Origin of the sequence: Amphibacillus sp. MSJ-3 (assembly GCF_018919165.1) — a bacterium.
In the GTDB taxonomy this organism is placed as follows: Bacteria; Bacillota; Bacilli; order Bacillales; family Amphibacillaceae; genus Amphibacillus.
Genome location: NZ_JAHLQM010000014.1, coordinates 1 through 57,671, shown reverse-complemented (window position 1 = coordinate 57,671; position 57,671 = coordinate 1). Strand labels below are relative to the sequence as shown.

The window sequence follows — 57,671 nt, the reverse complement described above, 5'->3', positions numbered from 1 at the left end:
ACAGAGGGTAATGGAATGATCATCTTTGCTGAAATATTAATGGATGGGAATATTGTTATAGAAGATATATATTGCGATTTATTAAAAATCGATCAGGTAGAGCAGGTAAAAGGGATTTAATAAGATTAATGGTTGCAACTTGGGCTAGTGCAGTATAAAATATGGTTATAGTCAAATATAGTCAAAGTCAATTAGGAGGAGAGGGAGAGATGCGAAATATCTCAGACATAATTGAAGCACATTTAAAACAAATCATTGAAAGCAATAAACATAATATGATTGAAATTAAACGTAGTGAAATTGCTGATCAATTCTCTTGCGTACCTTCTCAAATTAATTATGTGATTAATACAAGGTTTACACCAGAAAGAGGTTATCATGTTGAGAGTAAACGTGGTGGCGGGGGCTATATCCGGATTCAAAGAATGGTCACTAACAATAGAAATGTATTAATTGATGAATTGATCGATTTAGTTAGTCCAGAGGTAACTCAACAAATGGCGGTGGCTGTAATTGAACGCTTGCTTGAATCAGAATATATTTCGATTGGAGAAGCAAAGCTAATGATTAGTGCAATTAATAGAGAAGTATTAGCTTTACAAGTTCCTCTTCGCGATGAGTTGAGATCACGAATTTTAGTTGCTATGTTAAGATCTTTAAAGTATAACTAAATTTTCCAAACCATAAGGAGGAGTCCTAAATGAAGTGTGAAATTTGTCAACAGCGAGCAGCTACTTTACACTTAACAAACTATATTAATGGTAAAAAAACTGAAGTACATCTTTGTCCCCAATGCGCAAAAGAGAATGGTAATTTAGATTCTAATGAAGAACAATATACAATTCATGATTTATTAACAGGATTATTTCATAATTATTCCAATTCTACGGCAAAGACAACAGAAACTAAGCATAATGAACAAACATGTCCGCGTTGTCATATGACCTATCAACAATTTTCCCAAACGGGGAAATTTGGCTGCTCTCAATGTTATCAAACATTTAGTGACTATCTCGACCCCATTTTCAAAAGAGTCCACGGTGGAAATACAAAACATATTGGGAAAATACCAAATAGACAACATGTTCACTTACGTCATAAGCGCTTAATTCAAGATTATCGTGATCAATTACAGCAACTTATTATAGAAGAGAGATTTGAAGATGCTGCGAAAGTAAGGGATAAAATAAAAGAACTAGAACAAAAAAGTGAATCTTCTCACGAACAAGGAGATGAAATTTAATGTCATTACAATCTTTTATTGATAAAGCAATCAGCCCTTGGATGCAAGAGGAAGGACCTGATCACGATATTGTTTTAAGTACACGTCTTCGATTAGCTCGTAATTTTACTGATGTGCCTTTTCCATTAATGGCTGAAGATGAAAAGCTTAAAATCGTGACTAATTGGATTAAAGAGCATTTTAATCATCAATCATTTGAGCAATATAAGAATCTCGAGTATTTTGCGATGGAGGATTTACAACCTTTAGAAAAGCAGGTTTTAGTAGAGAAGCACTTGATTAGCCCATTTCTGGTAGAACGACAAAAAGAAAGTGGTGTATTACTTTCTAAAAATGAACAAGTTTCTTTAATGGTAAATGAGGAAGATCATATTCGCTTACAATTATACTTTCCTGGCTTGCAATTGGATCGGGCTCTTGAAGAGGCCTTTAAGTTTGATGATTGGTTAGAAGAGAAAATTGATTATGCCTTTGATGAGGATCATGGTTATTTAACAAGTTGTCCCACTAATGTTGGAACGGGGCTTAGGGCATCGGTGATGATGCATTTACCGGCTTTAACCTTAACTGGTAAGGTGAGAAAAATGATTCCGGCTATTAATCAATTGGGCCTTGTAGTTAGAGGGATATATGGTGAAGGAAGTGAAGCGGCCGGTAATATTTATCAAATCTCAAATCAGGTAACATTAGGACGAACAGAACAAGATATCATTGATGATCTTCATAGCGTAGTTGAACAATTAATTGATCAAGAGCGATATGCAAGGGAGTTTTTAGTTGAGAAGTCAGGCCTCCGCTTAGAGGATCGAATTTTCCGATCTTATGGTATCTTAAAATATAGTAGAATTATTGAATCCAAAGAGGCTGCCAAATGTTTATCCGATTTAAGATTAGCAATTGATATTGGTTACATTAAAAATTTATCAACAGCAATACTAAGTGAATTAATGGTTTTAACCCAGCCCGGTTTTTTACAACAATATGCTCAAGAAACATTAACACCAGAACAACGAGATATTAAGCGTGCCATGATTATTCGAGAGCGTTTACGATTAGAAGACAAGTAAGGGAGGAAAATAATAAGATGATGTTTGGAAGGTTTACAGAAAGAGCTCAGAAAGTATTAGCATTATCCCAGGAAGAAGCAATTCGATTAGGACACAATAATATTGGAACCGAGCATATATTACTTGGTTTAATTCGAGAAGGTGAAGGGATTGCAGCCAAAGCTCTTCATTCACTAGGTTTAGAAACAAGTCAAATTCAAGAAGAGGTAGAGAGCTTGATCGGTGTTGGTAAGAAAACATCACAAACGATTCACTATACACCAAGAGCTAAGAAGGTTATTGAACTTTCTATGGATGAGGCAAGGAAATTAGGTCATACCTATGTTGGGACTGAGCATATATTACTTGGTTTAATTCGGGAAGGTGAAGGAATTGCAGCCAGGGTTCTAAATAATCTGGATGTAAGTTTAAATCGAGCACGTCAACAAGTATTACAGCTATTAGGTAGCAATGAAACTGTTCGAAAGGGGCAAGTACGTCATACTTCAAATAACCCTGCTAGCACACCAACCCTTGATTCTTTAGCACGTGATTTAACAGTCACAGCAAAAGAGGGTAATGTTGACCCCGTAATTGGTAGGGAAAAGGAAATTGAACGAGTCATCCAAGTGCTTAGTCGCCGAACAAAAAATAATCCAGTTTTGATTGGAGAGCCTGGTGTAGGAAAGACAGCAGTAGCGGAAGGCCTAGCACAAAAGATTGTTGATAACGATGTTCCTGAAACTTTACGAGATAAGCGTGTGATGACACTAGATATGGGAACGGTTGTTGCAGGAACAAAATACCGTGGGGAATTTGAAGATCGTTTGAAAAAAGTAATGGGGGAAATTCGCCAAGCAGGAAACGTGATTCTTTTTATTGATGAATTGCATACATTAATTGGAGCTGGTGGTGCTGAAGGTGCAATTGATGCATCGAATATTTTAAAACCATCCCTTGCACGTGGAGAATTACAATGTATTGGTGCGACAACAATTGATGAATATAGAAAGTATATTGAAAAGGATGCAGCGCTTGAACGTCGATTCCAACCCATCCAAGTGGATGAACCGACTCTTGAACAGTCGATTGAGATTTTAAAAGGTCTCCGTGACCGTTATGAAGCTCATCACCGTGTTACGATTACAGACGAAGCAATTGATGCTGCGGTTAATCTATCAAGCCGCTATATTACTGATCGCTTTTTACCAGATAAAGCGATTGACTTAATTGATGAAGCAGGTTCAAAAGTACGCTTACGTTCTTTCACTGCTCCAACAAATTTGAAGGAGCTTGAAAATAGCTTAACAGAGATCCGCAAAGAAAAGGATGCGGCTGTTCAAAGTCAAGAATTTGAAAAAGCTGCTTCATTGCGGGATCGTGAACAGAAACTACGTAAAGAGCTTGATAAGACGAAAGAGAAATGGGAAGAAAAACAAGGACAAGAAGATTCTAAAGTAACTGTTGAGGATATTGCATCTGTTGTTTCAAATTGGACGGGTGTTCCTATTGATTCATTAACGAAAGATGAAACCACTCGCCTATTAAATTTGGAGAATATTTTACATGAGCGTGTAATTGGACAATCAGAGGCAGTTGTTGCTGTTTCAAAAGCTATCCGTCGCGCCCGAGCAGGTTTGAAAGATCCGAAACGTCCGATTGGCTCTTTTATTTTCCTAGGACCTACTGGTGTTGGGAAAACAGAATTAGCCCGAGCTTTAGCAGAAGCGATGTTTGGTGATGAGGATGCAATGATTCGAATCGATATGTCGGAGTATATGGAAAAGCACACGACATCAAGACTCGTTGGTTCACCTCCAGGATATGTTGGACATGAGGAAGGCGGCCAACTAACTGAAAAAGTTCGAAGTAAACCTTACTCTGTTATTCTACTGGATGAAATGGAAAAGGCACATCCAGAGGTATTCAATATTTTGCTCCAGGTTTTAGAAGATGGACGTTTAACAGACTCAAAAGGAAGAGTTGTTGACTTTAGAAATACTGTTTTAATTATGACTTCAAATGTTGGAGCAAGTGAATTACAAACTAATAAGTACGTTGGTTTTAACTTACAAGATGAACAAATTGATTATAAAAACATGAAATCGAAGGTAACAGATGCTTTGAAAAAGGCTTTTCGACCAGAATTCCTAAATAGAATTGATGAAACGATTGTTTTCCATTCACTTGAGCGTAAACATATGAAGGATATCGTTACATTGATGATTAAGCAACTACAAAACCGTTTGGCTGGTCAAGGGCTTAACTTTACCCTATCTAACAAAGCCATAGAGAAAATTGCTGAGGATGGATTTGATCCAGAATATGGCGCTCGACCATTACGTCGTGCGATTCAAAAAAACATTGAAGATTTACTGTCAGAAGCCTTACTAAAAGGCGATATTACAAAAGATGAAACCATTCGTATTGGGCTCAGTAGTAACGGTAAGTTTATTATCTTAAATAAATAATAACAAATAAGAAAGTGGAAGGTAATCTTTACCTTTCGCTTTCTTTTTCATATACTATTAAGTGCACGTTCAAGAAGGATGATTAAGAGGCCGATATTACAAACATAAAATATCCTATTTAAGCCTACTGGGCTCTCGGACATTTGATTATCCATAACCATTCTTAATAGACCATTAATTTCCTTTGGATGTGTAGTCCTAGTTCTAAACGGGAAATCTATGCGTCGGAGATGGGACGGTTATTTTGCAATGAATTTTTTGATATTGATGATGGTTATGCTATCGTTAATGAATTATTTTGTTTACGATTCACAAAAATGTGCTTAACGATTTAGGAAATAGATTTGAAAAATTTACATCATTTTTACACAAAGAATTAATTCACGTGTAATCTAAAGGTTCACCTTTTAGAGTATAATGAGAAAAGGAGAGGTTATTTTGGCTAAAAGTAAAAGTACCTTTGTTTGTCAAGAATGTGGCTATGAGTCACTTAAATGGATGGGTAAATGCCCAAGCTGTAATCAGTGGAATACCCTTGTTGAGGAAATTATTGTTAAAACAAAATCAAAGCATTCTGGAATCGGACAGGACAGTAGTCAGTCGCCAGAAAAGATTACAGCGATACAAACAACAGAAGAAGCAAGAATGAAGACAGATATGCCGGAAGTAAATCGAGTTCTTGGCGGTGGGATCGTCCCGGGTTCTTTAGTACTTGTCGGTGGTGATCCGGGTATAGGTAAATCAACCTTGTTGTTGCAAATTTCAAATCAATTAGCTAATAATGGAACCTCTGTGCTTTATATATCGGGTGAAGAATCAACACGTCAAACAAAATTAAGAGCCGATCGACTCGGTGTCACATCTGAAAAGTTATATGTTCTCTCAGAAACAAATCTACAACTTATATCAGCCCAAATTGATCAATTAAATCCAGCTTTTGTTGTCATCGATTCCATTCAAACCATTTTTAAGGATGAAGTAACAAGTGCACCAGGAAGTGTCTCTCAAGTTCGTGAATGTACAGGTGAATTGATGCGAATTGCTAAAACAAAGCATATTCCCATCTTTATTGTTGGTCATGTAACAAAGGAGGGCGCAATTGCTGGTCCACGTATGCTAGAGCATATGGTAGATGCTGTTCTTTATTTTGAAGGTGAAAGGCATCATACTTATCGGATTTTACGTGGAGTAAAGAATCGCTTTGGTAGCACAAACGAAATGGGTATTTTTGAAATGAAGGAAAGTGGTTTGAAAGAGGTGACTAATCCGTCGGAAATATTCTTGGAAGAACGTTCACAAGGTGTGGCTGGTTCAACGGTTGTTGCCTCAATGGAAGGGACACGGCCTGTATTGGTAGAGATTCAGTCATTGATCTCACCAACAAGTTTTGGTCAAGCCCGTCGAATGGCAACAGGAATAGATCATAATCGGGTACCGTTATTAATGGCTGTATTGGAAAAAAGAGTGGGTTTATTAATGCAGAATCAAGATGCTTATGTCAAGGTTGCGGGTGGAATAAAATTAGATGAACCTGCTATTGATCTTGCTGTAGCTGTCAGTATTGCTTCTAGTTTTAAAGGCCAAGCATGTCTACCACATGATGTTTTAATAGGTGAGGTTGGTTTAACAGGAGAGATCCGCCGTGTTTCGAGAATTGAACAGCGAGTCCAAGAAGCAGCCAAACTCGGATTTAAGCGGGCAATCATTCCAGCTAGAAATTTAGATGGTTGGCAAGCTCCAGAGTCACTTCAAGTCATAGGGGTAGATTCAATTCAGGAAGCATTACAAATAACGTTAGAGCAAAAGTAAAATAATAAGGTTAAAGTCTCCCTTAATTGGAGAGCATATGAATAGGAGGTGAAGAGATTGCTAAAAAGAATAGTACAATTTTTTATTATTATTGCAGGAGGAACATCAGGGTTCCTATACTTTCCGTCGCTAGTTAAAGTCGTTGGTTTTATGAGAGGTACATGGATAGATAATCCCTATGTCGCCCCTTATATTGGTTTAGCGGTTGGTGCAATTATATTATACTTATTGTCTATTTGGCTAGTTGATTATATTGTTCAATTTATCCAATACTTGGAGCGGACTTTGCTTGGTGCTCCATTAGCAAACTTATTTTTTGGTGGAATTGGTTTGATTATTGGTTTAACCATTGCATTCTTTATTAATCAACCGATTATTGACATTCAAATTATTGTTGTTTCACAAATCATTCCAATCTTTATTATGGGGTTACTTGGTTACTTAGGATTTCAAGTTGGCTTCAAGCGTCGTGATGAATTTATGAATATTTTAACACTAGCAAAAAAAGATAAAGAGATAAAGGTATTGCCAAATGAAAGAAAATTTGAAGAATCAATACCAAAACCAAAAATTCTTGATACAAGTGTAATTATTGATGGACGAATTGCTGATATTTGCCAGACTCATTTTCTTGAGGGGATGATTATTATTCCTCATTTTGTTCTTGAGGAACTCCAACACATTGCAGATTCATCTGATGCATTGAAGCGGAATCGAGGGCGTCGAGGGTTAGATATTCTGAATCGATTGCAGAAAGATATTCCGGAGAAAGTTGAAATGTATGAAGGTAATTTTGAGGATATTCAGGAAGTAGACAGCAAGCTTGTTAAGCTTGCTAAAGTAATGGATGGGATTGTCGTAACAAATGATTTTAACCTTAATAAAGTATGTGAATTTCAAAATGTCCAAGTTTTAAACATTAATGATTTGGCTAATGCAGTAAAACCTGTCGTTTTACCGGGTGAGCGTTTGAAGGTTCAAGTGATTAAGGATGGTAAAGAACATGATCAAGGTGTTGCCTATTTAGATGATGGTACAATGATCGTCGTAGAAGAAGGGCGTAATTATATTGGAGAGGCAATTGATGTGATTATTACAAGCGTTTTGCAGACATCTGCAGGACGAATGATCTTTGCTAAACCAAAGGCACTTGAAAAAGCACAATAAAAAAGGTATAACAGATAAAGAAGCTAAAAAAGTGATAACAATTGTTATCACTTTTTATTCGCTTGAGCGCTGATATTTAATTTATTCATTAAATACTTTGGAGAGGTTTTCTTCGATCACCGAGATCTATTAAGTCAACTTGATAAATTTGGATTCGCCGTTATCCCACTTATCATTGTGAGTCTATCTTAAATCTCCAATGGGGGAATCACTTGGTCACAGGATAAGAATCGTATTATAATGAATAAAACGATGATAATCAGACAACTTATAAAAAAAGTGCTAAAATAGTGATATGAAAAGCTATATGTTTGAAAGGGGAAGCAAGATCATGACAAATGAAGTACGAGTTCGTTATGCACCGAGTCCAACAGGGCATTTGCATATCGGAAATGCGAGAACCGCATTATTTAATTATTTATACGCTAAACATTTTGGTGGTAAATTTATTATTCGAATTGAAGATACAGATGAGAAACGTAATGTTGTAGGTGGTGAAGAAAGCCAGCTTAACTACTTAAAATGGCTAGGAATCGTTTGGGATGAAGGTGCTGATATTGGCGGTCAATACGGCCCCTATCGACAAACTGAACGGTTGGACATTTATCAGAAGTACATCGATGAATTATTAGAGCGTGATCTAGCTTATAAGTGTTATATGACAGAAGAAGAGCTTGAACAAGAACGGGAAGAACAAAAAGCTAATGGACAAGTTCCTAAGTATTCAGGAGCACATAGTCATTTAACACCTGAGCAAATGAAGCAATTTGAAGCGGAAGGCCGTCAAGCGAGTATTCGACTTCGGGTTCCTAAGGGAACGACCTATACTTTTAACGATATTGTTCGTGGTCCGATAAAGTTTGAATCAAGTGATTTTGGTGACTGGGTCATTGTGAAAAAGAACGGTGTACCAACGTATAACTTTGCAGTTGCTATTGATGACCATCTAATGAAAATCTCTCATGTTTTACGTGGAGAAGAACATATATCTAACACACCAAAGCAAATGATGATTTATGATGCGTTTGGTTGGGAAAAACCACAGTATGGGCATATGACCTTAATTCTTAATGAAGAGCGTAAAAAATTAAGCAAGCGTGATCAACACGTCATACAGTTTATTGAACAATATAATAAATTGGGCTATTTGCCAGAAGCTATGTTTAATTTTATTACACTATTAGGTTGGTCGCCTGTTGGAGAAGAAGAAATCTTTACTCAAGAAGAAATTACTAAAATGTTTGATCCTAGTAGATTATCTACCTCAGCGGCGATTTTTGATGCGAAAAAGTTAAAATGGATGAATAATCAGTATATTAAAGCTGCAAGTGATGAAGATGTGATTAAGCTTGCCTTACCACACTTAATTGAGGCAGGTAAGTTATCGTCAGATTTAACTCCGGAAACAAAAGAGTGGGCAGAAAAATTAATTTGTCTTTACAAGGATCAATTAAGTTATGGTGCTGAAATTGTTGACTTAACAGAACTTTTCTTCCAAACGGATATCAGTTATAATGAGGATGCACAGGCTGTTTTGGCAGGTGAACAAGTACCGGAAGTCTTGCGGGTATTTAAAACGCAATTACTCGAATTAGAAAATTGGGAGCCTGCAGAAATTAAGGCAACGATTAAAACAACTCAGAAAGAGACTGGGCAGAAGGGTAAACAATTATTCATGCCCATCCGTGTTGCAACAACGGGCCAAGTTCATGGACCGGAATTACCAATTGCAATTTATTTGTTAGGTAAGGAAGTTGTTGTTACACGCCTGGAAAGTCTTTTATAAACAAGTTAAGCACGAAATGTAGTTGTTATGCATAATAATAAATACAGCATTTCTTTTAATAATAATGAATAAGATAAAAGCGGTGAAGAGGATAGGGATTAGTCGGAGCTTATGAAGAGAGAATCACCAAGGCTGAAAGTGATTTTAAGCAACCTAGTGCTATGCACCTCTGAGTCTTTTGCTGAAATGATGAGTAAGTAAAAGCGGTATCTCTACCGTTATCAGAGTTCAAGTTGAGATAAAGATCGGTTTGTTTAATCAATCGTAGCGGTTGCGTTAGAAATATTGATCAACGCCTGTTAATAAAAATAAAGACTTTATCTAAACAGAGTGGAACCACGCTATCAAGGCGTCTCTGTGTAATATTACACAGAGACGCCTTTTAACATTCTATTGCAGCTTCATTTCATATATTTAAAAATGATTAGTGGGAATAAGGATTTACTTAAGGTCGATAGAATTGGATAATAAAATACAAATACATATGCCGTGTTGGAGGTGTATTAAAATATGTCGTTCTTCAAACGTATTAAAGAAGATATTCAAGTTGTCTTTGACCAAGACCCAGCAGCACGCTCTTATCTTGAAGTCATCCTAACTTATTCTGGCGTTCATGCCATTTGGTTGCACCGTATTGCCCATTTCTTTTATCGGAAAAAGTTTTTCTTCATTGCCCGATTAATTTCTCAAATAAGTCGTTTCTTCACGGGCATAGAAATTCACCCTGGTGCACAAATAGGTCATCGTTTTTTTATTGACCATGGGATGGGAGTAGTAATTGGTGAGACGTGTGAGATAGGAAATGACGTAACGATTTTCCAAGGTGTGACTCTTGGGGGAACGGGAAAGGAAAAGGGGAAGCGTCATCCGACGATTAAAGACAATGCTTTAATTGCAACGGGTGCCAAGGTCTTAGGGTCGATTACAATTGGTGCCTATTCAAAGGTTGGAGCGGGTTCCGTCGTGCTCAAAGATGTACCAGACTATTCCACGGTTGTTGGTATTCCGGGGCATGTCGTTATTCAAAATGGAAAAAGAATTTCGCAGAAGCTTGACCATAACAAGCTACCTGATCCAATTGATGATTTAATTTGTGAATTACAAACGGATGTGAAAAAACTTAAGGAAGAGCTTAAGTTTGTTAAAGGAGAGATAGAAGATGACGATTAAAATGTATAATACACTGACACGAACAAAGGAAGCATTCGAGCCAGTCGAACCTGGAAAAGTAAAAATGTATGTTTGCGGGCCGACCGTTTATAACTATATTCATATTGGAAATGCTCGCCCCGCGATTGTATTTGATACGGTTAGACGATATTTAGAATATTGCGGTTATGAAGTTGATTATTTGCTGAACTTTACAGATATAGATGACAAGATTATTAAAGTCGCTAATCAACGAAACGAAGATGTTAAAGAAGTGGCTAATCGATTTATTAAAGCTTATAAGGAAGATGTTAGGGCACTGGGGGTAAAACCGGCTACACATCATCCCCGAGTAACAGAAACAATTTCAGAGATAATCAGCTTTATTGAAGTCCTTATTGATAAAGGATACGCTTATGTAGTGAATGGTGATGTTTATTTTAAGACACGCAAGTTTAAAAGCTATGGTCATTTATCCGATCAATCTTTGGATGATTTACGTTCAGGGGCACGAATTCAAATTGATGATCATAAAGAGGATCCGCTAGATTTTGCTTTATGGAAAGCGGCAGATCGAGATGAAGTTTCATGGCCATCACCTTGGGGTGACGGACGACCAGGTTGGCACATCGAATGTTCGACCATGGCTAAGAAATATTTAGGTGATACGATTGATATTCATGCTGGTGGCCAAGATCTAGCCTTTCCTCATCACGAAAATGAAATTGCCCAGTCTGAAGCTAGAACGGGTAAACCCTTTGCAAACTACTGGCTCCATAATGGTTATGTAACAATTGATGACGAGAAAATGTCGAAGTCAACTGGAAACTTTGTCTTAGCTCATGACTTAATCGAACAATATCCACCAGAATTAATAAGGTTTTATATTTTGAGTGTTCACTACCGACACCCAATTAATTTTAGTGAAACCTTATTAAATCAGACTAAGAACGGTTTTGAGCGGATTAAAAATGCCTATCATAACCTAAAACATCATATAGACCGATTGGAAGGTTCGGTGGTGGTTGACAACATTTATCAAGAGAAACTGGCAGAGATAAAAGATGGATTTATTAAAGAAATGAATGATGATTTCAATACAGCAAATGCAATTTCCTATATATTTGAGCTAGCTAAGGAAGCTAATGTAGCGATAGAAAATAAGCAGGTAACGAAGGCAACTTTAGAAGAATTTTTAGCACTATTCGACCTATTTTTCACTATATTAGGTATAAATATATCAGATGATGCGAACGATTTGCTTGATGAGGAAATAGATCAGTTGTTAGCAGCCCGTGAACAAGCACGAGCGGAAAAGGACTTCGCCAAAGCAGATGCAATTCGAGATCAATTAAAAGCCCAGCATATTATACTGGAGGATACCGCGCAAGGGACACGCTGGAAAAGAGGGTAAGGATGAAAATAAATGAAGTTAAACAAATGAAGAGTTTAGCTCTGGCCTACATGGGTGATGCGATTTATGAGGTTCATATACGAAATTACTTGATCCAATCGGGTTATGCAAAAGTTAATGATTTACATCAACTAGCGATCAAATATGTTTCGGCAAAAGCACAGGCAAAAGTTTTGCGTTATTGGCTTAAAGAGCATTTCTTAGATGAAGAGGAAGAAGCGGTTGTTAGAAGGGGACGTAATGCAAAATCGGGATCAATCCCGAAAAATACGGATGTTATCACATATAAGCATAGCACAGCTTTTGAGGCGCTTTTAGGTTTTCATTATTTTGCAGATCAATCATTACGGCTGCAGGAATTGATGAATGAGGCGGTAGCCTACATTGAGAAGGGAGGACAATAAGCAATGACTGAAGAATGGTTAATAGGGAAGAACCCTATTATAGAAGCGTTTCGATCGGGTCGATCAATTAATAAATTGTTTATCGCTGAACATCTAAATGCAAAAGCAACTGAGGATATTCAGCGATTGGCGAAACAACAGGGTGTCATTGTAAAGAAGGTTCCAAAAAAGAAATTAGACCAACTCGTTAATGGAAAGCACCAAGGGATGATTGCGGCAGTTGCTGCTTATGATTACGCAACAATTGATGATTTATTTGCACGCGCTGAAGAAAAAGGAGAAGAACCGTTTTTTATTTTGCTTGATGAAATTGAAGATCCACATAACTTAGGATCAATTCTAAGAACAGCTGATGCAACAGGGGTTCATGGTGTCATTATTCCCAAACATCGGGCGGTTGGTTTAACGAATGTTGTTGCTAAAACTTCAGCTGGTGCGATCGAATATGTTCCAGTCGCACGTGTAACTAATATGGCTAAAACGATTGAGGAATTAAAAGCACGTCACGTCTGGGTTGTTGGTACGGAAATGAATGCGAGCCAAGATTATCGAAAACTTGAAGGTGATCTAGCTTTAGCACTTGTCATTGGTAATGAAGGAAAGGGGATCAGCCGTCTTGTTCGGGAGAAATGTGATTGGACAATCAAATTAGCGATGGGTGGACAAGTATCGTCACTCAACGCATCTGTTGCAGCAAGTGTTTTGATGTATGAAGTCTATCGAAAGCGTCATCCCCTAGGAGATTAAGAAATGGATGTCCTATTAGTTGATGGCTATAATATTATCGGTGACTGGACTGAGCTAAAAAGCTTACGAGAAGTTGATCTTGACCAAGCAAGACAATTGTTAATTGAGAAGATGGCAGAATACCAAGCTTATCGTGGTTATCGTGTGATTATCGTTTTTGATGCTTATGAAGTTAAAGGACCTGAGTCTAAGGACAATCAATATAATATTGAAATTATTTATACAAAAGAAAAGGAAACGGCTGATCAATGTATTGAAAGGTTAGTAAAAGAATTTATCAATGTGAAAACTAAGGTATATGTGGCAACAAGCGATTATACTGAACAACGGACAATTTTCCAGCAAGGAGCTTACCGGAAATCTGCTAGAGAATTAGCTATTGAGGTTGACCAGATAAAAAAAGAAATTTCTAATGACCTTCGTACCTTTGAAAAGCGAAAACAAGGACGTTCTCTTCCAATTAAGCAGGAAATTTTAGATCAATTTGAAAAAATGAGGCGAGGAAGGGTCTGAATCGCATGGTTGACTAATGTTAAACGCTTACTGTATAATATTGCTATTAAGCGACCCGGGGGGAATTTGGCTTGCAGAGACAACATCAAGATATAAATAATGAGCTAAGACGTTATGAGCAACTTGATGATCGTGAGATTATATTACTGATTCGTCAAGGAGATTGTCTAGCACTAGATTATTTGATTCAAAAATATCGTAGTTTCGTCCGAGTGAAAGCAAGTACTTACTTTCTCGTTGGAGCGGATCACGAGGATATCGTCCAAGAAGGGATGATTGGCTTATATAAAGCGATTCGAGATTATAAAGGCGATCGTCGCTCATCATTTCGCGCCTTTGCTGAGCTCTGTGTGACAAGACAAATTATTACGGCCATCAAAACAGCAACAAGGCAAAAACACATCCCGTTAAATTCTTATGTTTCATTGGACAAACCTATTTTTGATGAGGAATCAGAGAGAACTTTGCTAGATGTCTTAACAAACGTAGAGGAAATTGATGATCCTGAAGAATTAATCATTAATCGGGAAAGTAAAGGACAAGTTGAAGGTAAGATCGTTCAATTATTAAGTCGCTTTGAATGTGATGTGCTCTATCTCTATTTAGATGGTCGAACTTATCAAGAGATTTCAATAGAATTAAACCGCCATATTAAATCAATTGATAATGCATTACAACGGGTAAAGCGGAAATTAGAACGTTATTTAGATGAATCAAGCATTAAACTATAATTGATTAATAGAAGCAACGTTGACAGTGATAGATAAGCATGCTACATTATTTAAGTAACCTAGATTAGTATAGGATGGTAAAAGATGAAGAAAAAAGTTGCTCTTGCATGTGAAGAATGTTTAAGTCGAAATTATCACCCAAATAAAAGTACGGTAACTATAGATCGTTTAAAATTAAAAAAATTTTGTAAAAGGTGTAATAAACATACACTACACCGTGAAACAAAGTAAAGCACACGGTCATATTTTAGATTGATAAATTTTAAAGTTTGGAGGAACCACTTGTGAAAGCTGTGACATTTTTAAAAAATGTTTCTCGAGAGATGAAGAAAGTTTCCTGGCCAGGTAAGCAAGAGCTCTACCGTTACACAGTTACGGTTGTTGCTACTGTTGTTATCATCGCCCTCTTCTTTACAGTTGTGGATTTAGGTATCACTCAAATTCTCAATCTTTTTTTTGAATAGAGAAGTAGATTTTGTGCTATAATGAGGTGAGAATGAATCGCCTTACTTTTAGAACCCGTCTTAACGGGTTTTTTAAATGGAGAAAACTAATGATAAGGAGGTTTTTGGAAGTGGAGAAACAATGGTATGTTGTGCATACGTATTCTGGTTATGAGAATAAAGTAAAAACAAATCTTGAAAAGAGATTAGCATCTATGGGAATGGAAGATAAGATTTTCCGTATTTTAGTGCCAGAAGATGAAGAAACAGAAGTGAAAAATGGTAAGCGGAAAGTTTCTATGAAAAAAGTTTTCCCGGGTTATGTACTTGCTGAAATGATTATGACGGATGATTCATGGTATGTTGTTCGAAACACACCAGGCGTAACAGGATTCGTTGGGTCAACTGGATCCGGATCAAAGCCAACGCCTTTATTACCAGAGGAAGCGGAAGTGATCTTGAAGCGTATGGGTATGAAAGAAACAGTGGTTGATATTGATTTTGAAGAAGGTGAATCAATCACAGTTCTTGACGGTCCTTTTAGTGATTTCACGGGAACAATTGAACAAATTGATTTAGATCGTCAAAAGGTAAAAGTACACGTAAACATGTTTGGTCGTGAAACACCGGTAGAGCTTGATTTTTCTCAAATCAAAAAAATCTAATCACTTTAGGTAGATTTAATAACAACAACCCTTGCATTATTAAGTTGAACATGCTAAAATTTTAATGTTCTTTATGCCTCGAGTGTTAGATTATTTTTATATGTATATGAGTGGGAGGGTTAATCCCCTTTGACCACATCACGGACTTAAGGAGGTGTGTCTCGTGGCTAAAAAAGTAATTAAAGTAGTAAAACTTCAAATTCCAGCAGGGAAAGCGAATCCGGCTCCACCTGTAGGGCCAGCACTAGGTCAAGCAGGTGTTAATATTATGGGTTTCTGTAAGGAATTCAATGCCCGTACGCAAGAACAAGCTGGTTTGATTATTCCGGTTGAAATTACGGTTTTTGAAGACCGTTCATTTACATTTATTACAAAGACTCCGCCGGCTGCCGTATTACTTAAAAAAGCAGCGGGCATCGATACTGCATCAGGTGAACCTAATCGTAACAAAGTTGCAACAGTAAAACGTGATAAAGTTAGAGAAATTGCAGAAACTAAAATGCCTGATTTAAATGCTGCTAATGTTGAAGCGGCAATGCGGATGGTCGAAGGTACCGCGCGTAGTATGGGAATTACGATTGAAGATTAATTTTATTGTTGGCTGTAAATGAAGGTTGCGTAGGTGGTGGAGTTGCCATTTCGCAACCTTTTTACAGGAAGATAGATTGAGGCATAGTCAACTTCCTTACTTGCAAAGGAACATAATCAAGTTGGGATCCGCTTTATAAAGTGGGAGGTATAACCGTTAACACCACATTCTAGGAGGAAAAATAATGGCTAAAAAATCAAAAAAACAACAAGAAGCTTTGAAATTAGTAGATCGTGCTAAGTTGTACGAGATTGAAGAAGCTCTTAAATTAGTAAAGGAAAATGCTACAGCTAAATTTGATGAAACTGTAGAAGTTGCTTTCCGCTTAGGTATTGATCCTAAGAAAGCAGATCAACAAATCCGTGGAGCAATGGTTTTACCACATGGTACAGGTAAAACACAAACTGTTTTAGTCTTTGCTAAAGGCGATAAAGCAAAAGAAGCTGAAGCTGCAGGTGCTGACTTTGTTGGTGATGAAGAATTAATCAACAAAATTAACCAAGGATGGTTCGGTTTTGACGTGATTGTTGCAACGCCTGATATGATGGCTGAAGTTGGTAAACTAGGTCGAGTATTAGGGCCTAAAGGATTAATGCCAAACCCTAAGACAGGCACAGTTACTTTTGAAGTAGAAAAAGCAATTCAAGATATTAAAGCAGGTAAAGTAGAATACCGAGTGGATAAACAATCAAATATTCATGTTCCAATTGGTAAAGCTTCATTTGAACTTAACCAATTAGTTGAGAACTTTGAAGCGATTGCTAATGTGGTTGTTAAAGCGAAACCACAAACTGCAAAAGGTATCTATTTACGTAATATATCAGTGACTTCAACAATGGGACCAGGTGTGAAAATTAATCCATCTGCTCTAGCTTCAAAATAAGTCTTGACTTCATTGTAGGATATCGCTATAATAGTTAAGGTTAAATCAATATTTATACCGTAGACAGCAGGGGCTCATTAAGCTTAATAGCCTGCCGAGGTGTTGGATAAAGGTGTGGGAATTTGTATAAATTCTCGCCTAAGTGTTCACACGTTCTCCCTTGCGTCTAGTATAGATGTGAGGGATTTTTAATTTTGAATAAAAAGAAATCAGATCTGACGGTATGTTTGAACATTTAGTAGGAGGTGGAATCATGTCAAAGCTTATGGAACAAAAGAAACAACTTGTATCTGAAATTGCAACAAAATTCCGTGACAGCCAATCAACTGTGTTAGTGGATTATCGTGGACTAGATGTAGCAGAAGTTACTGAATTACGTAAACAATTACGTGAAGCTGGCGTTGATTACAAAGTTTATAAAAACTCTATGTCTCGCCGTGCGGCTGCTGAAGTTGAACTTTCAGAACTAGATGAAATATTAGTTGGACCGACAGCTATTGCATTTAGTAATGATGATGTTGTTGCTCCAGCGAAAATTATTAATAACTTTATTAAGGAACACAAAGATTTAGAAATAAAAGGCGGCGTTATTGAGGGTAATGTTGCAACTCTTGACCAAATTAAAGAGCTTGCAGATCTTCCAAATTACGAAGGTTTACTATCTATGTTGCTTAGTGTCCTACAGGCACCTGTTCGAAACTTTGCTTATGCTACAAAAGCGATTGCAGAGCAAAAAGAAGAGCAAGATGCTTAAGTTAATCTTGAATTAAAAACGGTAGAATATAAATCAACCATTAGGAGGAAATAAGAATGTCTAAAGAACAAATTATCGAAGCGATTAAAGAAATGTCTGTTCTTGAATTAAACGATTTAGTTAAAGCAATTGAAGAAGAATTTGGTGTAACTGCTGCAGCACCTGTTGCTGTTGCAGGTGGTGGCGCTGCTGGTGGTGCCGAAGCAGAAGAAAAATCAGAATTTGATGTTGTCTTAACTGATGCAGGTTCTGCAAAAATTAAAGTTGTTAAAGCAGTTCGCGAAATCACAGGTCTTGGTCTTAAAGACGCTAAAGATCTTGTTGACAAAGCACCAGGTGCAATTAAAGAAGGCGTAGCTAAAGAAGAAGCTGAAGAAATGAAAGCTAAACTTGAAGAAGCTGGCGCAGCTGTAGAATTGAAGTAATCGTAAGCTTAATAAATGAGAGCTCGTCTATTTTAGGCGGGCTTTCGTTGCTATTATAATAGGATCAAGTGTATGTAGGATACTTTTCCGATGTGACTTAGCGTTGTCACTTGGTGAGCCTAGTAAATGCTAAATAATTTTAACCACAATTAAAAGTAGGTGCTAATTATATGTCGGAGCAATACTTTACCCGTCATCCTCAAGCAAAGAGTAACCCCAAAACATGGACCTTTAAACTTCGCAATCACACGATGACATTCACAAGTGATCTGGGTGTCTTTTCGAAGAATACGGTAGACTTTGGTTCTAGAACATTGATTGATACTTTTTTCCCTCCGAAAGTTGAGGGGGCAATTTGTGATTTGGGTTGTGGCTATGGGCCGATCGGTTTAACAATAGCTAAATCCTTCCCTGATCGTCAAGTAGTTATGAGTGATGTTAATCAGAGGGCCGTTGACCTCGCTGAGAAAAATGCAAAACAGAATAAATTAGATAATGTGAAATGCTATTTGAGTGATCGTTTCGATAGCATTCCGGAAGACCAATTTGCTGCTGTATTAGTTAACCCGCCGATTCGAGCCGGTAAAGAAGTGGTACATCAAATGTTTGAAGATGCTTATCAACGCCTTAAGTCAGAGGGTGAGCTATGGGTTGTCATTCAAAAGAAACAAGGTGCACCTTCGGCGATCAGTAAAATGGAGACTCTGTTTCAAGAGGTTGAGCTAGTTAAGAAAAACAAAGGGTATTTTATTATTCGGGCAAGAAAATATTGACTTAGCATTTGACTCTGATAGGTGGTTGTGGTAATATAGAAAAATGCCAATGGCGCGTTTTTTTGTCAAGTGCCATTTTAAGAAATAAGTATATTTTTATTAATGAATGGACAAGATGGTTAGAACGAGAAAGAGGATTAAGGTTGATTTTTAGAAAGAAGTCAAGTGGTGATCCTTTTTTAATGATGTTTACTAATCACTATTGTTGTTCGTCAAACATACCTATTCCACCTGTTATTAACTAAGGTGTAAAATATAGGTTCCAAATAAAAACTTACTTCAATGGCTGTGAGTTTTTATTTGGTAACAGTTGAACAATTCACACTGTTTAAATTATACCTTCTACATCCAATAAGTCAATAGTTGAACTTTTGGAATATTGGTTAGACGAGGTATGGCGTGCTTAACGCAATGTTTGTTGTGTGAGCTTTTTGTTTTTAATACTTTAGAAGTATAAAATGATAGCTAGATAATGAGGGTCAAGTAGCTATGATTTTTACGTCAAAAGTAATAAGGAAGACTCATGCATTCATTTAAGAATAAGTGAATGTAAGTTTCTCTAATCTTGATTTGAGGGGTGAAGCAGTTGACAGGTCAACTAGTTCAGTATGGACGACACCGCCAGCGCAGAAGCTATGCACGTATCAATGAGGTACTTGAGTTACCGAATTTAATTGAGATTCAAACGGCTTCTTATGAATGGTTTCTAGAGGAAGGTATGCGAGAAATGTTTAAGGATATTTCTCCGATCGAGGATTTTCAAGGGAATTTATCACTTGAATTCGTCGATTATAGTCTAGGGGAACCGAAATACTCAGTCGATGAGTCAAAAGAAAGAGATGTGACGTATAATGCGCCACTACGTGTGAAGGTCCGCTTATTAAATAATGAAACTGGTGAAGTGAAAGAGCAAGAAGTGTTTATGGGTGATTTCCCACTGATGACAGACACAGGAACCTTTATTATCAATGGGGCTGAACGTGTTATCGTTTCACAATTAGTCCGCTCACCAGGTGTTTATTTTAGTGAGAAAATAGACAAAAACGGTAAGAGGGGATATACAGCTACTGTTATTCCGAACAGAGGAGCATGGTTGGAGTTTGAAACAGACGCTAAAGACGTTGTCCATGTTCGAATTGATCGAACTAGAAAACTACCAATCACGGTTCTGCTAAGAGCGTTAGGTTTTAGCACAGATCAAGAAATTATTGACTTGATTGGTGATAATGAATATTTACAAAATACTTTAGAAAAAGATAATACAGACACAAGCGAGAAAGCTTTACTTGAAATTTATGAACGTTTAAGACCGGGAGAACCTCCTACCCTTGAAAATGCAAAAAGTTTAATGATTTCTCGCTTTTTCGATCCGAAACGTTATGATTTAGCGCATGTCGGACGATATAAAATGAATAAAAAACTGCATATAAAAAATCGTTTGTTCAATCAAACTCTAGCAGAAACTTTAGTAGACCATGAAACTGGTGAAGTTCTTGCGGAAAAAGGCACGAAATTAGATCGACGTACGCTTAATAAACTATTACCATATATCGATAGAGAAGAAAATCGACTTGGTGAATATAGTGTTGAACCAAGTGAAGGTGTCTTAGAAGAACCGATTGAATTGCAGTCGATTAAAATTATTGATCCAACTGATCCGGATGGAGAGCGGATATTGAATGTGATTGATAATGGTATCGTAGATTCATCCGTTAAAAATATTGTGCCTGCTGATATTTTGGCATCAATAAACTATTTCTTTAATATTTTACACCAAGTTGGAAACACAGATGATATTGATCACTTGGGCAATCGCCGTTTACGTTCGGTCGGTGAACTTTTACAAAATCAATTCCGAATTGGTTTATCTCGAATGGAACGAGTGGTTCGTGAACGTATGTCTATTCAAGATACGTCAACAATTACGCCACAACAATTAATCAATATTCGACCTGTTATCGCATCGATTAAAGAGTTCTTTGGTAGCTCACAGCTCTCTCAATTTATGGATCAAACAAATCCGCTAGCAGAGCTAACTCATAAAAGAAGGCTATCTGCACTAGGTCCGGGTGGTTTGACGAGAGAACGGGCAGGCTTTGAAGTTCGAGACGTTCACTATTCCCACTATGGACGTATGTGTCCAATTGAAACGCCGGAAGGGCCTAACATTGGGCTAATTAACTCACTATCTTCTTATGCAAAGGTAAATAAATTTGGTTTTATTGAAACGCCTTATCGCCGAGTAGATCACGAAACAGGTAAAGTAACGGATCAATATGATTACCTAACAGCAGATGAAGAAGATAACTATGTTGTTGCACAAGCCAATGCTCGCTTGGACGATGACGGTGCCTTTGTGGATGAGGAAGTTATTGCTCGTTTCCGTGGAGAGAATACAACGGTTAATCGTGATCGTATTGATTATATGGACGTATCACCAAAACAAGTCGTTTCAACAGCGACTGCTTGTATCCCCTTCTTGGAGAATGATGACTCGAACCGTGCGCTAATGGGTGCTAACATGCAGCGTCAAGCTGTTCCCTTAATACAACCTAAAGCCCCGATTGTAGGAACAGGGATGGAGTATGTTTCAGGGAAAGACTCTGGTGCAGCGATCATTTGTCGACACGATGGAATTGTCGAGCAGGTTGAAGCGAAGACAATACATGTTCGACGCATTGCTGAAGTAGATGGCAAAGATGTTCAAGGTGATTTAGATCGTTATAAACTTCAAAAGTTTATCCGCTCTAACCAAGGGACTTGTTATAACCAACGTCCAATCGTAAAAGTTGGCGATCGTGTGGTAAAAGGTGAAATCCTAGCTGATGGTCCCTCAATGGAAGATGGAGAGCTTGCTCTTGGACAGAACGTCTTAGTTGGTTTTATGACTTGGGAAGGTTATAACTATGAAGATGCAATTATCATGAGTGAGCGTTTAGTTAAAGATGACGTCTATACTTCTATTCATATAGAAGAATATGAATCAGATGCACGTGATACCAAGCTTGGTCCAGAGGAAATTACTCGTGACATACCAAACGTAGGAGAAGACGCACTACGTGATTTAGATGAACGGGGGATTATCCGAATAGGAGCAGAAGTTGAAGACGGTGACTTGCTTGTTGGTAAGGTAACGCCTAAAGGTGTCACAGAGCTTTCAGCTGAAGAGCGATTATTGCATGCGATTTTTGGAGAAAAAGCAAGGGAAGTCCGAGATACTTCATTACGTGTACCGCACGGAGCGGGTGGAATTGTCTTAGATGTTAAAATCTTCAACCGTGAAGATGGCGATGAATTACCGCCAGGAGTTAATCAACTTGTTCGTGTCTATATTGTTCAAAAACGTAAGATTCACGAAGGAGATAAGATGGCCGGCCGCCACGGTAATAAAGGGGTTATCTCGAAAATACTACCTGAAGAAGATATGCCGTTCTTACCAGATGGCACTCCAATTGATATAATGCTTAATCCACTAGGCGTTCCATCGCGAATGAATATTGGTCAAGTATTAGAATTGCATTTAGGTATGGCAGCGAAGAAATTAGGTATTCATGTTGCTTCACCGGTTTTTGATGGGGCAAGTGAAGAAGACGTTTGGGAAACAATCGAAGAAGCTGGAATGGCTCGAGATGCGAAGACGATTTTATATGATGGTCGTACTGGCGAAGCGTTTGATAACCGTGTGTCTGTTGGAGTAATGTATATGATCAAGCTTGCGCACATGGTTGATGATAAGCTACACGCACGTTCAACTGGACCTTATTCTTTAGTTACTCAACAGCCATTAGGTGGTAAAGCTCAATTTGGTGGACAACGTTTCGGTGAAATGGAAGTGTGGGCCTTAGAGGCATATGGTGCTGCCTACACGCTACAGGAAATCTTAACAGTTAAATCAGATGATGTGGTTGGGCGTGTTAAGACTTACGAAGCGATTGTCAAAGGCGAAAACGTTCCTGAAGCCGGAATTCCTGAGTCGTTTAAAGTTTTGATAAAAGAATTACAAAGTTTAGGTATGGATGTTAAGATGCTTTCGGCTGATGAAGAAGAGATTGAACTTCGTGATATTGACGAAGATGACAAATTATCAACGGAGAAGTTTAATTTAGAAGTTCAAGAATAAGTAGAACCGTATATATTAATTTTAAAGATCATTGGAGGTTGAGGGGCTTAATGACCTCTTGCCTTCCCGTGATCTACCACATACTAAAAGGGAGGTAGACCCCTTGCTAGATGTAAATAATTTCGAATTTATGAAAATAGGTTTGGCATCGCCAGACAAAATTCGGTCATGGTCACATGGGGAAGTAAAAAAGCCAGAAACGATTAACTACCGGACATTAAAACCAGAAAAAGATGGTCTATTCTGTGAAAGAATCTTTGGCCCACAAAAAGACTGGGAGTGTCACTGTGGGAAGTACAAACGTGTTCGTTATAAAGGAGTCGTTTGTGATCGTTGTGGCGTTGAAGTCACAAAGTCAAAAGTACGTCGTGAGCGTATGGGACATATTGAATTAGCTGCCCCTGTATCGCATATTTGGTACTTCAAAGGTATCCCAAGTCGTATGGGTCTTCTTTTAGATATGTCACCACGTGCACTAGAAGAGGTAATTTACTTCGCTGCCTATATTGTAACAGACGCAGGAAGTACACCACTTGAGAAGAAACAGCTCCTATCTGAAAAAGAATACCGTACACACCGTGAGAAGTACGGACAAAGTTTTCAAGCAGAAATGGGTGCTGAAGCAATTAAGAAAATCCTTCAAGATATTGATCTTGACAAAGAATCCAGTATTCTACGTGAAGAATTAAAAAACGTTCAAGGTCAACGTCGTACACGGGCAATTAAACGACTTGAAGTGATTGAAGCTTTTAGAAATTCAGGCAATGATCCGTCTTGGATTATTTTAGATGTTTTACCGATTATCCCACCAGAATTGCGTCCAATGGTCCAATTAGACGGTGGACGTTTTGCGACATCTGATTTGAATGATCTCTACCGTCGCGTGATCAATCGTAATAATCGACTAAAACGATTGTTGGATCTTGGAGCGCCAAGTATTATCGTTCAGAATGAAAAGAGAATGCTTCAAGAAGCAGTTGATGCATTAATTGATAATGGCCGTCGTGGCCGTCCAGTAACTGGACCAGGTAACCGTCCGTTAAAATCACTTTCACACATGCTTAAAGGGAAGCAAGGACGTTTCCGTCAAAACTTGTTAGGAAAACGGGTTGATTATTCAGGTCGTTCAGTTATTGTTGTTGGTCCTAATTTGAAAATGTATCAATGTGGTTTACCAAAGGAAATGGCTGTTGAATTGTTTAAGCCATTTATCATGAAAGAGCTAGTTGAACGTGGTTTGGCCCATAATATTAAGTCTGCAAAACGTAAAATTGAACGTTTACATGGTGAAGTATGGGAAGTGCTTGAAGATGTTATTAAAGAACACCCAGTCTTATTAAACCGTGCACCAACATTGCACCGTTTAGGTATTCAAGCATTTGAGCCAACCTTAGTTGAAGGAAGAGCAATCCGTCTACACCCACTCGTTTGTACAGCTTATAATGCTGACTTTGATGGTGACCAAATGGCTGTTCACGTTCCGCTGTCAGCTGAGGCACAAGCGGAAGCGAGAATTTTAATGCTAGCCGCACAAAATATTTTAAATCCGAAAGATGGAAAACCGGTTGTTACGCCATCTCAGGATATGGTTTTAGGTAACTATTATTTAACCATGGAACGTAAGGGTGCTATCGGTGAAGGAATGGTGTTTAAAGATTTAAATGAAGCTTTAATGGCTTATCAAAGTGGCTATGTTCACTTGCACACCCGTGTTGCCGTTCAAGCGTCGTCATTAGGAAAAGGTAACTTTACCGAAGAACAACAGAGTCAATTATTATTGACGACTATTGGTAAATTAATTTTCAATGATATTTTACCACCATCATTCCCATACCTAAACGAGCCAACCCATACTAACTTAGAGGTGGAAACACCTGCACAATACTTTGTTGGTAAAGGTACAAATATTAAAGAGGAACTTGCTAAACGTGATTTAATCCCACCTTTCAAAAAGGGTATTTTAGGTGATATCATTGCAGAAGTCTTTAAGAAGTTTAAAATCAGTGAAACATCGAAAATGCTTGACCGAATGAAAGATCTTGGTTTTAAATATTCAACAAAAGCAGGAATTACAGTTGGTGTTGCTGATATTGTTGTTCTAGCTGAAAAAGAAGAAATTCTAGAAGAAGCCCAAGATAAAGTGGAAAAAGTTATGAAGCAGTTCCGTCGTGGTTTGATTACCGAAGAGGAACGCTACGAACGTGTTATCTCTATCTGGTCTAAAGCAAAAGACGATATTCAAGATCGCTTAATGATGTCATTAAGCAGTCGAAACCCAATTTATATGATGAGTGATTCAGGAGCTCGTGGTAATGCGTCTAACTTTACCCAACTTGCGGGTATGCGTGGATTAATGGCCAACCCGGCTGGTCGAATTATTGAATTACCTATCAAGTCTAGTTTCCGTGAAGGTTTGACGGTTCTAGAATACTTTATTTCGACACACGGAGCCCGTAAAGGACTAGCGGATACAGCATTGAAAACAGCGGACTCAGGTTATTTAACAAGACGTCTTGTTGATGTTGCTCAAGATGTCATTATTCGTGAAGATGATTGTCACACAGATAAAGGCTTAACCGTTCATGCGATTACCGAAGGCTCAGAAATGATCGAGCCCTTATATGACCGCTTAGTAGGACGGACAGCTTTTCAAACGGTACGTCACCCAGAAACAAATGCTGTGATCGTTGGGAAAAATGAGTTTATAAATGAAGATATCGCGAAGGAAATTGTTGATGCTGGAATTGAAGCTGTAACGATACGAACAGTATTTACATGTAACACAAAATATGGGGCATGTAAGAAATGTTATGGCCGTAACTTAGCAACTGGTGAACAAGTAGAAGTAGGAGAGGCAGTAGGTATTATTGCAGCTCAATCGATTGGAGAACCAGGTACCCAGTTAACGATGAGAACATTCCACACAGGTGGGGTAGCCGGAAGCGATATTACTCAAGGTTTGCCGCGTATTCAAGAGATCTTTGAAGCTCGTAATCCTAAAGGGCAGGCCGTTATTAGTGAAGTAGACGGTATTGTTCAAGAGATCAGTGATGTGAAAGAAAAACAAGAGATTATTGTTCAAGGTGAAGTAGAAACACGGACCTATCCAGTACCTTATGGTTCACGTGTAAGTGTATCGATAGGGGATAAGGTTGTTGCTGGTGAAGCATTAACAGAAGGTTCGATCGATCCGAAAGAATTACTCAAATTCCAAGGTGTTGACGGTGTTCAAACATACCTGCTAAAAGAAGTTCAAAAAGTGTACCGTATGCAAGGTGTGGAAATTGGTGATAAGCACGTAGAGGTTATGGTAAGACAAATGCTAAGAAAAGTGACGATTGCTGACTCGGGAGAAACAGATCTCTTGCCAGGTTCACTATTAGAAATTCACCAGTTTAGAGATGTTAACAAAAAGGCATTAAGTGCAGGAAAAGAACCAGCAGTAGGTCGCCCGATATTACTAGGAATTACAAAAGCATCATTAGAAACAGATTCATTCTTATCAGCCGCGTCCTTCCAAGAAACAACCCGTGTCTTAACGGATGCTGCGATTAAAGGTAAACGGGATGAATTACTTGGTCTTAAGGAAAATGTCATTCTAGGTAAGTTGGTTCCAGCTGGTACAGGTATGCCGAGATATAGAAAAATCGGAATGCGAACAGAACTTCCGGTTGAGAATGTAGTTGAAGAAGAAGCTAGCGAAAATAAAGAAAACGAACCAACCGCATAATTAGTACACAGACAAGTAAGAAATTTGGCACTAAAAAATATAGTACCACTTTAACTTAAAAATTATTTAACATACTTAATTTTGAGTTGACATTGATTTGTCAGGGTGGTACTATATTCAAGGTGCTTCTGTTACCCTAATACTTTGGAGGATATGGAAATGTCTTATGAAAAAGTAACACAAGCAAAAGATCGTTTAGTAATAGGTATAAAGCAAGCAAGTAAAACCATGAAATCTGGAGAAGTAAGTCAAATTGTTGTTGCAACAGATATTGACTCTGATCTGAAAGTGAAGATCTTAGGCTTGGCAGATCAATTGAACATCCCATATGAATTGGTAGAATCTAAGAAACGACTCGGAGAAGCTTGTGGAATTGAGGTTGGAACAGCAGTAGTAGCGATAAAGCAGTGAAGTTTTGATGGATTGAGCATGCTTGATTCATGAAGACTTTGTTTTTGCTTATAAAATGAACCGCCTGGATGTGTGGTATTACAATTGTGAAGGAAAGGAGGAAAAAGTAAATGCCTACAATTAATCAACTTGTCCGCAAAGGACGTGTTACTAAAACAAAAGGATCTGACTCTCCTGCTCTAGGAAAAGGTTACAACAGTTTCAAAAAGTCATTGACTGATACTGCTTCACCACAAAAACGTGGTGTTTGTACACGTGTTGGAACGTTGACTCCTAAGAAACCGAACTCTGCATTGCGTAAATATGCTCGTGTTCGTTTAACAAATGGAATTGAAGTGACAGCATATATCCCTGGGATTGGACACAATCTACAAGAACACAGTGTTGTCCTTATCCGTGGAGGTCGTGTGAAAGACTTACCTGGTGTGCGCTATCACATTGTTCGTGGTGCGTTAGATACAGCAGGTGTTGAAGGACGTATGCAAGGTCGCTCTAAATATGGAGCGAAACGCCCAAAAAACTAGAAAATTTATGATTGAAATAGATGAAAGGAGGTTAGACTATGCCACGTAAAGGTCCTGTAGCTAAACGTGATGTCTTACCAGATCCGTTATACAACTCTAAGCTTGTTACTCGACTTATCAATCAAATTATGATTGACGGTAAAAGAGGAAAAGCGCAAAAAATTCTTTATCGTGCATTTGAACTTGTTGAAGAACGCAGTGGTCAACCAGCTATTGATGTTTTTGAACAAGCTATGAAAAATGTTATGCCTGTTTTAGAGGTGCGCGCTCGTCGTGTTGGAGGTTCAAACTACCAAGTACCAATGGAAGTTCGTCCAGAACGTCGTCAAGCGCTAGGTCTTCGTTATATTGTTAATTACTCTCGTCTACGAGGAGAAAAAACAATGGAAGAGCGTCTTGCGAATGAAATCTTGGATGCTTCAAATAATACAGGTGCATCTGTTAAAAAACGAGAAGAATTACACAAGATGGCTGAAGCGAACAAAGCATTTGCTCATTATCGCTGGTAATTTAATTAAAACAATCTTACTTTGCGCAAACGAACAAATTGCAAGAGTTTGATAAATGCCATTTAAACATACTAGAAAACTGACTAAGTAAAAAGGAAGGAGAAAGAATTATGGCTAGAGAGTTCTCCTTGGAGAAAACCCGTAATATCGGCATCATGGCTCATATTGATGCTGGTAAAACAACAACTACAGAACGTATTTTGTTTTACACAGGTAAAATCCATAAAATTGGTGAAACACACGAAGGTGCTTCCCAAATGGACTGGATGGAGCAAGAGCAAGAACGTGGGATTACAATCACTTCTGCTGCTACAACCGCTCAATGGAAGGGCCATCGAATTAATATCATTGATACACCGGGACACGTTGATTTCACTGTAGAAGTTGAACGTTCATTACGTGTGTTAGATGGTGCGGTTACTGTACTAGATGCACAATCTGGTGTGGAACCACAAACAGAAACAGTATGGCGTCAAGCAACAACATATGGCGTACCACGTATTGTCTTTGTTAATAAAATGGATAAAACAGGTGCAGACTTCTTATACGCAGTTGGAACATTAAAGGATCGCCTTGGGGCAAACGTTCATCCTGTCCAATATCCAATTGGTGCTGAAGATCAATTTGAAGGAATTATTGATCTTATCGAGATGAAAGCTTTCTATTATGAAGATGATCTTGGAACTGTTACTGAAGCGAAAGAAATACCAGCAGAATTAATAGATAAAGCTGAAGAATTACGTATGGATCTTGTCGAATCTGTTGCAGAATTAGATGAAGATTTAATGATGCGTTATTTAGAAGGCGAGGAAATTTCTAAAGATGAACTTCGCCAAGCTGTCCGTACAGCAACATTGAGTGTTGAATTCTTCCCAGTATTTTGTGGTTCAGCATTTAAGAATAAAGGGGTACAACTTTTAATTGATGGTGTGGTTGACTATCTTCCATCACCAACAGATATCCCGCCAATTGATGGAATTGTTCCAGATACAGGTGAGGAAACTGTTCGTAAAGCAGATGACAAAGAACCGTTTTCTGCTCTTGCTTTTAAAGTAGCAACAGACCCGTTTGTTGGTAAACTTACATTCTTCCGTGTTTATTCAGGTACATTAAAAGCGGGATCATATGTACAAAACCCAACAAAAGGGAAGCGTGAACGTGTCGGACGTATCCTACAAATGCACGCAAACTCAAGACAAGAAATTAGTGAAGTATATTCTGGTGATATTGCTGGGGCTGTTGGTTTGAAAGATACAGCAACAGGGGATACTCTATGTGATGAGAAGAATCTCGTTATTCTTGAATCAATGGAATTCCCAGAGCCAGTTATCTCAGTTGCTATTGAACCTAAATCAAAAGCAGATCAAGATAAGATGTCAATTGCCTTAGGTAAACTAGCAGAAGAGGATCCAACATTTAAGACAGAAACAAACGCTGAAACAGGCCAAACAATTATTTCTGGTATGGGTGAACTTCACCTAGATATTATTGTTGACCGTTTAAGACGTGAGTTCAAAGTTGATGCAAACGTTGGAGCTCCGCAAGTTTCATATCGTGAAACATTCCGCGGTTCAGCTGAAGTTGAAGGTAAGTTCGTTCGTCAATCAGGTGGACGTGGGCAATATGGTCACGTATGGGTTAAATTCGAACCAAACGAAGAAGGCGCAGGCTTTGAATTTATTAATAAAATCGTTGGTGGGGTTGTCCCACGTGAATATATTCCTTCTGTTGAAGCTGGAATTAAAGAGTCAATGGAAAACGGAGTTATTGCCGGTTATCCATTAATTGATGTTAAAGCAACACTTTATGATGGTAGCTACCATGATGTTGACTCGAATGAAACTGCCTTTAAAGTTGCTGCATCTATGGCGTTAAGAAATGCGAAAAACAAATGTAACCCTGTATTACTCGAACCGATGATGAAGGTTGAAGTTGTTATTCCTGAAGAATACATGGGAGACATTATGGGTGATATCACATCACGTCGTGGACGTGTAGATGGTATGGACGCACGTGGAAACGCACAAATTGTTAATGCGTTTGTTCCACTAGCTGAAATGTTTGGTTATGCAACAGCGCTACGCTCTAATACTCAAGGACGTGGAACTTACACAATGTTCTTCGATCACTATGAAGAAGTACCTAAGAGTATTGCAGAGGAAATTATTAAGAAAAACGCTGGTGAATAATTGATTTTTTTCAAAAAATAAAGTATAACTTGTATTGAAAGCTTGTCTACTACTAAGTATAATAGTAGTTAAGCGAATATACATGTCATAAAAAAACAACTTTTATTTATTAAAGGAGGAACTATAAATGGGTAAAGAAAAATTTGACCGTTCAAAACAACACGTAAACGTTGGTACTCTTGGTCACGTTGACCATGGTAAAACAACTTTAACTGCTGCTATTACTACAGTAATGGCAAAGAAAAATGGTGAAGGATCAGCGATGGGTTATGACCAAATCGACGGTGCACCAGAAGAAAAAGAGCGTGGAATTACAATCTCAACTTCACACGTTGAATATGAAACTGACACTCGTCACTATGCACACGTAGACTGTCCAGGACACGCTGACTACGTTAAAAACATGATCACTGGTGCTGCACAAATGGATGGAGCTATCCTAGTTGTGTCTGCTGCTGATGGTCCAATGCCACAAACTCGTGAACACATCTTGCTTTCACGTAACGTTGGTGTACCTGCATTCGTTGTATTCTTAAACAAAGCAGATATGGTTGACGATGAAGAACTTCTTGAATTAGTAGAAATGGAAGTACGTGACCTATTATCAGAATATGACTTCCCTGGTGATGATGTACCAGTTATTACTGGTTCAGCTCTAAAAGCACTAGAAGGCGATCCTGAATACGAAGAAAAAATTGTTGAGCTTATGGCTGCAGTTGATGAATATATTCCAACTCCAGAACGTGACACTGACAAACCATTCATGATGCCAGTTGAGGATGTATTCTCAATCACTGGACGTGGTACTGTTGCAACTGGTCGTGTTGAACGTGGAGAAGTTCGCGTAGGGGATGAAGTTGAGATCATTGGTCTTGCAGAAGCTCCAAGCAAAACAACAGTTACAGGAGTTGAAATGTTCCGTAAACTTCTTGATTACGCTGAAGCTGGTGACAACATTGGTGCATTATTACGTGGTGTTGCTCGTGAAGACGTTAACCGTGGTCAAGTACTTGCTAAACCAGGTACAATTACACCACACACAAATTTTAAAGCAGAAGTTTACGTACTATCAAAAGAAGAAGGTGGACGTCACACTCCATTCTTTGATAACTACCGCCCACAATTTTACTTCCGTACAACGGACGTAACTGGAATCATTCGTCTTCCAGAAGGTGTTGAAATGGTTATGCCAGGCGACAACGTTGAAATGAATGTTGAATTGATTTCACCAATCGCTATTGAAGAAGGAACTCGCTTCTCAATCCGTGAAGGTGGACGTACTGTTGGTTCAGGTGTTGTATCAAATATTGAAAAATAAGACTTATCTAAAAGAGTAGCGATTCAATTCGTTACTCTTTTTTTATTACCTATTAAACAAGCTAAGATTAAAAGTGCAATTTCATCTCTGAATTAAGAACATGATCATGTCTAATTCACCATTTTTAATAGTGAATCTCATTATTTTTAAAAAAATAGTATTATTCAATGAAAAAAGCAATTTTTTTACCGATAAACCTTGCAATCTATAGAGCTTTTCTGTATAATATCAAATGTTGGTCAGAAAGGCGATGAAGCGAGAGGTTGTTGGCACACCCGGCCCCTTTGCCATGGGCGGGTTGTTAAGAAATTTTCGTGGAGAATGTCTATTATCAAATGGGCGAAAAGGAGGGAACATAATGGCAAATGAAAAAATAAGAATTCGTTTGAAAGCATATGATCACCGTATTTTAGATCAATCGGCTGAAAAGATTGTCAATACTGCAAAGCGTTCTGGTGCGGGGGTATCGGGTCCAATCCCACTACCAACTGAGAAATCAGTATATACCGTATTACGAGCTGTTCACAAGTATAAAGACTCACGTGAACAATTTGAAATGCGTACACACAAACGTCTGATTGATATTGTTAATCCTACACCAAAAACGGTTGATGCGCTAATGCGTCTAGATTTACCATCAGGTGTAGATATAGAAATTAAATTATAATTCAAATTTTCAGGAGGTGTAACGGATGACGAAAGGAATCTTAGGTCGTAAAGTCGGCATGACACAAGTATTCACCGAAGAAGGTGAGTTAATTCCAGTAACAGTAGTTCAAGCTGAACCTAATGTTGTTCTCCAAAAGAGAACATTAGAAAATGACGGCTACGAAGCGATTCAAGTTGGTTTTGCTGATCAGAAAGAAGCGAATGCGAATAAGCCAGCGAAAGGACATGCTGCAAAAGCGAGCACTAATCCTAAGCGCTTCGTTCGTGAATTCCGTAACGTGAAGCTAGATGACTATGAAGTCGGTCAAGAGCTTAGCGTAGAGGTTTTCAAAGCAGGAGATAAAATTGATGTAACAGGTACTTCGAAAGGTAAAGGATTTCAAGGTGCCATTAAACGTCATAACCAAGCTCGTGGACCAATGTCACACGGTTCGCACTATCATAGAGGACCAGGTTCAATGGGAGCTTCAGCTGAACCTGCTCGTGTAATGAAAGGTAAGAAATTACCAGGTCAAATGGGTGGCGAAACAACAACTATTCAAAATTTAGAGATCGTGAAAGTTGATGTTGAACGAAACCTACTATTAATCAAAGGTAACATTCCGGGATCAAGAAAATCATTCGTAAAAGTTACGAGTGCAGTAAAGGCTAACTAAATACAAGTCGAAGGGAGGATATGTCATGCCTAAAGTAGCACTATATAACCAAAGCGGATCGCAAGTAGGCGATATTGAATTGAATGATGTGGTATTTGGTATCGAACCAAATCAACATGCTTTACACGATGCTGTTGTTATGCAACAAGCATCAAAACGTCAAGGGACTCATGCAGTGAAAAACCGTTCGGCAGTTAGCGGTGGTGGACGTAAACCATGGCGTCAAAAAGGAACAGGACGTGCACGCCAAGGATCTATTCGATCACCTCAATGGGTAGGTGGTGGTGTTGTCTTCGGACCAACTCCACGTAGCTATAGCTACAAATTGCCGAAGAAAGTTAGACGCTTAGCACTTAAATCAGCACTGTCTACTAAAGTTACAGAAGAAAACTTAACTGTATTAGACGCTTTAGCAATTGATACACCTAAAACAAAGGAAGTTATTAATCTGCTAAACGCTTTAAATGTAAATGAAAAAGCACTGATTGTAACAAGTGAAAAAGATGAAGTGATCATGAAGAGTGCGAATAATTTACAAAAAGTAAAAGTATTACAAGCAAGTCATCTTAATATATTAGATATCCTTGCACATGACAGACTGATTATTACAAAAGACGCAGTCGAATCAATAGAGGAGGTGCTTGCATAATGAAGGACCCACGTGATATTATTAAGCGCCCAATTATTACGGAACAAACAGCTGATCAAATGGTAGATAAGAAATACACATTTGAAGTCAGCAAAGTTGCAAACAAAACTGAAATTAAAGATGCCATTGAACAAATCTTTGATGTGAAAGTTGTCAAAGTAAACACTTCAAATATCAAAGGTAAATTCAAACGGATGGGTCGGCACAGTGGTTATCGACCAGATCGTAAAAAAGCAATCGTTCAATTATCAGAAGACAGTAAAGAACTTGATTTCTTTGAAAGTATAGAATAAGAAATAAAAGGAGGGAAAAAAGATGGCGATTAAGAAGTATAAAGCAACTTCAAACGGTAGACGAAACATGTCAGGTTTAGCTTTTAATGAAATCACAACTGATACTCCAGAGAAGTCGCTTCTAGAACCACTATCAAAACGTGGTGGCCGTAACAATCAAGGGAAATTAACGGTTCGTCATCAAGGCGGTGGACATAAACGTCAATACCGTGTGATTGATTTCAAACGCAACAAAGACGGCATCCCAGGTCGCGTTGCTACTATAGAATATGATCCTAACCGAACAGCTAATATAGCCTTAATCAATTATACAGACGGTGAAAAACGTTATATTTTAGCACCAAAAGGGCTTGAAGTAGGTCAGGAGATCATCTCTGGTGAAGATGCAGACATTAAAGTGGGTAATGCATTACCATTGATAAATATGCCAGTAGGTACAACTATTCATAATATTGAGTTGAAGCCAGGACGTGGTGGGCAACTTGCACGTTCAGCAGGAGCTGAAGCACAAATTTTAGGCCGCGAAGGAAAGTATGTACTTGTTCGCTTGGCATCTGGAGAAGTTCGTTTAATTCTTGGAACTTGCCGTGCTACAGTTGGTCAAGTAGGAAACATTGAAAATGAACTGATTCATTCGGGTAAAGCTGGACGTTCTCGTTGGAAAGGTATTCGTCCTACTGTTCGTGGTTCTGTTATGAACCCTAACGATCACCCACACGGTGGTGGTGAAGGACGTGCGCCAATTGGCCGTAAATCACCAGTGTCACCTTGGGGTAAACCAGCCCTTGGTAAGAAAACACGTCAACGCAATAAAGACTCAAACAAGTATATCGTACGTACACGTAAAAAATAACGGGATTGAAAGGCGGGTACTTGAACCCGTCCAACAATCGCGGGAGGAGGTTTATGTATGGGTCGTAGTTTAAAAAAGGGACCTTTCGTAGATGACCACTTGATGAAAAAGATTGAAACACTGAATGAAGAAAATAAAAAACAAGTTGTGAAATCTTGGTCACGTCGATCAACTATTTTCCCTAACTTTGTGGGACATACAATCGCTGTTTATGACGGACGTAAACACGTACCGGTTTATGTTACAGAAGATATGGTAGGACATAAATTAGGTGAATTCGCACCGACACGTCTTTTTAAAGGACATTCGGGCGATGACAAGAATACAAAACGTTAATATGAGAGGAGGCGCTCTTAATGCAAGCTAAAGCTGTTGCAAAAACTGTTAGAATTGCTCCTCGTAAAGTTCGATTGGTCGTTGATTTAATTCGAGGTAAAGATGTTGGAGAAGCAATTGCTATATTAAAACACACACCACGTGGTGCTAGCGCTGTTGTTGAGAAAGTATTGAACTCTGCAATCGCAAATGCAGAACATAATTATGAAATGGATGTAGATAATCTCTATGTATCAGAAGCCTTTGTTGATGAAGGTGTGACACTTAAAAGATTCCGTCCACGTGCACAAGGCCGTGCAAGTCAAATCAATAAAAGAACAAGTCATATTACTGTGACTGTATCAGAAAAGAAGGAGGGATAATCTGTGGGTCAAAAAGTTAATCCAGTAGGATTTCGTGTCGGTGTTATCCGCGATTGGGAATCAAGATGGTATGCCGGCAAAGATTATGCAGACTTATTACATGAAGACATCAAAATTCGTGAATATATAGAGGATCGCTTAAAAGATGCTGCAGTTTCTAAAGTAGAAATTGAACGTGCAGCTAATCGAGTTAATGTTTCTATTTCAACTGCTAAGCCAGGTATGGTTATAGGAAAAGGTGGCTCAGAAGTTGAAGCACTACGCAAATCCTTAAATCAACTTACAGGTAAAAAAGTTCACATCAATATTGTTGAAATTAAAAAACCTGACATGGATGCTAAATTAGTTGCAGAAAATATTGCTCGTCAATTAGAAAGTCGTATTTCATTCCGTCGTGCACAAAAACAAGTTATTCAACGTGCAATGCGTGCGGGAGCAAAAGGAATTCGTACACAAGTATCTGGCCGTTTAGGCGGTGCTGATATGGCTCGTGCGGAAAGTTATAGTGAAGGTACTGTACCACTACACACACTTCGTGCTGATATCGATTATGGTCATGCAGAAGCAGACACAACTTACGGTAAACTAGGCGTAAAAGTGTGGATCTATCGTGGAGAAGTCCTTCCAACTAAAAACAACAAGTAAAGGAAGGGGGCACACATTATGTTAATGCCTAAACGTGTTAAGTATCGTAAACAACATCGTGGACATTTAAATGGTCAAGCAAAAGGTGGGAAAGAAGTCGGCTTTGGTGATTATGGATTGAAAGCTGTCGAACCTGCTTGGATCACAAGTCGTCAAATTGAGTCTGCACGTATTGCAATGACTCGTTATATGAAACGTGGTGGAAAGGTCTGGATTAAAATCTTCCCAGATAAACCATATACAAAGAAACCATTAGAAGTTCGAATGGGATCTGGTAAAGGTGCTCCTGAAGGCTGGGTAGCCGTTGTAAAACCAGGGAAAGTATTATTTGAAGTAGGTGGCGTTTCTGAAGAAGTAGCTAGAGAAGCACTTCGACTTGCTGCACACAAACTTCCGATAAAAACTAAATTTGTAAAACGTGAAGAAATTGGTGGTGAAATCAATGAAGGCTAATGAAATTAGAGAACTAACCACTGCCGAAATTGAACAAAAAATAAAATCATTAAAAGAAGAGCTTTTCAACTTACGTTTTCAGTTAGCTACAGGACAATTGGAAAACACTGCACGTCTGCGTGAAGTACGTAAATCAATTGCTCGAATGAAAACTGTTGTCCGTGAAAGAGAGCTTAGTGTGAATAACTAGAAAGTAGAGAGGAGGTTAGCCTCAAATGACAGAACGTAATAATCGTAAAGTATATACGGGTCGTGTCTTTTCAGATAAGATGGACAAAACAATTACAGTAGTTGTTGAAACATATAAATTTCACCCGCTGTATGGAAAACGTGTTAAATATACTAAGAAGTTCAAGGCACATGATGAGAATAACCAAGCTAAAATTGGCGATATCGTAACAATTATGGAGACTCGTCCATTGTCAGCAACAAAACGCTTTAGACTAGTTGAAATAGTTGAAGAAGCAGTTATTATCTAAAAAAGTAAAGTTCACTCGGATATGAATTCCGAAGGGAGGTAACAACAGTATGATCCAGCAAGAGAGTCGTTTGAAAGTTGCAGATAATTCTGGTGCTCGTGAAGTCCAAGCGATTAAGGTATTAGGTGGAAGTGGTCGTAAAACAGCTAATATTGGTGATGTAATTGTATGTACGGTGAAACACGCAACACCTGGTGGCGTTGTTAAGAAGGGTGAAGTCGTTAAAGCTGTTATCGTACGAACTAAAACAGGTGTCCGTCGTAAAGATGGCTCATATATTCGTTTTGATGAAAATGCAGCGGTAATTATTCGCGATGACAAAAGTCCAAGAGGGACACGTATCTTTGGTCCAGTAGCACGTGAACTTCGTGATGCGAAATTCATGAAGATTATTTCATTAGCTCCAGAGGTACTATAAGTTTTAACAAACTTATCGGAAATTGATTTCTATGAAAAGCCTTGTAAGGAGGTGCGTCTAGCATGCATGTAAAAAAAGGTGATAAAGTTAAAGTTTTATCCGGTAAAGATAAAGGAAAGCAAGGAGTGATTCTTGCTGTTTTCCCGAAAAAAGATCGTGTTCTTGTTGAAGGAGTAAACATGGTTAAGAAACACCAAAAACCTTCTCAGGATAATCCACAAGGTGGAATCCAGGAGCAAGAAGCACCGATCCATGTTTCTAATGTATTACCAATTGATCCGAAAACTGGCGAGCCAACTCGCGTAGGATATGAAGAACGTGACGGAAAGAAAGTTCGTATCGCTAAAAAATCCGGTGAAGTATTAAATTAATAATTAGCGATGAAAGGAGGGCTACTCAAATGAACGAGTTAAAAGTAAAATATAACGAAGAAATCGTTAAATCATTAGTAGAAAAATTTAATTATGATTCCGTAATGCAAGCACCTAAAGTTGAAAAGATTGTCATTAATATGGGTGTAGGTGATGCGGTTCAAAATGCTAAAGTTTTAGACAGTGCAGTTCAAGAATTAGCACTGATTTCTGGTCAAAAACCTTTAGTAACAAAAGCAAAAAAATCAATTGCAGGTTTCCGCTTGCGTGAAGGAATGCCGATCGGAGCTAAAGTAACCCTTCGCGGTGAGCGTATGTATGACTTCTTACAAAAACTAATTGATGTGTCACTTCCACGAGTTCGTGATTTCCGTGGTATTTCTAATAAAGCATTTGATGGTCGTGGAAACTACACACTAGGTGTAAGAGAACAATTGATTTTCCCGGAAGTAGATTATGATCAAGTAAGTAAAGTTCGTGGGATGGATATCGTGATTGTTACAACAGCTAACACAGACGAAGAAGCTCGTGAATTATTAACTCAACTTGGCATGCCTTTCCAAAAATAAGCCTGACCGCTAATATAAGGAGGGAAAATAGTGGCTAAAAAATCTATGATTGCAAAACAGAAACGGACAAAAAAATACAAAGTTCAAGAATATACACGTTGTGAACGTTGTGGTCGTCCACATTCTGTAATCCGTAAATTTAAACTTTGCCGTATTTGTTTCCGTGAACTTGCCTACAAAGGTCAAATTCCTGGTGTCAAAAAAGCAAGCTGGTAAACCCGAAATAGGGAAGGAGGTAATTTTCAATGGTTATGACAGATCCAATTGCAGATATGTTAACGCGTATTCGTAATGCCAATATGGCTCGACACGAAAAACTTGAGCTTCCTGCTTCAAATCTAAAGCAACAAATTGCAGAAATTTTAAAGCAAGAGGGCTTTATTCGTGATTACGAATTCGTTGAAGATAATAAACAAGGTGTATTACGTATTTACCTTAAATATGGTGCGAATGACCAACGTGTCATTACTGGTCTAAAAAGAATTAGTAAACCAGGATTACGTGTTTATGCTAAAGCTGATGAGCTACCACGCGTACTTAACGGTTTAGGTATTGCGATCGTATCAACGTCTAAAGGTCTTCTTTCAGATAAAGAAGCTCGCGAACAAACAATTGGTGGCGAGGTATTAGCATACGTTTGGTAATAAATTTTTATTTAACTTAGGATAATACAATCTGTCAACGTGGAAGTCGGTTGACAACGTTGGAGAGTAATAGTCCCAAGTATAAGAAAAAACGAACACTTTCAAGGAAACTTCACCCCCTAACTTAAGGGAAGGTTGAAGCTTGTCTATCCTTGCTAGCAAGGGAAAGTGAGTTTTTCTAATAAGATAGGAGGTGCCATGTAGATGTCACGTATAGGTCTTAAGGTTATTGAAATCCCTGAAGGTGTTGAAGTTAAAAATGATAATAATCTTATCACAGTAAAAGGTCCTAAAGGCGAATTAACACAACAACTTCATAAGGACATGACAATCAACATCGATGGTAAAGAATTAACGGTTGCAAGACCGTCTGATAGCAAATTGAATAAATCATTACACGGTACAACACGTAGCTTAATCGCAAATATGATTGAGGGTGTACACAAAGGTTTTGAAAAAACTTTAGAAATCCAAGGAGTTGGATACCGTGCACAAAAACAAGGAAATAAACTTGTTATTAATGCAGGTTATTCTCACCCTGTAGAAATCGAACAACCGAATGGTATTGAATTTGACGTACCAGCAAACACAAAAATTGTCATTAAGGGTATTGATAAAGAACTGGTAGGTGCTTTAAGTGCTAAAATCCGTGCGATTCGTAAGCCAGAGCCCTATAAAGGAAAAGGTATTCGCTATGAAGGTGAATACGTTCGCCGTAAAGAAGGAAAAACGGCTAAATAAAGCAAGTTAACCTTCAAACTCACAAGCCTGCTTAGTTAGGGAATAGAAAGGAGTGACCTAGATGATCACAAAACAAGATAAAAACATTGCGCGTAAGAAAAGACATTTACGTGTCCGCAAGAATTTATTTGGCACGGCAGAACGCCCGCGTTTGAATGTATTTCGTTCAAATAAACATATTTACGCACAATTAATTGATGACATCAATGGTGTTACTTTAGCAAGTGCATCAACAGTAGATAAAGAGTTTTCTACTCAAGCAACTGGGAACACTGATGCGGCTAAGATTGTTGGAGAAATGATTGCAAAACGTGCATTAGATAAAGGCCATAAACAAGTGGTATTTGACCGCGGTGGATATTTATACCACGGCCGTGTAAAAACATTAGCAGATGCTGCCCGTGAGGCAGGTCTTGAATTTTAATGATAGAAGGAGGGACAAATTTTGCGTACACAAATCGACCCGAATAAATTAGATTTAGAAGAACGTGTAGTTACAATTAACCGTGTAACTAAAGTTGCTAAAGGTGGACGTACTTTCCGATTTGCAGCTTTGGTTGTTGTTGGAGACAAAAATGGCCACGTAGGTCTTGGAACTGGGAAAGCACAAGAAGTACCGGAAGCAATTAGAAAAGCTATTGATAATGCGAAGAAAAACTTAATTGAAGTACCTCTTGTGGGAACAACTATCCCTCATGAAGTAACTGGCCGTTTCGGTGCAGGTAGTATTCTTATCAAACCTGCTGTAGAAGGTACGGGAGTTATCGCTGGGGGACCTGTTCGTGCAGTTCTAGAACTTGCTGGAATTGGTGATATTTTATCTAAATCCCTAGGTTCAAACACACCAATTAATGTTGTTCGTGCAACAATCAGTGGTTTAAGTGAACTTAAACCAGCAGAAGAAGTAGCAAAACTACGCGGTAAAACAGTAGAAGAATTGTTAGGATAAGGAGGGAAATGAAATGGCTAAGCAATTAGAAATTACCCTCGTGCGCAGCGTTATTGGCAGAAATAAAACACAGAAGCAAACCGTTGAAGCTTTAGGCTTAAAGAAAATTAACCAATCCGTTGTACGTGAAGATACACCTTCATTAAGAGGTGCAATTAATAAAGTATCACACTTATTAGCGGTTAAAGAATTGTAATTTATTATAGCGCAAAGAGGAGGTGCTCGCATGAAACTTCATGAATTGAAACCATCACAAGTTCGTAAACAACGAAATCGCGTTGGACGAGGAACGTCTTCAGGAAATGGTAAAACAGCTGGTCGTGGACACAAAGGACAAAATGCTCGTTCAGGTGGCGGTGTTCGACCAGGATTCGAAGGTGGCCAAATGCCTTTATTCCAACGTCTACCAAAACGCGGTTTTACAAATATTAACCGTAAAGAATATGCCATTGTCAATCTTTCGGCTTTAAATAAATTCGAAGAAGGTACAGAAGTAACACCTGAGCTTTTACTTGAAGCAGGTTTAGTAAGTAAAGTAAGAGCTGGCATTAAAGTTCTTGGAAATGGTACAATTGAAAAGAAACTTACTGTAAAAGCTCACAAATTCTCTGCTTCAGCTAAAGAAGCAATTGAAAAAGCGGGCGGTCAAACTGAGGTGATCTAATGTTCCAAACAATCTCCAATTTTTTTCGTGTGAAAGAGATTCGAAATAAGATTATTTTCACATTACTCATGTTAATTGTTTTCCGAATGGGTACATTTATACCCGTTCCGTTCACAGATCGTGCAGCAATAGGTTTTATGAATGATCAACAAAATGTATTTGGTTTTCTCAATACATTTGGCGGTGGCGCATTAAAGAATTTCTCCATCTTAGCAATGGGGATCATGCCCTATATTACTGCATCCATTATCATGCAATTACTACAGATGGACGTTGTTCCTAAATTTGCTGAATGGAAAGAGCAAGGGGAAATGGGTAGACGTAAACTTGCACAAGTGACACGTTACGCCACTGTTATTTTAGCCTTCGTTCAAGCTATTGCAATGGCAATTGGCTTCAATGCGATGACAGGGGGAGGCTTAATCACTGACCCAAGCGCTAATAAATTTATTATTATCGCAATCGTATTGACAGCCGGTACAGCATTTTTAATGTGGCTCGGTGAACAAATTACAGCACACGGAGTAGGAAATGGTATTTCAGTTATTATCTTTGCTGGTATTGTCGCTGAAATCCCAAATACAATTAACCAATTATATGAACAGTTTTTTGGAAGTCAAGTCGGTGATGAGTTATTTATTAATATCATGATCGTTGCCTTGATTATTTTAATTGTATTAGGTCTAACAGTTGGTGTAATCTTTATCCAACAAGCAACCCGAAAGATTCCTATTCAATACGCGAAACGTATGGTTAACCGATCAATGGTTGGTGGACAATCAACACACTTACCGTTAAAGGTAAATACGGCTGGTGTGATACCTGTTATTTTTTCAGTGTCATTTATCATGGCACCACGAACAATAGCTAGTTTCTTTGATGGTAGCTTTGCGAATGCAGTAGAGAGTATCTTTGATTATACTCAGCCAATTGGAATGGTGATTTACGTAGCTCTTATTATTGCGTTCTCTTATTTCTATACTTTTGTTCAATCAAGTCCAGAGCAAATGGCAGATAACTTGAAGAAACAAGGGGGCTATATCCCAGGTATTCGCCCAGGCAAAAAGACAGAGAGATATTTAACGGTCGTATTAAATCGCTTGACTTTTGTAGGTGCGCTTTTCTTAGCAGCAGTTGCTGTATTTCCAATCTTTTTGGGTAGAATCGCCAACTTGCCACAATCTGTTCAAATTGGCGGAACAAGTATACTGATTGTTGTTGGTGTAGCTCTTCAAACTATGAAACAACTTGAAAGTCAACTTGTCAAACGTCACTACAAAGGATTTATAAAATAAGCAGTAGTCTTTTACTACTGACTAATTTATAGAAAAGCGAGGGGAATAGCAGTGAATTTAATTTTAATGGGTCTTCCTGGTGCTGGTAAAGGTACACAAGCTGAAAAGATAATTGAAAAATACCAGATTCCTCATATTTCAACTGGAGATATGTTCCGATCAGCAATTAAGGAAGGAACTGAGCTTGGAAAACAAGCTAAATCATTTATGGATCAGGGTGCACTTGTTCCTGATGAGGTTACAATTGGGATTGTTCGAGAACGATTAGGTAAATCAGATTGTCAGAATGGTTTTTTGTTGGATGGTTTTCCAAGAACAATCGCACAGGCGGAAGCACTTGAAGAGCTTTTAACAGAGTTAAATGCTCCAATCGACTATGTACTTCACGTCGATGTTCCACAAGACAAATTACTCGATCGTTTAACAGGTAGACGAATTTGCCCGGAATGCGGAGCAACCTATCATGTCATATACAACCCACCAAAGGTTGCTGATACATGTGATAATGATGGCGCACGTTTAATTCAACGTGAAGATGATCGTCGCGAAACTGTTGCTAAACGTATAGAAGTAAATGTGGAGCAAACACAGCCACTTTTGGACTTTTATCAAACAAAAGGATACCTTGTAACAGTAAATGGTGATCAAGATATAAGTGATGTGTTTGAAGCGATTGATCAAAAACTTCAAACACTGTAGATAATATGTGAAACGATTCAAGTTTAAAAAAGCGTTAGTCCTTATGTTAAGAGTAAAGCTCTTTTATAGTATTTGCTCCGAGACTAATTAAGTTTATAAGTCTCAAGCAATCATTTATAAATGGCCACTTATCTAAACGAATGGTCAACTGTGACCTAATGAGTTTGTGATTGGACGACTGATGCTAAATATAGTAAAATGTAAATTTAATAAAAAACATGTTTTACAATGCATAAGTTGGTTATGTTGAATAATAACAAAGACTTAAATGAAAGTGATCATGTTTGAATGAAACGGGGTCGCGTCCTAGGATAGGTCAAGTGGTTGAAACCACACAGGGCGAAAAGCAGGCCAATATGCCATTATCATTAAAGTTGTCGATGATCGCTTTGTTCTGCTCGCAGAAGAGAGAAACGGAAGTATGATCGGCCAGAGGGGATAAATTTTAATCGTGTTTTTCTGATTAATTAAATTTCACCTGAGGTCAAAATAGCCTTCTAGGAACTGGTCGCGTTACAAATGGTAAGCTGCGTTTTGCTATATCAAAATTTGTCAAAAAGATAGTGACTGATTTAAAGAAGGGAGATCAACTTGATGGCGAAAGACGATGCAATTGAGGTGGAAGGTACTGTTACCGACACATTACCGAATGCAATGTTTAAAGTGGAATTAGAGAATGGGCATACCGTATTAGCTCACGTTTCAGGAAAAATCCGAATGCACTTTATTCGAATTTTACCAGGAGATAAAGTAACGGTTGAACTTTCTCCGTATGATTTAACAAAAGGACGTATTACGTACCGTTATAAATAACAATTAACTCCGATAATAGAGGAGGTATGGACGATGAAAGTAAGACCATCAGTAAAACCAATATGCGAAAAATGTAAGGTTATTCGTCGTAAAGGAAAAGTAATGGTAATCTGTGAAAATCCAAAACATAAACAAAAACAAGGCTAATCAATAAGGAGGTGCATGAAAAGTATGGCACGTATTGCAGGAATTGATGTCCCGCGTGAAAAACGGGTAGTTATTTCATTAACATATATCTACGGTATTGGTAAATCAACTGCAGAGAAAATTCTTAAAGATGTAAATGTTTCTGAAGATACTCGTGTTCGCGATTTAACTGAAGATGAATTAAGCCGTATTCGTACAGCAGTAAATGAATACACAACTGAAGGGGATCTTCGTCGAGAAGTTTCATTAAATATTAAACGACTTATTGAAATTGGTTCATATCGAGGATTACGTCATCGCCGTAATTTACCAGTTCGCGGTCAAAATACTAAGAACAACGCGCGTACACGTAAAGGCCGTGGCCGAGCAATTTCAAATAAAAAATAATCATTAAAGGAGGTCAAGGAATCCAATGGCTCAGAAAAAAGGAACTCGTAAAAGACGAGTGAAAAAGAATATTGAATCGGGTATAGCACATATCCACTCAACATTTAATAATACAATTGTTACAATTACTGATGTTCAAGGTAACGCAATTAGCTGGAGCAGTGCTGGTGCACTTGGTTTCAAAGGATCACGTAAATCAACACCATTTGCCGCCCAAATGGCTTCTGAAACTGCGGCCAAAGCAGCTCAAGAACATGGTTTAAAAACATTAGAAGTAACTGTAAAAGGACCTGGCGCAGGACGTGAAGCAGCTATTCGTTCACTCCAAGCAGCGGGACTAGAAGTTACTGCCATTGTTGACGTAACACCAGTTCCTCACAATGGTTGCCGCCCACCAAAACGTCGCCGTGTATAATTTTTATCCGTATAGAATTTGTCAGTATGTCTATAATGGATTATGATCGATTAAAGTAGTACGTTTTAGGATGACTAGCTTTAACCAGTCTCAACCAGATCGGAACTGACAGACAATAAATATACGAATAGAAGATAGTGCAGAAATGGGAACTGCCTACCTGAGGAATTTCGGTTAGACATTGGTTGGTCTAACCGGGGTTTCGACGTTCAAAGGAGGGTTTTTATAAATGATCGAGATTGAAAAACCAAAAATTGAAACTGTACAGATCAATGATGATGCCACTTTTGGGAAGTTTGTCGTAGAACCACTAGAACGTGGATATGGAACGACTCTAGGAAACTCCCTTCGTCGTATTCTTTTATCCTCACTTCCAGGTGCAGCTATAACATCTGTACAAATAGACGGTGTTCTTCATGAGTTCTCAACAATTGATGGCATTGTAGAAGACGTAACAACCATTATCCTCAATCTTAAAAAACTAGCATTAAATATTTACTCTGAAGAAGTAAAAACGCTGGAAATTGATGTGCAAGGTGAAGGTGTTGTTACTGCAGCGGATATCACTTATGACAGTGATGTTGAAATACTAAATCCGGATCTCCACATTGCTACATTAGCAAGTAATGGGGCCCTTCGTATGAAGATGACAGCTGAACGTGGTCGCGGTTATCGCCCAGCTGAGGTTAATAACAGTGATGACCTACCAATTGGTGTTATTCCAGTTGACTCGATATTCACCCCAGTCTCACGTGCAACTTTTCAAGTTGAAAATACACGTGTTGGTCAGATAACGAACTTTGATAAACTGACAATAGATGTATGGACAGATGGAAGTATTCGACCAGAAGAAGCTATTTCCCTGGCAGCCAAGATATTCACTGAACATTTAAATCTCTTTGTTGGTTTAACTGATGAAGCACAAAATGCTGAAATCATGATTGAAAAAGAAGAAGACCAAAAAGAAAAAGTATTAGAAATGACAATAGAAGAATTAGACTTATCTGTTCGCTCTTATAACTGTTTGAAACGTGCCGGCATTAATACAGTACAAGAGCTTACAACGAAGACAGAAGATGATATGATGAAAGTTCGTAATTTGGGTAGAAAATCACTTGAAGAAGTGAAGAATAAACTAGCTGATTTAGAATTAAGTTTACGAACAGAAGAGTAGTCATATAAACTAATGGAACAGATTCTGAAAAAGGAGGGGTAGTCGATGGCTAGAAAATTAGGAAGAACGACTGACGCTCGTTTAGCATTACTAAGAAATCTTGCAACTGACTTGATTATTCATGAACGTATAGAAACAACAGAAGCAAAAGCAAAAGAAATAAGCTCTACAGTAGATAAAATGATTACATTGAGTAAACGCGGTGACCTTCATGCTCGTCGTCAAGCATCAGCTTTTCTTTACAAGAAAGAAGCTAGTGAAACTGAAGATGCAGTTCAAAAGTTATTCAACGATCTTGCTAACCGTTATGAAGACCGCCAAGGTGGCTATACACGCGTTTTAAAACTTGGCCCACGTCGTGGTGATGGTGCACAAATGGCGATTGTTGAGTTAGTCTAACCGAATAAAGTTGAATTCAAGGGCAGGATAAAGTCTCCACAAGAGGTTAATCCAAGCCCTTTTTTGTTATTTGATTTAGATTATTACTTTTGACTATTCTTTAAAGGAATAAAAGGCTAATCAATTGTTTTTAATCGACTACTCATCTTTTAAAATTACCAACAAGTAAATAATCTAGAGTGATAGATTTATGCTTATATTTAGAAGCTATACAGTGATCAAGACCATCAAAGTATTGAAAATTGATGAAACAAGCTAGAATACCTAAAGCTATCGATTTCAGTACAGTTAATCAAGACTTATTCATAAACCTATTTCAATTGAATAATAAAAAGTTAACTGAATAATGACGAAGTGTGCTAAAATAGATAACTAGAGGTATTTTTTAAATAATCAAACTATTTCCCCTTGTAAATTTCCCGGGAAATAATTTGTCGCAATATGGAGGGATCTCAATGATCCAAAATCAAGTTGAGTTTCGCAATGTTTCTTTTCGATATGCGGATGATCAACCATGGGTATTAAAGAATGTGAGTTTTACAATTAAATCAGATGAATGGCTAGCGATTATAGGGCATAATGGTTCAGGGAAATCAACAATTGCTAAGCTTATGAATGGGCTACTTTTCCCCGACCAAGGTGAAGTAATCATCCAAGGGGTTAAACTTACCGAAGAAACAGTTTGGGATGTACGGAAAAAGGTAGGGATGGTTTTTCAGAATCCAGATAACCAATTCGTCGGGACAACAGTTCGAGACGATGTTGCCTTTGGATTAGAAAACCGTGGGATAGAACGAGACAAGATGATTGAGGCGATTGAACAGGGATTAAAGGCTGTAAGAATGTCTGATTATTTATTACACGAACCCCATCGGTTATCAGGGGGACAAAAGCAAAGAGTTGCCATTGCAGGGGTTATAGCCGTAAAACCAGATGTTATCATTTTAGATGAGGCAACCGCAATGCTTGATCCTAAGGGACGTAAGGAAATAATCAGAACAGTTAATGATCTAAAACAGTCAAATCAACTAAGCTTGATTACCATTACGCATGATTTAAATGAAATTGCTCAGGCAGATCGTGTGATCGTTATGAATGCAGGGGAAGTATGGTTAGAATCAAAGCCAAGGGACTTATTCGCTAAAGAAACAGCTTTACGCGAAATCGGCTTAGATGTTCCTTTTGTTGCCAAATTAGCAAATGCTATACAACAACATTCAATTACACTCACTCAACAACCATTAAATCAAAAGGAGTTATTAGACGAATTATGGACATATCGTTTAAACAAGTAAATTATACCTATCAACCTAATAGCCCATTTGAATATCAAGCTTTGAAAAATTTATCTTTCTCAATCAAATCGGGATCCTATGTGGCAATTATCGGTCATACCGGTTCGGGAAAGTCAACTTTAATTCAGCATTTAAACGGATTGCTGCGGCCAATTGAAGGGGAAGTTCAGGTCGGAGATTTCAAATTAAAAGCTGGGGAAAAAACAGAGAATATTAAAGAATTACGTAGACGAGTTGGTGTGGTCTTTCAATATCCTGAACACCAACTGTTTGAAGAAACGATTGAGAAGGATATTGCATTTGGACCCAAAAATTTTGGGGTCAGCCAAGAGGAAATTAACCGGCGGATACCAGAAGCGATGAAAGCAGTTAACTTATCATTAGATTTGCTACAACGCTCACCATTTGATTTGAGTGGTGGACAAATGCGTCGAGTAGCTATTGCAGGAATCCTAGCTATGGAACCAGAAGTCTTAGTTCTAGATGAACCTACAGCAGGATTAGATCCTAAAGGACAGCAAGAAATTATGGACATGTTCTTTGACCTTCACCAACGCAAAGGATTGACTACTGTTCTCGTGACTCACAGTATGGAAGATGCATTGAAGTATGCAGATCATGTTATTATTTTAGAAAATGGTCAAAAATATATAGAAGGAAAGCCAACTGATATTTTTGTGAAAAAGCAAGAATTAGAGAAAGTTCAACTCGATACACCAGAAATCATTCAATTTATCCAAGAATTTCAGGATCGATTTGATAGTGATATATTCTATCGAAATCAATCGATTGAACAGTTAGCAATTGAGTTGACAGAGGCTTTAAAAGAGGGGAATCATGATGGCTAATTCACTTATTATTGGACAATATGTACCAAGTGAATCTAAAATTCATCGGCTTGATCCGAGAACAAAGATTATCATCATCTTTTTATTTATTATTTTTGTCTTTTTTGCAAATAATACGTTGAGCTATGCTTGGTTAACTTTATTTGCTATCGCAAGTGCATTACTTACAAAAATAAAAATAGGGTATATTGCCAAGGGGCTTAAGCCGATTTGGTTTTTAATTATTTTCACCTTTATTTTACATCTATTTGTGACTAGAGAAGGTCGGGTTTTATTTGAAATTGTCGGCTTCCCTGTTTATTCTGAAGCAATTATTCAAGGTACTTTTATTTCCTTACGATTCTTTTTGTTAATCTTAGTGACTTCCCTATTAACCCTAACGACAACACCGATTGAAATTACTGATGCAATCGAAACTTTATTGAATCCTTTAAAGAAAGTTAAGTTTCCTGTACATGAACTAGCATTGATGATGTCTATTTCACTACGATTTATTCCAACACTTATGCAGGAAACAGAAAAGATATCAAAGGCTCAAGCATCAAGGGGAGTCGATTTTAAGACGGGTCCAATTAAGGAGCGAATTCAGGCCGTTGTTCCTTTACTAGTTCCTTTGTTTGTTAGTGCTTTTAAAAGGGCAGAAGAACTTGCAATGGCGATGGAGGCAAGAGGTTACCAAGGTGGAGAAGGACGTACGAAGTTGAGAGAGCTGAAGATCACCAAGTTAGATTGGATTGCCTATTTAATTTTTGCTTTTGTCATTGCTGGTTTATTTCTATTTAGGCAGTAAAGGAGATGTGTTATGCGACTTTTAGCAACGGTAAGTTATGATGGTTCAAATTATGCAGGTTATCAAATTCAACCAGATCAATTGACTATTCAATCAGTCATTGAATCAGCCCTTACCCAAATACATAAAGGTCAGCCCATTAAAATTACTGCCTCTGGTCGAACAGATGCAGGTGTCCATGCCCATGGACAAACTTTTCACTTTGATAGTGAACTGATGATTGCTGAAGTAAATTGGAAGAAAGCAATGAATGCCCTCTTACCAGACGACATTGTAATCAAGAATGTTGAGCAAGTTTCCGATCAATTTCATGCGCGTTACAGTGCAAAGCAGAAAACTTATCGGTATGTTATCTTGAATTCAGCAGACCCAAGTCCTTTTCAAACTAAGTATAGCACTTATATTCATCAACCACTTCATATTGAATCAATGAATCAAGCCTGCCAGTACTTAATTGGTGAACATGATTTCACCTCCTTTTGTGCAGCGAACAGCCATGTGAAAGGGAGTAAAGTCCGCAAGATATATCAGGCGTCATGTCAAAAACAAGATCAATATTTGATCTTTACTATTAGGGGAAATGGTTTTCTTTACAATATGGTTCGGATTATTATTGGGACTTTGATTGAAGTAGGCTTAGGGAAGAGAAGCCCTGAATGTATACCTGAGATTATAATGAGTAAAGATCGAAAACTAGCTGGAAAAACAGCTCCTGCACAAGGCTTATATTTAGATCACGTGATCTATTAAGAAGAGGGATATTTTTTTGATAAAAGTAATGAATAAGCGTTACAGCTATTGACTTTAATGATGATTTGTTATAAGATGGTCTATGGCATTTTATTTCTATACCACGATTAGCCCCGGAAAGTTAATTGTGTAGAATATAAAAGTAAACCCAATGAATTGATAAAAAAAGATTGAAAAGATAAGGATAAATTAGGAGGTAGTAACGATGCGGACAACTTTCATGGCAAATGATGCAAACATTGAACGTAAATGGCTTGTCATTGATGCTGAAGGTCAAACACTTGGACGTTTATCAAGTGAAGTAGCAGCTATTCTACGTGGTAAGCATAAACCAACATTCACACCACATGTGGATACTGGTGACAATGTTATTATTATTAATGCAGAGAAAATTGAACTTACAGGAAATAAGCTAAGTGATAAGATGTATTATCGTCACTCAGGTCATGCAGGCGGCTTACAAGCACGCTCAGCTGGGGAAATGCGTGAACAATTCCCAGAGAGAATGCTTGAATTAACAATTAAAGGTATGCTTCCAAAAGGTAGCCTTGGTCGTAAAATGGCTAAGAAATTACATGTATATCGTGGTGCGGAACACAATCACCATGCACAAAAACCAGAAGTCTACGAACTTCGTGGATAATTAAAAGGAGGTAATCGATTTGGCACAAGTACAATACTACGGAACTGGACGCCGTAAAAAATCAACTGCTCGTGTACGTTTAGTCCCAGGTACTGGACGTATTACTGTAAATAATCGTGATGCGGAAGAATACTTCCCATATGAAACACTTCGTACAATTATTAAACAACCTTTAGTGACAACAGAAACAGAAGGTAGTTATGATGTTTTAGTAAACGTACATGGTGGTGGCTTCACAGGACAAGCTGGAGCAATTCGCCATGGAGTGGCTCGTGCATTATTAGAAGTTGATCCGGAATACCGTGCTTCACTAAAAAGCGCTGGCTTCTTAACTCGTGACGCAAGAATGAAAGAACGTAAAAAATACGGTCTTAAAGGCGCACGTAAAGCTCCACAATTTTCAAAACGTTAATCTTACATTATCGTATTCAAACCCTTTCTCACATTGGTGGGAGAGGGTTTTTTGTGTAGATTAAAAGTAATAATATCGGTCAAAACATAGGCTAAGGAATTTAGAAGTAATCAAGACAGTAGTTAGGAGGATAAAGTTATATTCTGGTTTAATATTTTGTTATTGTGATAAAATGAAGAGAGATATTTATTGCTATTCACAAACGGGCTAGATTACGGCAGAAAATGATTAGTTGACATTATTAAAGGGGATCAGGTACTTATGACTCAATATATATTGCTTCACCAAATAGGTTGCCCCAAGGCCCATTCGGTCTAAATCCCATATCATCTAAGAATTCTAGCATTTTTGACAGAGAACTAGATTCTGTGCATCTCTATTTTGAAAATAACTACGACGAGAAACTAAAGCGGGAATTTCCATATATCTGCATTTCTCATTCAATTACCAAGTGGAACCTATTCGAACAATATGTCATTTAAATTTGAAGTAAAGGGGACTGCTGCGGAAGGGAAAGTTTTAGACATATGATATTCTTATTCAGAAGAATCCATTCAATCCAGTGGGGTTGTTGAGTATTTCACAAGGAGGATGTAAATGTTTTGCAGCATAGAGAAGTTCGTTGGGAGGAAATAAAAACACCTTATGATTTAGTGTTGAAAGATCGTGAATTTTGGGTAATCACACGATAAACTTTCGTATAACACTTGAATATTTAAATTCAGCTTTCGTAGACCTTATACCAATGATGAGGTTGTATTTCTTTTAAAGTTTTATCATTCAGTTTATCATTTGGATTAGTCGCAGCCTCTTTTACATGCCCTTCCAAGTAAAAAGGCACATCACAGGCGCATTAGCATTTTCGTTTTAGAATTCTATGTACGGTCGAAACAGGCATTGGACTAATCAATAAAGCCAGAATATAAGCCGGTATTCGTTATACTGCTATTCTTAAAAAAACGCTTTTTATAGTGACACTAGGAGTCTTCTGAAGAATGCTGTTCTTTTAAAAATTCCTCTATTAAGTGCCCATAGCGATTTGTTTGAAGATGATCTATAAATTCTTGCTCACGATTTGGATCGTCTGATTGGCTTGAGTCAGCTTGATTAAACTTTCCAGTAAAGGTCATCTCTGTAAGTTCTCTTAGCAATATCTCTGGCTTAGCAAAGGCGAAATTTATATAGATGTACTTATTATCTGTACGTGTCTTATCAAGCACACCAATTTTCTTGGATAAAGGCACCCAATCTATAATGTTTTTGTAGTATACACGATATGTTAAATGATGATTTTTCCTAAGATGTCCTCCCAATAGAAAGTACTCGGCAGTTTCTTTATAATATGCTTTAAATTTCCGTCGAGTGAAAAAAACAAGCGTTGCAAAAATAGCAGTTATTACAAAACAAACGATTGCCATTTCAGCATCTCTTACTATTAAACCTAAAATGGTCATGAATCCAATTAAATAGGTTAAAAAAACCATAAGGCCTAAACCAATTCGTTGGATTTTATTAGGCATTTCTATATTGTTTCTCATAATGAAATTCTCCTTTGAAATTTACTTTATTGTGCCATACCGGAAATAAAAGATAAAATTGGTTGAATAGATTGTTTAATTTATTGTTGTTGCTTAAACATTTCCTCTTATTACATGCCCAAGTAATCATTGCCGTCGGGTTAGAATAATTTAGTAATAAGCAAACTTTAAGAGAAACCTCTCGAATAACTTTGCAGAAATTTAAAATTTCCGCTATCCCTCTCTGACCATACATTATACCACCTGCACTCAGCGTATCTCCTACACATTGACCTACTCCATATTTTAACGGAATTTCTACATCGGTTTTAAATGCTTCTAAACCACCAATACGAAAAACATGAAAGATATATTTTGCATTTTTAAGGGCGGTTCTCCTATCTGTTGTCGACTGAATTTTAATATCTACTCAATTTATATCAATATCTCTTTGACACAGTTTAGTTACCATATCTAAGTTTTCTTCATTTATATCAGTAAAGGCTACCTCTATATTCTTAAATTCTGGCGCTGATAGCAAATCTGATAATAGCTTTCTGCTAAACTCAATACTTCGTGCTCCAATAAACGTTACTTTAAAAGGCATAATATTACCTCCATGTATGTAAATAAAGTATATCAAAAAAAGGCACTATACCCCTAAAGTTAAAATATAACTTTAAATGATAATTAAAATTTATAGGATAAATAAAAGCTTGCTATTAAAGGACGATGGCATAATTCTTAAAGTGAAAATTCAATATCATTGTCTATTAACCATTTTCTCACGATTGTGGGAATTCCCCCATTTATCGATGCAAATGTAGTGTGAATTTTATACTTTTATCTAAATTATTAGAGATAATGGCAAAGATACTGGAAAGGGTTTTTTGTGTAATGAAAACTTAGGTTCTTGGTCAAACCCAGACAGTTATTGTAAAATATTTAAGCCTTAGGAGACTTGTCTCCCATATCCATTATATAATATCCTGTGATTATATGATTAAATGAAGCATAAATAATTCGATGATATGGAGTGATAGAAATAGGGAATAAAAAGGTAGACATGGTTGAGGTCTATACCTTTGCCGATGACCTCCAACAAATATCTTCAGATCTTCGGGTATAAATGTCAAGATAAGAATGTGCACCCCCAAGTGCAAATTCTTATCTTGACATTTATAATGAAAGGCAAGAGTATGATGATATAATAAAGTCAACTGAGTTTAAGACTAAACGGCTAGTACTTAATTTTCTATATAATACCTTAGCGCAAATTGGAATAAAACCTGTAGAGAAATTTTCTATGTGCTATGCTATATCGAGATATTACGAAGAAAAGTTAGGCACAGAATGGAAAGAACAACTAGACAATGTTATTCACCGTATCCAAGATAATAGCGAAAATTAGTAAACTTTTGTATTTTTTCTAGGAGGGATAACTTTGAAAAAACCTATAACATTATCTCTTAATAGTGTAGATGTTAATATTGCTCTTACAAATATTGTTAAAAATATAAGCTTTGATTTATGCTATGGAGAGATTTGTGCATTAGTTGGGCACAATGGTGCAGGTAAAACGCTCACATTAAAATCTATTATGGGAATACAAGAAAAAAGTAAAGGAACTATTAAAATAAATAACACTGACATAGATGAAGACTATTTAAATTATAAAGCTATGTATTCTTATATCCCTGAAGAGCCCATTTTGTTTACAGAATTAACAGTATACCAACATTTCCAGTTATATGGAACAAGCTATAAAGTCCCTGAAGGAACTTTTCGGGATAGAATTGAGTATTATGTAGAAGGTTTTGAAATGAATGGTAAATTAAATGAATTTCCAGAAGACTTATCGAAAGGTATGCGTCAAAAAGTAAATATAATAAGTAATCTTATTACAGATACACCCTTATTAATAATAGATGAACCTTTTATCGGTCTGGATGAAAACTCAGCTCTTTTTTTAGAACAAGAAATTATAAATAAGGCAAGTAATGGAACCAGCATATTAATTACATCGCATTTAATTGAAAGAGTAAAGAAGCTTTGTCATTCATTTATAATGTTGAAAGATGGAGAAGTAGTTAATCAAGGGAAAATAAATAAACTTAAAGGTATAGAAAGCAGGACCTAAATGAGAGAGTTACATGTATTGAGATTTGTATCTAAACAACGTACTAAAAAGATTATTGAAAAGTATAAACTGGCATTCTCTATTATCTTTGATAAAACTACTTTGATATATATCTGTATAATTGGGCTATTCTTCTTTAAGGAAAGTGCTCATTATTACTCTCATTATATACAATTAATAAACAGAAATAATGATTCTCTAATTATTTATTTTTTGTTGTTATCAGGTTTATTTTACTTTTTCAAGGGCTTTTTAGACCCTAGATATAAGGTTACTACCTCTGATTATAATTTAAATCTACTAACCTATGATCTAGATAAAATTCTAAAAATACTGGTAATTAATCAACAGATAAAAAGAATTCTTATTGTGTCTCTTTTAATTTTTGTCTGTTATCTTTTAAATGTATTTAATTTAGAAACAATGCTTTTATTTATTATATTTTTCTCTACTTCCGATATATTTACAGGGATTATTCAGTGGAGAAATTTCCAACGAGGAATAAAGCCTTTCCTAATAAGTGTTTCATATATTTTTCTACTTTTTGGTGTATATCTATACTCATACTTTTTGACAGACTTATCAAAAACATCAATACTTACCCTTATATTTATATTGTTGATAATCCTTATTTTAATTCAATTCAAAACAAATATATCTCATAGTACTAATTGGAATGAAGTTACGATAATCGGGGATGACAAAACCTGGAATTTATTAATAGTTAAATTAATAACGGGTGTAGGTTTTAATTTTATACCCCATAGGTTGCGTACTTCGGGGGTCAATAAGAAGAAAATTAAGGAAGCTCCTTACACTTTACCGGAAATTATTACGAGGTACTGGAAAAATTATTTTACATTTAATAAAAATATATCTTTTACAATAATCACCAATTGTATAGCGGTGTTGATTTTTTTAAATATAAATATAAATGTAAATGCTCCATCGGGGTTATACTTGACGTTTTCAACATTAATATATATGTATTGGTTATATGGAATATTCAAGCACAAATTAGATACTATCCAATTCAAAGTATTACCTTTCTCCATTGAATGTTATATAAGAGGTTTTTATCTTAGTACATCTTGGATGGTGTTGATTATACTACTCGTTCACTCTACTTTTAAACTAATGGATCCATCTACATCAAATGGCTTGGACATATTTATAATTTTAAGTGAGTGGCTCTTAATAAAGTTTACATTTATGTATCTACTAAAATATGGGGCAATGAATACACTTAATTTTAAAAAAATTCCGAAGTTCTATCATCTATTTTTAATAATGTTTTATTCCTTGTTATTAATGACTATAGAATCAATTCCTATACTTTCTTTTATTATAATACTAATATTCGGGTCTAAGTATTTATTTAAATTAAAAAATAACGAAATTAAAATATATTCAGATAAGGGAATAAAAGAGCAATAATAAATTTAACAAAATTGGGGTATTGTCAGATATTTAGCGAAAAACATACGCTGAGTAAAATTCGACATAAAGAAAATTGGTATTTTCTACGTTAATAAAGTTTGAATGTTAATGAAAAGATTTTGGATTATAATATAAATTATATTAAAGAGGTAAAATATTACGTTTTAAGATCGTCTTGATAAAATGACACATGATTATTTATAAATGATAACCTAAGCATGCCCAAATGTTCATTTAGACTTGACGGTTACAAGAGTCACTATCCTATATAGGTTAGTGACTCTTTTTTGAAAAATAATTTAGTCAAGATTGTTAAATGAATACATGCATTCTCCTGTTATCAATTAAGCCTAATATTACTTTTTAGTTTAAAGACGATTATCAAAATCATATTGGAGACTGTCCTACATATTTCGGAAAACTGAGAATCCGATTATTTTGACATAATAAACTAAAAGGGTATACTGATAATTGAACATCTGTTTAAAACACATGTTCAAAGTTATGCTTCGTCTATTAATCAGTATGGATAATCCCTTAAACGAACGGAGGAATAATCATGAATCAAATGCAAAAACAAATTAGGCTTTCAAATCGTCCTGTTGGAACTCCCATAATGGAGGATTTTGCCTTTATAAATGTACCAATTGGCACACCATCTCATGGTGAAGTGCTGATACGTACGGTATATGTTTCTGTTGACCCATATCTACGTGGAAGAATGCAGGATGCAAAATCATATATCCCACCATTCAAATTAAACGAGGTAATTACAAGTGGAATAATTGGACAAATAGTAGAATCAAAATCTGAACATTTTGCTATGTAACTGCTAAACTAAAATAGTCAGTTATTGCTCAATAAGATTGAACACTTTTCGATCAAATATACGACCATTCATAGTATGATAGATTCATTGAAATTTATCAGATTTGGATGGTGC

Annotated in this window: 67 protein-coding genes, 3 pseudogenes and 1 other annotated feature (1 of these 71 running past the window's edge); of the genes and pseudogenes, 68 read left to right on the top strand and 2 right to left on the bottom strand. The window is 37.3% G+C overall.

The genetic code is table 11. From position 1 onward, the window contains the following. The 65 genes and pseudogenes from KQI76_RS05975 to rpsI all read left to right on the top strand — a co-directional run. Positions 1–120, top strand: partial view of an MgtC/SapB family protein gene (locus tag KQI76_RS05975; protein WP_216399408.1) — the end only. Its footprint begins 567 nt before the window's first position; only the last 120 of its 687 coding nucleotides appear in the window; the start codon falls outside the window, past its left edge; it ends in the stop codon at positions 118–120. 89 nt (positions 121–209) lie between these two features. Continuing rightward, a complete protein-coding gene (locus tag KQI76_RS05970) occupies positions 210–671 on the top strand; it encodes a CtsR family transcriptional regulator (protein WP_216399407.1) in 462 nt (153 codons plus the stop codon). A 29-nt stretch (positions 672–700) separates the two neighbouring features. After that, positions 701–1,243, top strand: a complete 543-nt coding sequence (gene mcsA, locus KQI76_RS05965) for a protein-arginine kinase activator protein McsA (RefSeq protein WP_216399406.1) — start codon at positions 701–703, stop codon at positions 1,241–1,243. Next, the gene (gene mcsB, locus KQI76_RS05960; protein ID WP_216399405.1) at positions 1,243–2,310 is read left to right on the top strand and encodes a protein-arginine kinase McsB; all 1,068 of its coding nucleotides are present in this window, start codon (positions 1,243–1,245) and stop codon (positions 2,308–2,310) included. The genes mcsA and mcsB overlap by 1 nt, the downstream gene beginning before the upstream one ends. Positions 2,311–2,327: 17 nt before the next feature. Beyond that, positions 2,328–4,760, top strand: coding sequence for an ATP-dependent Clp protease ATP-binding subunit (locus KQI76_RS05955; protein ID WP_216399404.1), 2,433 nt, complete (start codon positions 2,328–2,330; stop codon positions 4,758–4,760). Positions 4,761–5,198: 438 nt separating this feature from the next. After that, positions 5,199–6,569 (top strand): DNA repair protein RadA, encoded by a 1,371-nt coding sequence (gene radA, locus KQI76_RS05950; protein WP_216399403.1) that lies wholly within the window; start codon positions 5,199–5,201, stop codon positions 6,567–6,569. Positions 6,570–6,626: 57 nt separating this feature from the next. After that, complete coding sequence (locus tag KQI76_RS05945) at positions 6,627–7,736, top strand: PIN/TRAM domain-containing protein (protein ID WP_216399402.1); 1,110 nt, start codon at positions 6,627–6,629, stop codon at positions 7,734–7,736. A gap of 331 nt (positions 7,737–8,067) precedes the next feature. Next, complete coding sequence (gene gltX, locus KQI76_RS05940) at positions 8,068–9,522, top strand: glutamate--tRNA ligase (RefSeq protein ID WP_216399401.1); 1,455 nt, start codon at positions 8,068–8,070, stop codon at positions 9,520–9,522. Between the two features lie 510 nt (positions 9,523–10,032). Further along, entirely contained in the window at positions 10,033–10,692 is a 660-nt protein-coding gene (cysE, locus tag KQI76_RS05935) for a serine O-acetyltransferase (protein WP_216399400.1), read from the top strand. Continuing rightward, entirely contained in the window at positions 10,682–12,085 is a 1,404-nt protein-coding gene (gene cysS, locus KQI76_RS05930) for a cysteine--tRNA ligase (protein ID WP_216399399.1), read from the top strand. The genes cysE and cysS overlap by 11 nt, the downstream gene beginning before the upstream one ends. A gap of 2 nt (positions 12,086–12,087) precedes the next feature. After that, the gene (locus KQI76_RS05925; protein WP_216399398.1) at positions 12,088–12,489 is read left to right on the top strand and encodes a Mini-ribonuclease 3; all 402 of its coding nucleotides are present in this window, start codon (positions 12,088–12,090) and stop codon (positions 12,487–12,489) included. Positions 12,490–12,492: 3 nt separating this feature from the next. Continuing rightward, the gene (gene rlmB / locus KQI76_RS05920; RefSeq protein WP_216399397.1) at positions 12,493–13,236 is read left to right on the top strand and encodes a 23S rRNA (guanosine(2251)-2'-O)-methyltransferase RlmB; all 744 of its coding nucleotides are present in this window, start codon (positions 12,493–12,495) and stop codon (positions 13,234–13,236) included. A 3-nt stretch (positions 13,237–13,239) separates the two neighbouring features. Further along, a complete protein-coding gene (locus KQI76_RS05915; RefSeq protein WP_216399396.1) occupies positions 13,240–13,749 on the top strand; it encodes an NYN domain-containing protein in 510 nt (169 codons plus the stop codon). Between the two features lie 71 nt (positions 13,750–13,820). Further along, positions 13,821–14,480: an RNA polymerase sporulation sigma factor SigH gene (gene sigH, locus KQI76_RS05910; protein ID WP_216399395.1), complete on the top strand. Its 660-nt coding sequence runs from the start codon at positions 13,821–13,823 to the stop codon at positions 14,478–14,480. Between the two features lie 84 nt (positions 14,481–14,564). Beyond that, a complete protein-coding gene (gene rpmG, locus KQI76_RS05905) occupies positions 14,565–14,711 on the top strand; it encodes a 50S ribosomal protein L33 (RefSeq protein WP_216399394.1) in 147 nt (48 codons plus the stop codon). A 53-nt stretch (positions 14,712–14,764) separates the two neighbouring features. Beyond that, positions 14,765–14,944 carry a preprotein translocase subunit SecE gene (gene secE, locus KQI76_RS05900; RefSeq protein WP_216399393.1) on the top strand — a complete coding sequence of 60 codons (180 nt, stop codon included), beginning with the start codon at positions 14,765–14,767 and terminating at the stop codon, positions 14,942–14,944. 110 nt (positions 14,945–15,054) lie between these two features. Further along, entirely contained in the window at positions 15,055–15,588 is a 534-nt protein-coding gene (gene nusG / locus KQI76_RS05895; RefSeq protein WP_216399392.1) for a transcription termination/antitermination protein NusG, read from the top strand. Between the two features lie 163 nt (positions 15,589–15,751). After that, positions 15,752–16,177, top strand: a complete 426-nt coding sequence (rplK, locus tag KQI76_RS05890; protein WP_216399391.1) for a 50S ribosomal protein L11 — start codon at positions 15,752–15,754, stop codon at positions 16,175–16,177. Positions 16,178–16,361: 184 nt separating this feature from the next. Continuing rightward, the gene (gene rplA, locus KQI76_RS05885; RefSeq protein WP_216399390.1) at positions 16,362–17,060 is read left to right on the top strand and encodes a 50S ribosomal protein L1; all 699 of its coding nucleotides are present in this window, start codon (positions 16,362–16,364) and stop codon (positions 17,058–17,060) included. Positions 17,061–17,099: 39 nt separating this feature from the next. Next, positions 17,100–17,260, top strand: a sequence feature (ribosomal protein L10 leader region). Between the two features lie 53 nt (positions 17,261–17,313). Then, entirely contained in the window at positions 17,314–17,814 is a 501-nt protein-coding gene (gene rplJ / locus KQI76_RS05880) for a 50S ribosomal protein L10 (RefSeq protein ID WP_216399389.1), read from the top strand. A 56-nt stretch (positions 17,815–17,870) separates the two neighbouring features. Further along, entirely contained in the window at positions 17,871–18,239 is a 369-nt protein-coding gene (rplL, locus tag KQI76_RS05875) for a 50S ribosomal protein L7/L12 (RefSeq protein ID WP_216399388.1), read from the top strand. Positions 18,240–18,409: 170 nt separating this feature from the next. Then, positions 18,410–19,012: a class I SAM-dependent methyltransferase gene (locus KQI76_RS05870; protein ID WP_216399387.1), complete on the top strand. Its 603-nt coding sequence runs from the start codon at positions 18,410–18,412 to the stop codon at positions 19,010–19,012. A gap of 586 nt (positions 19,013–19,598) precedes the next feature. Next, positions 19,599–23,132, top strand: coding sequence for a DNA-directed RNA polymerase subunit beta (gene rpoB, locus KQI76_RS05865; RefSeq protein ID WP_216399386.1), 3,534 nt, complete (start codon positions 19,599–19,601; stop codon positions 23,130–23,132). A 103-nt stretch (positions 23,133–23,235) separates the two neighbouring features. Then, a complete protein-coding gene (rpoC, locus tag KQI76_RS05860; protein WP_216399385.1) occupies positions 23,236–26,862 on the top strand; it encodes a DNA-directed RNA polymerase subunit beta' in 3,627 nt (1,208 codons plus the stop codon). Positions 26,863–27,021: 159 nt separating this feature from the next. Continuing rightward, positions 27,022–27,273: a ribosomal L7Ae/L30e/S12e/Gadd45 family protein gene (locus KQI76_RS05855; protein ID WP_216399384.1), complete on the top strand. Its 252-nt coding sequence runs from the start codon at positions 27,022–27,024 to the stop codon at positions 27,271–27,273. Between the two features lie 110 nt (positions 27,274–27,383). Then, a complete protein-coding gene (gene rpsL / locus KQI76_RS05850; RefSeq protein WP_216399383.1) occupies positions 27,384–27,797 on the top strand; it encodes a 30S ribosomal protein S12 in 414 nt (137 codons plus the stop codon). 38 nt (positions 27,798–27,835) lie between these two features. Next, on the top strand, positions 27,836–28,306 hold the full coding sequence (gene rpsG, locus KQI76_RS05845; protein ID WP_216399382.1) for a 30S ribosomal protein S7: 471 nt from the start codon (positions 27,836–27,838) through the stop codon (positions 28,304–28,306). Positions 28,307–28,416: 110 nt separating this feature from the next. Further along, on the top strand, positions 28,417–30,495 hold the full coding sequence (gene fusA, locus KQI76_RS05840; protein WP_216399381.1) for an elongation factor G: 2,079 nt from the start codon (positions 28,417–28,419) through the stop codon (positions 30,493–30,495). 127 nt (positions 30,496–30,622) lie between these two features. Beyond that, the gene (gene tuf / locus KQI76_RS05835; protein ID WP_216399380.1) at positions 30,623–31,813 is read left to right on the top strand and encodes an elongation factor Tu; all 1,191 of its coding nucleotides are present in this window, start codon (positions 30,623–30,625) and stop codon (positions 31,811–31,813) included. A 358-nt stretch (positions 31,814–32,171) separates the two neighbouring features. Further along, positions 32,172–32,480 carry a 30S ribosomal protein S10 gene (rpsJ, locus tag KQI76_RS05830; protein WP_216399379.1) on the top strand — a complete coding sequence of 103 codons (309 nt, stop codon included), beginning with the start codon at positions 32,172–32,174 and terminating at the stop codon, positions 32,478–32,480. 25 nt (positions 32,481–32,505) lie between these two features. Then, a complete protein-coding gene (rplC, locus tag KQI76_RS05825; protein WP_216399378.1) occupies positions 32,506–33,138 on the top strand; it encodes a 50S ribosomal protein L3 in 633 nt (210 codons plus the stop codon). Between the two features lie 25 nt (positions 33,139–33,163). Continuing rightward, a complete protein-coding gene (gene rplD / locus KQI76_RS05820; protein ID WP_216399377.1) occupies positions 33,164–33,787 on the top strand; it encodes a 50S ribosomal protein L4 in 624 nt (207 codons plus the stop codon). Then, entirely contained in the window at positions 33,787–34,080 is a 294-nt protein-coding gene (rplW, locus tag KQI76_RS05815) for a 50S ribosomal protein L23 (protein WP_216399376.1), read from the top strand. Before rplD ends, rplW begins: the two co-directional genes overlap by 1 nt. Positions 34,081–34,102: 22 nt before the next feature. After that, complete coding sequence (gene rplB / locus KQI76_RS05810) at positions 34,103–34,933, top strand: 50S ribosomal protein L2 (protein WP_216399375.1); 831 nt, start codon at positions 34,103–34,105, stop codon at positions 34,931–34,933. Positions 34,934–34,990: 57 nt separating this feature from the next. Beyond that, positions 34,991–35,269: a 30S ribosomal protein S19 gene (gene rpsS / locus KQI76_RS05805; protein WP_216399374.1), complete on the top strand. Its 279-nt coding sequence runs from the start codon at positions 34,991–34,993 to the stop codon at positions 35,267–35,269. A 20-nt stretch (positions 35,270–35,289) separates the two neighbouring features. Then, complete coding sequence (gene rplV / locus KQI76_RS05800; protein WP_216399373.1) at positions 35,290–35,631, top strand: 50S ribosomal protein L22; 342 nt, start codon at positions 35,290–35,292, stop codon at positions 35,629–35,631. 3 nt (positions 35,632–35,634) lie between these two features. Further along, on the top strand, positions 35,635–36,276 hold the full coding sequence (rpsC, locus tag KQI76_RS05795) for a 30S ribosomal protein S3 (RefSeq protein ID WP_216399372.1): 642 nt from the start codon (positions 35,635–35,637) through the stop codon (positions 36,274–36,276). An 18-nt stretch (positions 36,277–36,294) separates the two neighbouring features. Beyond that, positions 36,295–36,729, top strand: coding sequence for a 50S ribosomal protein L16 (rplP, locus tag KQI76_RS05790; protein WP_216399371.1), 435 nt, complete (start codon positions 36,295–36,297; stop codon positions 36,727–36,729). Further along, positions 36,719–36,919: a 50S ribosomal protein L29 gene (gene rpmC, locus KQI76_RS05785; protein WP_018934219.1), complete on the top strand. Its 201-nt coding sequence runs from the start codon at positions 36,719–36,721 to the stop codon at positions 36,917–36,919. The genes rplP and rpmC overlap by 11 nt, the downstream gene beginning before the upstream one ends. Positions 36,920–36,944: 25 nt before the next feature. Next, the gene (gene rpsQ, locus KQI76_RS05780; protein ID WP_216399370.1) at positions 36,945–37,208 is read left to right on the top strand and encodes a 30S ribosomal protein S17; all 264 of its coding nucleotides are present in this window, start codon (positions 36,945–36,947) and stop codon (positions 37,206–37,208) included. Between the two features lie 49 nt (positions 37,209–37,257). Continuing rightward, positions 37,258–37,626, top strand: a complete 369-nt coding sequence (rplN, locus tag KQI76_RS05775; RefSeq protein ID WP_216399369.1) for a 50S ribosomal protein L14 — start codon at positions 37,258–37,260, stop codon at positions 37,624–37,626. Positions 37,627–37,688: 62 nt separating this feature from the next. Continuing rightward, positions 37,689–37,997, top strand: a complete 309-nt coding sequence (gene rplX, locus KQI76_RS05770) for a 50S ribosomal protein L24 (protein ID WP_216399368.1) — start codon at positions 37,689–37,691, stop codon at positions 37,995–37,997. A gap of 29 nt (positions 37,998–38,026) precedes the next feature. After that, positions 38,027–38,566 carry a 50S ribosomal protein L5 gene (gene rplE, locus KQI76_RS05765; RefSeq protein ID WP_216399367.1) on the top strand — a complete coding sequence of 180 codons (540 nt, stop codon included), beginning with the start codon at positions 38,027–38,029 and terminating at the stop codon, positions 38,564–38,566. 30 nt (positions 38,567–38,596) lie between these two features. Further along, the gene (gene rpsN / locus KQI76_RS05760) at positions 38,597–38,782 is read left to right on the top strand and encodes a 30S ribosomal protein S14 (protein ID WP_216399366.1); all 186 of its coding nucleotides are present in this window, start codon (positions 38,597–38,599) and stop codon (positions 38,780–38,782) included. Positions 38,783–38,811: 29 nt separating this feature from the next. After that, complete coding sequence (rpsH, locus tag KQI76_RS05755) at positions 38,812–39,210, top strand: 30S ribosomal protein S8 (RefSeq protein WP_216399365.1); 399 nt, start codon at positions 38,812–38,814, stop codon at positions 39,208–39,210. 204 nt (positions 39,211–39,414) lie between these two features. After that, positions 39,415–39,951: a 50S ribosomal protein L6 gene (gene rplF, locus KQI76_RS05750; protein WP_216399364.1), complete on the top strand. Its 537-nt coding sequence runs from the start codon at positions 39,415–39,417 to the stop codon at positions 39,949–39,951. A 61-nt stretch (positions 39,952–40,012) separates the two neighbouring features. Then, positions 40,013–40,375: a 50S ribosomal protein L18 gene (gene rplR / locus KQI76_RS05745; protein WP_216399363.1), complete on the top strand. Its 363-nt coding sequence runs from the start codon at positions 40,013–40,015 to the stop codon at positions 40,373–40,375. Positions 40,376–40,396: 21 nt separating this feature from the next. Further along, positions 40,397–40,900 carry a 30S ribosomal protein S5 gene (gene rpsE, locus KQI76_RS05740; protein WP_216399362.1) on the top strand — a complete coding sequence of 168 codons (504 nt, stop codon included), beginning with the start codon at positions 40,397–40,399 and terminating at the stop codon, positions 40,898–40,900. A 13-nt stretch (positions 40,901–40,913) separates the two neighbouring features. After that, positions 40,914–41,096, top strand: a complete 183-nt coding sequence (rpmD, locus tag KQI76_RS05735; protein ID WP_216399361.1) for a 50S ribosomal protein L30 — start codon at positions 40,914–40,916, stop codon at positions 41,094–41,096. Positions 41,097–41,126: 30 nt separating this feature from the next. Then, positions 41,127–41,564, top strand: a complete 438-nt coding sequence (rplO, locus tag KQI76_RS05730) for a 50S ribosomal protein L15 (protein ID WP_216399360.1) — start codon at positions 41,127–41,129, stop codon at positions 41,562–41,564. Continuing rightward, positions 41,564–42,859 carry a preprotein translocase subunit SecY gene (gene secY, locus KQI76_RS05725; protein ID WP_216399359.1) on the top strand — a complete coding sequence of 432 codons (1,296 nt, stop codon included), beginning with the start codon at positions 41,564–41,566 and terminating at the stop codon, positions 42,857–42,859. Before rplO ends, secY begins: the two co-directional genes overlap by 1 nt. 51 nt (positions 42,860–42,910) lie before the next feature. Further along, complete coding sequence (locus KQI76_RS05720; protein WP_216399358.1) at positions 42,911–43,558, top strand: adenylate kinase; 648 nt, start codon at positions 42,911–42,913, stop codon at positions 43,556–43,558. 284 nt (positions 43,559–43,842) lie between these two features. Beyond that, a pseudogene (locus KQI76_RS11740) lies at positions 43,843–44,175 on the top strand (KOW domain-containing RNA-binding protein). Next, positions 44,153–44,371: a translation initiation factor IF-1 gene (gene infA / locus KQI76_RS05715; RefSeq protein WP_216399357.1), complete on the top strand. Its 219-nt coding sequence runs from the start codon at positions 44,153–44,155 to the stop codon at positions 44,369–44,371. Before KQI76_RS11740 ends, infA begins: the two are co-directional and overlap by 23 nt. A gap of 33 nt (positions 44,372–44,404) precedes the next feature. Then, complete coding sequence (rpmJ, locus tag KQI76_RS05710) at positions 44,405–44,518, top strand: 50S ribosomal protein L36 (protein ID WP_003156543.1); 114 nt, start codon at positions 44,405–44,407, stop codon at positions 44,516–44,518. Between the two features lie 24 nt (positions 44,519–44,542). Further along, positions 44,543–44,905, top strand: a complete 363-nt coding sequence (gene rpsM, locus KQI76_RS05705) for a 30S ribosomal protein S13 (protein WP_216399356.1) — start codon at positions 44,543–44,545, stop codon at positions 44,903–44,905. A gap of 25 nt (positions 44,906–44,930) precedes the next feature. After that, positions 44,931–45,320 carry a 30S ribosomal protein S11 gene (rpsK, locus tag KQI76_RS05700; RefSeq protein WP_216399355.1) on the top strand — a complete coding sequence of 130 codons (390 nt, stop codon included), beginning with the start codon at positions 44,931–44,933 and terminating at the stop codon, positions 45,318–45,320. A 229-nt stretch (positions 45,321–45,549) separates the two neighbouring features. Further along, on the top strand, positions 45,550–46,494 hold the full coding sequence (locus KQI76_RS05695) for a DNA-directed RNA polymerase subunit alpha (RefSeq protein ID WP_216399354.1): 945 nt from the start codon (positions 45,550–45,552) through the stop codon (positions 46,492–46,494). A gap of 45 nt (positions 46,495–46,539) precedes the next feature. After that, positions 46,540–46,893, top strand: a complete 354-nt coding sequence (gene rplQ / locus KQI76_RS05690) for a 50S ribosomal protein L17 (RefSeq protein WP_216399353.1) — start codon at positions 46,540–46,542, stop codon at positions 46,891–46,893. Positions 46,894–47,348: 455 nt separating this feature from the next. Next, complete coding sequence (locus tag KQI76_RS05685; RefSeq protein WP_216399352.1) at positions 47,349–48,188, top strand: energy-coupling factor ABC transporter ATP-binding protein; 840 nt, start codon at positions 47,349–47,351, stop codon at positions 48,186–48,188. Next, the gene (locus KQI76_RS05680) at positions 48,164–49,036 is read left to right on the top strand and encodes an energy-coupling factor ABC transporter ATP-binding protein (RefSeq protein ID WP_216399351.1); all 873 of its coding nucleotides are present in this window, start codon (positions 48,164–48,166) and stop codon (positions 49,034–49,036) included. The genes KQI76_RS05685 and KQI76_RS05680 overlap by 25 nt, the downstream gene beginning before the upstream one ends. Continuing rightward, positions 49,029–49,826: an energy-coupling factor transporter transmembrane component T family protein gene (locus KQI76_RS05675; protein ID WP_216399350.1), complete on the top strand. Its 798-nt coding sequence runs from the start codon at positions 49,029–49,031 to the stop codon at positions 49,824–49,826. The genes KQI76_RS05680 and KQI76_RS05675 overlap by 8 nt, the downstream gene beginning before the upstream one ends. Positions 49,827–49,838: 12 nt before the next feature. After that, a complete protein-coding gene (gene truA / locus KQI76_RS05670) occupies positions 49,839–50,576 on the top strand; it encodes a tRNA pseudouridine(38-40) synthase TruA (protein WP_216399349.1) in 738 nt (245 codons plus the stop codon). A 205-nt stretch (positions 50,577–50,781) separates the two neighbouring features. Continuing rightward, entirely contained in the window at positions 50,782–51,219 is a 438-nt protein-coding gene (gene rplM / locus KQI76_RS05665) for a 50S ribosomal protein L13 (protein ID WP_216399348.1), read from the top strand. Between the two features lie 19 nt (positions 51,220–51,238). Further along, the gene (rpsI, locus tag KQI76_RS05660) at positions 51,239–51,631 is read left to right on the top strand and encodes a 30S ribosomal protein S9 (RefSeq protein WP_216399347.1); all 393 of its coding nucleotides are present in this window, start codon (positions 51,239–51,241) and stop codon (positions 51,629–51,631) included. A gap of 977 nt (positions 51,632–52,608) precedes the next feature. Here rpsI and KQI76_RS05655 read toward each other — a convergent pair. After that, on the bottom strand, positions 52,609–53,169 hold the full coding sequence (locus KQI76_RS05655) for a hypothetical protein (protein WP_216399346.1): 561 nt from the start codon (positions 53,167–53,169) through the stop codon (positions 52,609–52,611). A gap of 106 nt (positions 53,170–53,275) precedes the next feature. Next, positions 53,276–53,755 (bottom strand): annotated as a pseudogene (locus tag KQI76_RS05650) (family 4 glycosyl hydrolase); the annotation flags it as partial. An 837-nt stretch (positions 53,756–54,592) separates the two neighbouring features. Here KQI76_RS05650 and KQI76_RS05645 point away from each other — a divergent pair. The 3 genes and pseudogenes from KQI76_RS05645 to KQI76_RS05635 form a co-directional block, all read left to right on the top strand. Continuing rightward, the gene (locus tag KQI76_RS05645) at positions 54,593–55,288 is read left to right on the top strand and encodes an ABC transporter ATP-binding protein (protein WP_253288830.1); all 696 of its coding nucleotides are present in this window, start codon (positions 54,593–54,595) and stop codon (positions 55,286–55,288) included. Continuing rightward, positions 55,289–56,725, top strand: coding sequence for a hypothetical protein (locus tag KQI76_RS05640; protein WP_216399345.1), 1,437 nt, complete (start codon positions 55,289–55,291; stop codon positions 56,723–56,725). Between the two features lie 562 nt (positions 56,726–57,287). Then, positions 57,288–57,548, top strand: a pseudogene (locus tag KQI76_RS05635) (NADP-dependent oxidoreductase); the annotation flags it as partial. Positions 57,549–57,671: the final 123 nt, after the last annotated feature.

Bases quoted from the DNA above. Each gene is read 5' to 3' on its own strand.
- KQI76_RS05970 (WP_216399407.1), top strand. From the start codon at position 210: ATGCGAAATATCTCAGACATAATTGAAGCACATTTAAAACAAATCATT.
- mcsA (WP_216399406.1), top strand. From the start codon at position 701: ATGAAGTGTGAAATTTGTCAACAGCGAGCAGCTACTTTACACTTAACA.
- mcsB (WP_216399405.1), top strand. From the start codon at position 1,243: ATGTCATTACAATCTTTTATTGATAAAGCAATCAGCCCTTGGATGCAA.
- KQI76_RS05955 (WP_216399404.1), top strand. From the start codon at position 2,328: ATGATGTTTGGAAGGTTTACAGAAAGAGCTCAGAAAGTATTAGCATTA.
- gltX (WP_216399401.1), top strand. From the start codon at position 8,068: ATGACAAATGAAGTACGAGTTCGTTATGCACCGAGTCCAACAGGGCAT.
- cysE (WP_216399400.1), top strand. From the start codon at position 10,033: ATGTCGTTCTTCAAACGTATTAAAGAAGATATTCAAGTTGTCTTTGAC.
- cysS (WP_216399399.1), top strand. From the start codon at position 10,682: ATGACGATTAAAATGTATAATACACTGACACGAACAAAGGAAGCATTC.
- KQI76_RS05925 (WP_216399398.1), top strand. From the start codon at position 12,088: ATGAAAATAAATGAAGTTAAACAAATGAAGAGTTTAGCTCTGGCCTAC.
- rlmB (WP_216399397.1), top strand. From the start codon at position 12,493: ATGACTGAAGAATGGTTAATAGGGAAGAACCCTATTATAGAAGCGTTT.
- KQI76_RS05915 (WP_216399396.1), top strand. From the start codon at position 13,240: ATGGATGTCCTATTAGTTGATGGCTATAATATTATCGGTGACTGGACT.
- rpmG (WP_216399394.1), top strand. From the start codon at position 14,565: ATGAAGAAAAAAGTTGCTCTTGCATGTGAAGAATGTTTAAGTCGAAAT.
- rplA (WP_216399390.1), top strand. From the start codon at position 16,362: ATGGCTAAAAAATCAAAAAAACAACAAGAAGCTTTGAAATTAGTAGAT.
- rplJ (WP_216399389.1), top strand. From the start codon at position 17,314: ATGTCAAAGCTTATGGAACAAAAGAAACAACTTGTATCTGAAATTGCA.
- rplL (WP_216399388.1), top strand. From the start codon at position 17,871: ATGTCTAAAGAACAAATTATCGAAGCGATTAAAGAAATGTCTGTTCTT.
- KQI76_RS05870 (WP_216399387.1), top strand. From the start codon at position 18,410: ATGTCGGAGCAATACTTTACCCGTCATCCTCAAGCAAAGAGTAACCCC.
- KQI76_RS05855 (WP_216399384.1), top strand. From the start codon at position 27,022: ATGTCTTATGAAAAAGTAACACAAGCAAAAGATCGTTTAGTAATAGGT.
- rpsL (WP_216399383.1), top strand. From the start codon at position 27,384: ATGCCTACAATTAATCAACTTGTCCGCAAAGGACGTGTTACTAAAACA.
- rpsG (WP_216399382.1), top strand. From the start codon at position 27,836: ATGCCACGTAAAGGTCCTGTAGCTAAACGTGATGTCTTACCAGATCCG.
- fusA (WP_216399381.1), top strand. From the start codon at position 28,417: ATGGCTAGAGAGTTCTCCTTGGAGAAAACCCGTAATATCGGCATCATG.
- tuf (WP_216399380.1), top strand. From the start codon at position 30,623: ATGGGTAAAGAAAAATTTGACCGTTCAAAACAACACGTAAACGTTGGT.
- rpsJ (WP_216399379.1), top strand. From the start codon at position 32,172: ATGGCAAATGAAAAAATAAGAATTCGTTTGAAAGCATATGATCACCGT.
- rplC (WP_216399378.1), top strand. From the start codon at position 32,506: ATGACGAAAGGAATCTTAGGTCGTAAAGTCGGCATGACACAAGTATTC.
- rplD (WP_216399377.1), top strand. From the start codon at position 33,164: ATGCCTAAAGTAGCACTATATAACCAAAGCGGATCGCAAGTAGGCGAT.
- rplW (WP_216399376.1), top strand. From the start codon at position 33,787: ATGAAGGACCCACGTGATATTATTAAGCGCCCAATTATTACGGAACAA.
- rplB (WP_216399375.1), top strand. From the start codon at position 34,103: ATGGCGATTAAGAAGTATAAAGCAACTTCAAACGGTAGACGAAACATG.
- rpsS (WP_216399374.1), top strand. From the start codon at position 34,991: ATGGGTCGTAGTTTAAAAAAGGGACCTTTCGTAGATGACCACTTGATG.
- rplV (WP_216399373.1), top strand. From the start codon at position 35,290: ATGCAAGCTAAAGCTGTTGCAAAAACTGTTAGAATTGCTCCTCGTAAA.
- rplP (WP_216399371.1), top strand. From the start codon at position 36,295: ATGTTAATGCCTAAACGTGTTAAGTATCGTAAACAACATCGTGGACAT.
- rpmC (WP_018934219.1), top strand. From the start codon at position 36,719: ATGAAGGCTAATGAAATTAGAGAACTAACCACTGCCGAAATTGAACAA.
- rpsQ (WP_216399370.1), top strand. From the start codon at position 36,945: ATGACAGAACGTAATAATCGTAAAGTATATACGGGTCGTGTCTTTTCA.
- rplN (WP_216399369.1), top strand. From the start codon at position 37,258: ATGATCCAGCAAGAGAGTCGTTTGAAAGTTGCAGATAATTCTGGTGCT.
- rplX (WP_216399368.1), top strand. From the start codon at position 37,689: ATGCATGTAAAAAAAGGTGATAAAGTTAAAGTTTTATCCGGTAAAGAT.
- rplE (WP_216399367.1), top strand. From the start codon at position 38,027: ATGAACGAGTTAAAAGTAAAATATAACGAAGAAATCGTTAAATCATTA.
- rpsH (WP_216399365.1), top strand. From the start codon at position 38,812: ATGGTTATGACAGATCCAATTGCAGATATGTTAACGCGTATTCGTAAT.
- rplF (WP_216399364.1), top strand. From the start codon at position 39,415: ATGTCACGTATAGGTCTTAAGGTTATTGAAATCCCTGAAGGTGTTGAA.
- rplR (WP_216399363.1), top strand. From the start codon at position 40,013: ATGATCACAAAACAAGATAAAAACATTGCGCGTAAGAAAAGACATTTA.
- rpmD (WP_216399361.1), top strand. From the start codon at position 40,914: ATGGCTAAGCAATTAGAAATTACCCTCGTGCGCAGCGTTATTGGCAGA.
- rplO (WP_216399360.1), top strand. From the start codon at position 41,127: ATGAAACTTCATGAATTGAAACCATCACAAGTTCGTAAACAACGAAAT.
- secY (WP_216399359.1), top strand. From the start codon at position 41,564: ATGTTCCAAACAATCTCCAATTTTTTTCGTGTGAAAGAGATTCGAAAT.
- infA (WP_216399357.1), top strand. From the start codon at position 44,153: ATGGCGAAAGACGATGCAATTGAGGTGGAAGGTACTGTTACCGACACA.
- rpmJ (WP_003156543.1), top strand. From the start codon at position 44,405: ATGAAAGTAAGACCATCAGTAAAACCAATATGCGAAAAATGTAAGGTT.
- rpsM (WP_216399356.1), top strand. From the start codon at position 44,543: ATGGCACGTATTGCAGGAATTGATGTCCCGCGTGAAAAACGGGTAGTT.
- rpsK (WP_216399355.1), top strand. From the start codon at position 44,931: ATGGCTCAGAAAAAAGGAACTCGTAAAAGACGAGTGAAAAAGAATATT.
- KQI76_RS05695 (WP_216399354.1), top strand. From the start codon at position 45,550: ATGATCGAGATTGAAAAACCAAAAATTGAAACTGTACAGATCAATGAT.
- rplQ (WP_216399353.1), top strand. From the start codon at position 46,540: ATGGCTAGAAAATTAGGAAGAACGACTGACGCTCGTTTAGCATTACTA.
- KQI76_RS05685 (WP_216399352.1), top strand. From the start codon at position 47,349: ATGATCCAAAATCAAGTTGAGTTTCGCAATGTTTCTTTTCGATATGCG.
- KQI76_RS05680 (WP_216399351.1), top strand. From the start codon at position 48,164: ATGGACATATCGTTTAAACAAGTAAATTATACCTATCAACCTAATAGC.
- KQI76_RS05675 (WP_216399350.1), top strand. From the start codon at position 49,029: ATGGCTAATTCACTTATTATTGGACAATATGTACCAAGTGAATCTAAA.
- truA (WP_216399349.1), top strand. From the start codon at position 49,839: ATGCGACTTTTAGCAACGGTAAGTTATGATGGTTCAAATTATGCAGGT.
- rplM (WP_216399348.1), top strand. From the start codon at position 50,782: ATGCGGACAACTTTCATGGCAAATGATGCAAACATTGAACGTAAATGG.
- KQI76_RS05655 (WP_216399346.1), bottom strand. From the start codon at position 53,169: ATGAGAAACAATATAGAAATGCCTAATAAAATCCAACGAATTGGTTTA.
- KQI76_RS05640 (WP_216399345.1), top strand. From the start codon at position 55,289: ATGAGAGAGTTACATGTATTGAGATTTGTATCTAAACAACGTACTAAA.